The organism is Eisenbergiella tayi, assembly GCF_001881565.1.
Taxonomy (GTDB): Bacteria; Bacillota; Clostridia; order Lachnospirales; family Lachnospiraceae; genus Eisenbergiella; species Eisenbergiella tayi.
Genome location: NZ_MPDJ01000001.1, coordinates 714953 through 772623, shown reverse-complemented (window position 1 = coordinate 772623; position 57671 = coordinate 714953). Strand labels below are relative to the sequence as shown.

The 57671-nt window shown below is 46.2% G+C and carries 44 protein-coding genes (1 of these 44 cut by a window edge); 40 read left to right on the top strand and 4 right to left on the bottom strand.

The window, feature by feature from the left end:
- A protein-coding gene (locus tag BLA28_RS03145) for an MBOAT family O-acyltransferase (RefSeq protein ID WP_069155974.1) crosses the window boundary here: on the bottom strand, positions 1–7 show its 5' portion. Its footprint begins 1457 nt before the window's first position; 7 of the gene's 1464 nt are visible here — the first part of the coding sequence; it begins with the start codon at positions 5–7; the stop codon falls past the left edge of the window.
- 338 nt (positions 8–345) lie between these two features.
- Between BLA28_RS03145 and BLA28_RS03140 the strand changes: the two genes are divergently transcribed.
- From BLA28_RS03140 to BLA28_RS03115, 6 genes are all read left to right on the top strand, one after another.
- Positions 346–1761, top strand: coding sequence for a hypothetical protein (locus tag BLA28_RS03140; protein ID WP_069155973.1), 1416 nt, complete (start codon positions 346–348; stop codon positions 1759–1761).
- Positions 1762–1913: 152 nt separating this feature from the next.
- Positions 1914–3440, top strand: coding sequence for an MBOAT family O-acyltransferase (locus BLA28_RS03135; protein ID WP_069155972.1), 1527 nt, complete (start codon positions 1914–1916; stop codon positions 3438–3440).
- A 50-nt stretch (positions 3441–3490) separates the two neighbouring features.
- Positions 3491–4552, top strand: a complete 1062-nt coding sequence (locus BLA28_RS03130) for a hypothetical protein (protein WP_069155971.1) — start codon at positions 3491–3493, stop codon at positions 4550–4552.
- 44 nt (positions 4553–4596) lie between these two features.
- Complete coding sequence (locus BLA28_RS03125; RefSeq protein ID WP_069155970.1) at positions 4597–5676, top strand: DUF6077 domain-containing protein; 1080 nt, start codon at positions 4597–4599, stop codon at positions 5674–5676.
- A gap of 14 nt (positions 5677–5690) precedes the next feature.
- Positions 5691–6452 carry a hypothetical protein gene (locus BLA28_RS03120; RefSeq protein ID WP_141702864.1) on the top strand — a complete coding sequence of 254 codons (762 nt, stop codon included), beginning with the start codon at positions 5691–5693 and terminating at the stop codon, positions 6450–6452.
- 54 nt (positions 6453–6506) lie between these two features.
- Entirely contained in the window at positions 6507–8054 is a 1548-nt protein-coding gene (locus BLA28_RS03115; protein WP_069151863.1) for a glycosyltransferase family 39 protein, read from the top strand.
- Between the two features lie 57 nt (positions 8055–8111).
- Here the strand turns inward: BLA28_RS03115 and BLA28_RS03110 are convergent, their stop codons facing one another.
- On the bottom strand, positions 8112–9257 hold the full coding sequence (locus BLA28_RS03110; protein ID WP_069155968.1) for an SGNH/GDSL hydrolase family protein: 1146 nt from the start codon (positions 9255–9257) through the stop codon (positions 8112–8114).
- 460 nt (positions 9258–9717) lie between these two features.
- Here BLA28_RS03110 and BLA28_RS03105 point away from each other — a divergent pair, with 460 nt between their 5' ends.
- The 23 genes from BLA28_RS03105 (at position 9718) to BLA28_RS02990 (ending at position 43997) form a co-directional block, all read left to right on the top strand.
- The gene (locus BLA28_RS03105) at positions 9718–10092 is read left to right on the top strand and encodes an EamA family transporter (protein ID WP_069155967.1); all 375 of its coding nucleotides are present in this window, start codon (positions 9718–9720) and stop codon (positions 10090–10092) included.
- The gene (locus BLA28_RS03100) at positions 10082–10423 is read left to right on the top strand and encodes an EamA family transporter (RefSeq protein WP_081329816.1); all 342 of its coding nucleotides are present in this window, start codon (positions 10082–10084) and stop codon (positions 10421–10423) included. Before BLA28_RS03105 ends, BLA28_RS03100 begins: the two co-directional genes overlap by 11 nt.
- 726 nt (positions 10424–11149) lie before the next feature.
- Positions 11150–15172: an Ig-like domain-containing protein gene (locus tag BLA28_RS03090; protein WP_169897197.1), complete on the top strand. Its 4023-nt coding sequence runs from the start codon at positions 11150–11152 to the stop codon at positions 15170–15172.
- A 494-nt stretch (positions 15173–15666) separates the two neighbouring features.
- On the top strand, positions 15667–16743 hold the full coding sequence (gene rfbB / locus BLA28_RS03085; protein WP_069155964.1) for a dTDP-glucose 4,6-dehydratase: 1077 nt from the start codon (positions 15667–15669) through the stop codon (positions 16741–16743).
- A gap of 69 nt (positions 16744–16812) precedes the next feature.
- Positions 16813–17682 carry a glucose-1-phosphate thymidylyltransferase RfbA gene (rfbA, locus tag BLA28_RS03080; protein WP_009251244.1) on the top strand — a complete coding sequence of 290 codons (870 nt, stop codon included), beginning with the start codon at positions 16813–16815 and terminating at the stop codon, positions 17680–17682.
- A gap of 75 nt (positions 17683–17757) precedes the next feature.
- Positions 17758–18312 carry a dTDP-4-dehydrorhamnose 3,5-epimerase gene (gene rfbC, locus BLA28_RS03075; protein ID WP_016359972.1) on the top strand — a complete coding sequence of 185 codons (555 nt, stop codon included), beginning with the start codon at positions 17758–17760 and terminating at the stop codon, positions 18310–18312.
- Positions 18313–18319: 7 nt separating this feature from the next.
- The gene (locus tag BLA28_RS03070) at positions 18320–19345 is read left to right on the top strand and encodes an ABC transporter permease (RefSeq protein ID WP_069151868.1); all 1026 of its coding nucleotides are present in this window, start codon (positions 18320–18322) and stop codon (positions 19343–19345) included.
- Between the two features lie 140 nt (positions 19346–19485).
- The gene (locus BLA28_RS03065; protein ID WP_009251241.1) at positions 19486–20808 is read left to right on the top strand and encodes an ABC transporter ATP-binding protein; all 1323 of its coding nucleotides are present in this window, start codon (positions 19486–19488) and stop codon (positions 20806–20808) included.
- Between the two features lie 24 nt (positions 20809–20832).
- On the top strand, positions 20833–22929 hold the full coding sequence (locus tag BLA28_RS03060; RefSeq protein WP_069155963.1) for a class I SAM-dependent methyltransferase: 2097 nt from the start codon (positions 20833–20835) through the stop codon (positions 22927–22929).
- Entirely contained in the window at positions 22926–24920 is a 1995-nt protein-coding gene (locus BLA28_RS03055; RefSeq protein ID WP_069151870.1) for a glycosyltransferase family 2 protein, read from the top strand. The genes BLA28_RS03060 and BLA28_RS03055 overlap by 4 nt, the downstream gene beginning before the upstream one ends.
- A gap of 38 nt (positions 24921–24958) precedes the next feature.
- Positions 24959–26962, top strand: a complete 2004-nt coding sequence (locus BLA28_RS03050) for a glycosyltransferase family 2 protein (RefSeq protein WP_069155962.1) — start codon at positions 24959–24961, stop codon at positions 26960–26962.
- Between the two features lie 86 nt (positions 26963–27048).
- On the top strand, positions 27049–28776 hold the full coding sequence (locus tag BLA28_RS03045) for a phospho-sugar mutase (RefSeq protein WP_044965185.1): 1728 nt from the start codon (positions 27049–27051) through the stop codon (positions 28774–28776).
- A 129-nt stretch (positions 28777–28905) separates the two neighbouring features.
- The gene (locus BLA28_RS03040; protein ID WP_069155961.1) at positions 28906–30357 is read left to right on the top strand and encodes a glycosyltransferase; all 1452 of its coding nucleotides are present in this window, start codon (positions 28906–28908) and stop codon (positions 30355–30357) included.
- A complete protein-coding gene (locus tag BLA28_RS03035) occupies positions 30354–31322 on the top strand; it encodes a glycosyltransferase family 2 protein (RefSeq protein WP_242880553.1) in 969 nt (322 codons plus the stop codon). Before BLA28_RS03040 ends, BLA28_RS03035 begins: the two co-directional genes overlap by 4 nt.
- 459 nt (positions 31323–31781) lie before the next feature.
- Positions 31782–33212, top strand: a complete 1431-nt coding sequence (locus BLA28_RS03030; RefSeq protein ID WP_044965181.1) for an undecaprenyl-phosphate glucose phosphotransferase — start codon at positions 31782–31784, stop codon at positions 33210–33212.
- Between the two features lie 49 nt (positions 33213–33261).
- Positions 33262–34554, top strand: coding sequence for an LCP family protein (locus BLA28_RS03025; protein WP_069155958.1), 1293 nt, complete (start codon positions 33262–33264; stop codon positions 34552–34554).
- 93 nt (positions 34555–34647) lie between these two features.
- Positions 34648–35574, top strand: a complete 927-nt coding sequence (locus BLA28_RS03020; RefSeq protein WP_141702863.1) for a glycosyltransferase family 2 protein — start codon at positions 34648–34650, stop codon at positions 35572–35574.
- Between the two features lie 105 nt (positions 35575–35679).
- A complete protein-coding gene (gene glmS / locus BLA28_RS03015) occupies positions 35680–37506 on the top strand; it encodes a glutamine--fructose-6-phosphate transaminase (isomerizing) (protein ID WP_044965165.1) in 1827 nt (608 codons plus the stop codon).
- A gap of 194 nt (positions 37507–37700) precedes the next feature.
- On the top strand, positions 37701–39416 hold the full coding sequence (locus BLA28_RS03010; protein ID WP_071698879.1) for a S1C family serine protease: 1716 nt from the start codon (positions 37701–37703) through the stop codon (positions 39414–39416).
- Positions 39417–39712: 296 nt separating this feature from the next.
- The gene (gene clpX / locus BLA28_RS03005; protein ID WP_069155956.1) at positions 39713–41227 is read left to right on the top strand and encodes an ATP-dependent Clp protease ATP-binding subunit ClpX; all 1515 of its coding nucleotides are present in this window, start codon (positions 39713–39715) and stop codon (positions 41225–41227) included.
- Positions 41228–41369: 142 nt separating this feature from the next.
- A complete protein-coding gene (locus tag BLA28_RS03000) occupies positions 41370–43121 on the top strand; it encodes a S8 family peptidase (RefSeq protein ID WP_069155955.1) in 1752 nt (583 codons plus the stop codon).
- A 70-nt stretch (positions 43122–43191) separates the two neighbouring features.
- The gene (locus BLA28_RS02995) at positions 43192–43638 is read left to right on the top strand and encodes a signal peptidase II (protein WP_069155954.1); all 447 of its coding nucleotides are present in this window, start codon (positions 43192–43194) and stop codon (positions 43636–43638) included.
- A gap of 122 nt (positions 43639–43760) precedes the next feature.
- Positions 43761–43997: a hypothetical protein gene (locus BLA28_RS02990; protein WP_071698878.1), complete on the top strand. Its 237-nt coding sequence runs from the start codon at positions 43761–43763 to the stop codon at positions 43995–43997.
- Between the two features lie 56 nt (positions 43998–44053).
- Here BLA28_RS02990 and BLA28_RS02985 read toward each other — a convergent pair whose 3' ends face one another.
- Together BLA28_RS02985 and BLA28_RS02980 are read right to left on the bottom strand one after the other, a co-directional pair.
- The gene (locus BLA28_RS02985; protein WP_069155952.1) at positions 44054–45496 is read right to left on the bottom strand and encodes a 4-hydroxyphenylacetate 3-hydroxylase family protein; all 1443 of its coding nucleotides are present in this window, start codon (positions 45494–45496) and stop codon (positions 44054–44056) included.
- A gap of 26 nt (positions 45497–45522) precedes the next feature.
- A complete protein-coding gene (locus BLA28_RS02980) occupies positions 45523–45966 on the bottom strand; it encodes a PCC domain-containing protein (RefSeq protein WP_069155951.1) in 444 nt (147 codons plus the stop codon).
- Positions 45967–46306: 340 nt separating this feature from the next.
- On the opposite strand from BLA28_RS02980, the gene BLA28_RS02970 reads away from it, so the two are divergent.
- The 11 genes from BLA28_RS02970 (at position 46307) to BLA28_RS02920 (ending at position 57496) form a co-directional block, all read left to right on the top strand.
- The gene (locus tag BLA28_RS02970) at positions 46307–47131 is read left to right on the top strand and encodes a helix-turn-helix domain-containing protein (RefSeq protein WP_044965151.1); all 825 of its coding nucleotides are present in this window, start codon (positions 46307–46309) and stop codon (positions 47129–47131) included.
- A gap of 193 nt (positions 47132–47324) precedes the next feature.
- The gene (locus BLA28_RS02965) at positions 47325–49376 is read left to right on the top strand and encodes a glycoside hydrolase family 31 protein (RefSeq protein ID WP_069155949.1); all 2052 of its coding nucleotides are present in this window, start codon (positions 47325–47327) and stop codon (positions 49374–49376) included.
- 18 nt (positions 49377–49394) lie between these two features.
- Complete coding sequence (locus BLA28_RS02960) at positions 49395–50276, top strand: carbohydrate ABC transporter permease (protein WP_044965147.1); 882 nt, start codon at positions 49395–49397, stop codon at positions 50274–50276.
- 15 nt (positions 50277–50291) lie between these two features.
- Positions 50292–51128, top strand: a complete 837-nt coding sequence (locus BLA28_RS02955; RefSeq protein WP_207648272.1) for a carbohydrate ABC transporter permease — start codon at positions 50292–50294, stop codon at positions 51126–51128.
- Positions 51129–51230: 102 nt separating this feature from the next.
- Positions 51231–52619: an ABC transporter substrate-binding protein gene (locus BLA28_RS02950; RefSeq protein ID WP_069155948.1), complete on the top strand. Its 1389-nt coding sequence runs from the start codon at positions 51231–51233 to the stop codon at positions 52617–52619.
- 26 nt (positions 52620–52645) lie between these two features.
- Positions 52646–53362 carry an RraA family protein gene (locus BLA28_RS02945; RefSeq protein WP_044965144.1) on the top strand — a complete coding sequence of 239 codons (717 nt, stop codon included), beginning with the start codon at positions 52646–52648 and terminating at the stop codon, positions 53360–53362.
- 74 nt (positions 53363–53436) lie between these two features.
- On the top strand, positions 53437–54243 hold the full coding sequence (locus tag BLA28_RS02940) for a sugar phosphate isomerase/epimerase family protein (protein ID WP_141702862.1): 807 nt from the start codon (positions 53437–53439) through the stop codon (positions 54241–54243).
- Positions 54234–55169: a BKACE family enzyme gene (locus tag BLA28_RS02935; protein ID WP_069155946.1), complete on the top strand. Its 936-nt coding sequence runs from the start codon at positions 54234–54236 to the stop codon at positions 55167–55169. The genes BLA28_RS02940 and BLA28_RS02935 overlap by 10 nt, the downstream gene beginning before the upstream one ends.
- Positions 55156–55575 (top strand): MaoC family dehydratase, encoded by a 420-nt coding sequence (locus BLA28_RS02930; RefSeq protein WP_069155945.1) that lies wholly within the window; start codon positions 55156–55158, stop codon positions 55573–55575. The genes BLA28_RS02935 and BLA28_RS02930 overlap by 14 nt, the downstream gene beginning before the upstream one ends.
- 2 nt (positions 55576–55577) lie before the next feature.
- On the top strand, positions 55578–56522 hold the full coding sequence (locus tag BLA28_RS02925) for a 3-hydroxyacyl-CoA dehydrogenase family protein (RefSeq protein WP_069155944.1): 945 nt from the start codon (positions 55578–55580) through the stop codon (positions 56520–56522).
- 50 nt (positions 56523–56572) lie between these two features.
- The gene (locus BLA28_RS02920; protein WP_069155943.1) at positions 56573–57496 is read left to right on the top strand and encodes an AEC family transporter; all 924 of its coding nucleotides are present in this window, start codon (positions 56573–56575) and stop codon (positions 57494–57496) included.
- Positions 57497–57671: the final 175 nt, after the last annotated feature.

The window sequence follows — 57671 nt, the reverse complement described above, 5'->3', positions numbered from 1 at the left end:
ATAACATAATGGTCACCTTTCATTTTTTGTGTCCGTATGGATATATACTAATAATCAAAATTTGAGTAAATAGTGACAGACTATCCGCATAATTGTACTATATTATACTACGAGGATGAAAAAATATACAAGTATTGGAAAATAAAATTTATATTGTTCAAGGAAATTATGATATATTCGGCCAGAAGCTTCAATAATAATGTTACAGTGTATAATAAACAATATCTAATATCACTGTGAGGATTATAAAGAATCTTGACATATAGGAAAATAAGATTATAATACACATCAATGAGGGGAAAACTGAATAGAACATTTTTACTAACTGCTGTATAGGAGGCAAAATTGAAAAGAGAATTTCCCCCCATAAAGAAGCTGGAAAAAGTAAATGAGAAATCTTTTTCCGCTATATTACTTGCTATTTGTCTATGTTTCTATCTTTTTTTCGCCTTTTACGACGGCGCCGTCATCTGTGTAGACTCTCCCGGCTACATCAGCATGCGCCTTTCCCGTGAGCCGTTCTACCCGCTCCTGCTGGCATTTTTCAGAAAACTATTTTCGTCATTCGCCAACGATTTTTACTTAACAGCCGTCGCCTTTTTCCAAAGCATACTTATGGCAGCTGCTACATGGATCCTGGTAAGATACATTTGGAAAGAACTGAAACTGCCTAAATTAATCGCATTTCTCAGCCTGTTAATGCCCCTTGCTGTCTCCTTTTTATGCCGTTTTGCCGCCAAAAGAGAATCCATGTATTCCAACAGCATTCTTACAGAAGGAATAGCCATATCACTGTATCTGTTGTTTTTCCGATATTTATTGGAGTACTGCATCCACCAAAGCAAAAAAAGCCTTCTTTTAAGCAGTATACTGGTCTTTATTATGATATCTACCAGAAAGCAGATGTTCGTTACTCTGGCACTCCTGGTTTTATGTATCCTTATCGTAAATGTAATTCATAAAAAAGCCATCAGGGGAATTCTAGTCCTGTCACTATGTACGTTTGCAATAGTAGGAAGCGCCACGCTTCTGGATATGGGGTATAATTATGCTCTCCGCGGAAATGCGGTCAGGCACACCAATGACAACCGCTTCATCACTACCATGGCATTTTATACGGCAGAAAGAAGCGATGCCGCGTATATTAATGATGAAGAGGTTCGGGATGTCTTTTTGGAGGTATACGATGTCTGCGATCAAAAAGGCTACCTGAAACACAGTGCCGAAGAAGGCTGGTTTAACCGGGTGACTCATTTCGGCGATTACTACGACTGTATACAGATAAACACAATGGGTCCTATCATCACTCAATATGTGCAGGAACATTATGAAGGCGGCGAAGTAGAGCTGGGGGAAAAAGTGGATCAGATTATGAGCACGATAAATATATCAGTCATGCCTCACAATGCCATGAACATACTGGGTTCATTCCTGGACAATGTCCTTTCCGGCCTGATAACCACTGTTGCCAAACGGAATATCCTTTTAAACTGGTACAGTTTTTTCATATATATTATTTATATTCTTCTGCTGATATGGAACATCAGAGTCAGAGGCCATATAAAAACCGCGATTTTGGCGGGATTAACGCTGCTGGCAATCATAGGAAACGTAACACTGGTTTCCCTGGTAATTTTCTGCCAGACAAGATACACCATCTATAACATGGGATTGTTCTATATCTGCCAGATTATAATGCTGTATAATCTAATCCGGCATGAACATCTGCTGCATATAACATCTAAGAATCAAAATCTGTAAATCTGTCAGGGTACAGCGCTACTGTGTACCCTAACATAAATTTGCCTTGTTTTACAATTTTTCTTGTAAATCGTCACACTTTGGGCTAAACTGATTAATGCATAACGTATCAAAAAATAATCGTCAAAATATGTATTTCATGGAGAGCCCATATGCTTTTTAATTCCTATATATTCCTGTTTCTATTTCTTCCATTATGTCTGGGTGGCTACTATCTGCTGGCGCACTTCGGAAAAGCAAAGCCTGCCAAGCTGTGTTTGACAGGTTTTTCCCTATGGTTTTACGGGTATTTTAATCCAAGCTACCTTCTTATTATGCTGTTCAGCATTCTGTTTAACTACTGTATCTTCCGGCTGATTATATCCGCCCGAAAGAAAAATCGTATGAGCGGAATAGCAGGCAGCAGATTTTGGATGACAATCGGGGTCTTAAGCAACCTGGGTATCCTGTTCTATTTCAAATACTACGATTTCTTTATTGAAAATGTAAATGCGGTCTTTGATACTTCATTCATGTTAAAGGGGATTTTGCTGCCTCTGGGAATCAGTTTTTTTACCTTCCAGCAAATCGGCTTTGTGGTGGATTCATACCGGGGTGAGATAGAATCCTGCTCTTTTCTGGACTATTCCCTGTTCGTTTCCTTTTTCCCTCAGCTGATAGCGGGGCCTATTGTAAACCATAATGAAATGATGCCTCAGTTTGAACAGATTGGGCATCGGCAGATGGATTGGAACCAGTTCACTTCAGGAGTATATTTATTTACTCTGGGTATGGTAAAAAAGGTTCTTGTAGCGGATACTTTTGGCAAAGCGGTAAACTGGGGATATTCCAATGTATCAGGCCTGACCGGTGTGGACAGTGCGCTGCTGATTCTTTTTTATGTCCTGCAGCTGTATTTTGACTTCAGCGGGTACTGCAACATGGCCAGGGGGCTTGGATGGCTTTTCGGAATAGAGATACCGGTTAACTTCAATTCACCATATAAAGCTGTGGATATTGTTGATTTCTGGAAAAGATGGCATATTACGCTGAGCCGCTTTTTCACAAAATATGTCTATATCCCGTTGGGGGGAAACCGGAAGGGCAGGGGACGTATGTATGGCAACCTGTTCATGATTTATCTGCTCAGCGGAATCTGGCATGGCGCCGGATGGACCTATGTATTATGGAGTGTGACACAGGGTGTTTTATATATTCTGACCCGTATGTGGCAGCTGTATAAGAAAGAAAGAAAAGTACCGGCAGCAGAAAAGGAAAAAAGTCCTTTCCTTCAGAAGCTTGTCAGGGTCGGAGGAATCCTGTTTACCTTTGTATATTTCAGTCTCACCTGTGTGTTTTTCCGGTCGGAAACCGTTGCTCAGGCTCTGGAAATTTTCCGCCGGCTGTTTACAGGGGGGATTGCAGTACCTGCTGAAGCCATGACTCAGGGCTTCAATCTGGATGAATTCTGGTATGTGATGAAGCTTCTGCATCTGGACAGGCTGCCGTACAGTCAGATGTATTTATGCGGCGGCATTACATTAATCACTTTGATAGTGGTATTTGCTGCGCCTAATGCGGATGAACTGGCGGAGCGTTTTAAACCAAAGGTATGGAATGCGTTGGTTATGGCGGGGTTGTTTTTATGGTGTGTGCTGTCCCTTTCGGGTGTCAGCAGCTTTCTGTATTTTAACTTTTAGCGCAGTATTGCCGCAAATGCGGCATGGGTATGATTTTACGAGGTATAGGAATGAAATCTTGCAAAAAATGGCTGCTGCTGTTTGGCGGCGTTTTGTTGGCGGGCCTTGTGGCAATCGCCGCGTTAGTGATATATGTGGATCCTTTTTTCCAATATCATAAACCGCTGTCTTTTTTTCCATATAAGGTGGATAATCAATTGAGCCAGAATCCGGGAATGGCCAGGAGGCTGGATTATGACAGTGTGCTGCTGGGATCGTCGATGACAGCGAGTTTTGATACGGACTGGTTTACGGAGGTAATGGGACTTCAGACTGTGAAGCTGAGCTATAATGGAGCTTTTCCGAAGGATGAAGCCAACATTATGGATATTATTTTCGATACCAAGGGCAGTTCGGTGAAAAAAATATTTATGGCAGTGGATCAGGGGGCTTTTTCTGCGGATACGGAGGCTACAAAATATCCCATACCGGAATATTTATATGATAAAAATCCTTTTAATAATGTGCAGTATCTTTTTAATAAGGATGTTCTGCTGAATTATATTTTCAAACCATTGATTGATCCTACGGAAAGAACGGACTGGACGCAGCTGTACAAGCCGTGGTGGACGGATCAGTACTATACGAAGGCAAATGTGCTGATGTATTATGTTCCCGCGGAGGAGGCGGAGCATGAGATGGCGGAGGACGCATTTGTGTCAGGTATCCGGGCCAATCTGGATGTGAATATACTTCCCTATGTCGAGGCTCATCCGGAGACAGAGTTCGTTTTCTGGTATCCTCCCTACAGCATTCTGTACTGGAATGATGTAATGCGGCAGAAGGAGCTGGATGCGGTTATAAGGGAATTGGAATATATGACGGAACAGCTGCTGGCCTATGATAATGTCAGGGTGTTCTGTTTTCAAAATAACAGGGAAATTGTATGTAATCTGAATAATTATGCGGATTATACTCATTATCATGGCGATATATGCCGATATATTGTGGAGAGTTTTAATAACGGGGACAATGAACTTACCTGGGAAAATTATGAAGAGGTGCTTTCGGATTTGAGGGAGCTTGCATCTTCGTATGATTATGAGGCTATTTATGATAACTGGTATGACTGATATCCCTGTATTTGTAAATATACAATGTGAAAAGAGGAATTTAGATGGCTGTTAAAGTACTGATAACCTTTGGAGTCCTGTTTGCAGCTCCGTTTTGTATAGGTTTGTTTCCGGTAAGGTTTATGCCCGGAGAGGAAAATAAGAAAGATCCTGTCACTGTCTATCTTGCAGGTTTCCTGCTGATGCTGGCGGTTTTCCAGTTGCTGGCGGTTCCGATAATACTGATTAAGCCATGGGGATTTCCGCAGATAGTGACGCTTTATTCTGTCTTGCTTGTGGGACTGTCTGCGGCAGGTCTGATTACGGGAAGAACGGTTCTGAAAAAGATGGCAGAAGCTGTGACAGGTTTATTTGATAAAAAAGGAAAATTCTCATGGGAAACCTTTATTTACTGGCTTATTGCAGGCGGCTTAATTGTTTTCCAGATTTACATGGCATATACTCATGCCTTCTTTGATGGTGATGATGCTTATTACGTGGCGCAGTCCGTAATTGCGGATCAGTCCAATGTATTGTATCGCATTCTGCCTTATACGGGACTGACAACTACAGTGGATGTGCGTCATGCGCTGGCTACGCTTCCAATATGGGAAGCGTATCTGGCAAGAATCAGCGGGATACATCCGGCAATTATCGCTCATTCTCTTCTTCCTTTGATTTTCATACCGGTAACCTATCTGTTTTATTTTCAAATCGGGAAAAGGCTGCTTAAGAAGGACTACAGGAAGCTGGCAGTGTTTATGATATTGGTAAGTGTGCTGCAGATATTCGGGAACACCTCTATTTATACCAATTCAACATTTTTCCTGATGCGTACATGGCAGGGGAAATCCATGCTGTGCAATATGGTTTTACTGGCGGTTCTTTGGTGTCTGCTTTCTCTCTGGGATAACCGGGGAGAGACAAAGAAGGAAAAGCAGACCGGATGGTGGATCGTGCTCTGTGCGGTCAATATGACAGCGGCTATGGCAACAACTATGGGGGCATTTCTCACGGGACTGCTGATAGCTGTTGTGGGGCTGGTGATTGCGGTGAGGGATAGGCGTCCTCAGGTGCTTCCCAAGCTGGCGGCCAGTTGTATTCCCTGTATATTGTACCTGGCAGTTTATGTGATATTAGTCTGAAAGGATGAATGAAATTGAAAGAGATTTTCACTATTTTTATGGATTACAGCGGAAAGGGAATTTATCCGTTCCTTTTTCTGGCGGCGCTTATTTATTTGCTGGCCACGGAAAAGAATTCAAAAATACGCCGGGTGCTTCTGGAATCATCGCTGGTGATTACAGTGCTGTTTTTCTTTCCCTTATTTAAGATGGTAATGGACAAGGTGGAGGAAGCCGGGACTTATTACCGTATTCTGTGGCTTTTGCCCATGACTGTTGTGATCGCGTATGCAGGGGTGAAGCTGATTGGGCGGCATACCAGAATCGGTTTGGCGGCAATAGTAATTGTTCTGGTGCTGGGCGGAGAATATTTATATAAAAGCCAGTATGTTACCCGGGCGGAAAATCGTTATCATCTTCCGCAGGCAGTGATTGCTATCTGCGATTTAATTGCACCGCAGGAAGATGAGGAGCGGGTATGGGCAGTATTTCCATCGGAGTTGATTCATTTTGTCCGTCAGTATTCATCAGAAATCCAGATGCCTTATGGCAGAGATATGGTAGTGGCCAGTTGGGAGCATGTGGAGCATCCGATGTATGCATTGATGGAATCGGACATCGTACGCATAGATTTACTGGCAGAACTGGCGGATGATTACCAATGTCAGTATATCATCCTGAATAAGGCCAAGCAGACAGAAGGAGATCCCGAAGCATGCGGCCTGGAGAAAATAGCTGAGGTCGGAGGCTATGATGTCTTCAGAAATGTCAGTGTCGAAATCAAGACTGTACAATAAATGTAATTTGCGTGCGGAAGATTACTGGAAAGATAAAGAGAAGGAAGAATGCAAATGCTGAAAAGATTCCAAAGAAAAGAATATTTTTGCCTGGCGGCGGTATTGCTTGTATTTTTACTTATGTCACTGTATAAATTAACGGATGCCCCGCTGTGGTATGATGAGGTAGTAGAGTTTTATTACTCTAAGTATCTGTCCGGCCCTATCCAGGGGGTTAGTATTTATAACAGCCTGTATGAGCGGCTTCAATTCAACAGCTTTCAGCCGCCTCTGTACAATCTTATCATGCATGTTTGGCTTTTGTTCAGTGAATCGGAATGGTGGTTCCGTTTCAGCGGAGTGGTTTTCGGATTCATAGGGATGCTTGGACTTTATGCCTGCATGAAAATGATTACCAATTGGAAAGTGGCAGTCCTTTCGGTTTTTGTCAGTTCTTTTATATATGAATTGATGTATTATGTGAAAGAAGCAGCGGAATACAATCTCATGCTTATGTTGCTTTACTGGATGCTGTATTTCTATTTCCGCACATTCAGGGATCTGACACTGAAAAATATCGGGTTATTTACAGGAATTTCAGTGATATTGCTTTATACACAATACGGCACCGTGCTGGCTATATTGCCTTTGGCGATAGCTCTGTTCATTAAGGCGTTCCGGCAAAAGGATAAAAAGCTTTGCAGAAAAATAGCCATAATTTATGTGGCGTCGGGAGCCATTGCGGGTCTGCCTTTATTTTTTCTCCTGTTTAGGATTCAGCTTCAATGGAATCAAAGTGTAAATTACTATACGGTAGCTTTTGAAAAGAATAATGTGATTTACGATTTTTTCATGATGATACTGACAACAGCGCAGTGGCTGTTCACAGAATCAAAAACGCGGTTTACGCTTATATGTGCAGCAGCTTTGCTGGTTTGCATAATTTTTGCAGTTCTATGCATAGTTAAAAGAAAAAATCAGGAATTCAATTATTTTATGATTAGCTGTGTGGCCGGTTGGATTATATACTATATTATCGTTCGCTCGGGCTTATATGCATATGGTGATTTCGGCAACCGATATAGTTTATATTTGCTTCCGGTGTGGTTTGTAGCAGTGGTTTATCTGATATACGAATCAGTTCGGTTCATATCAGCACTCCATTTTAAACACAAAAAGCTGGTTTTAAATATGGGGATATGCTTTATCCTTGTTATAGCAATGGGATATTGTACATATGGCTTCTATAGAGTGCAGCTTCACTGGGCTAAAAGTGATACAAGAAGTGTGGTTGATTTATGGTATGAGGAAAAAGGATTTGATACGCCTACCTACGTGATATTTGGAGAGGCTCCGAGCTTTACTTATTATCTCACACACGATAGCCGTTTTGACCAGAAGTATATGGATGATATTACATTTGAATACGAAAATAAAGAAACGAAACTGGGAGCGGATGAGTATTGGGATTATTTTGTGGAGAAATACCAGGGGCAGCCTCCGGAGGAATTCTATTTATCTATTGGACATGAAAATTCTCTGACGGATGCATTAAGACAAAAGGGTTACACTTTGGAGACGGAGTTTATATCGAATACAATATTATTCCATGTATATAAATAAAGTGAGGTAAGTGAAAAGGCCTTGACCAATCAAAAAAGATTAGTCAAAGCCTTTTCCTCATTCCTTACCAACATTAAAAATTTCCCGCGCAAACCGCGCCGCCACTCGTTCTCGTCCCATTTTATTCAAATGATACCCGTCCGTCAGACATTTTTCCGCATCATCTTCATTGATCGTACCATAGTAGTGATCCAATATGCTCACACCATTAGCCATAGCCACATCAATCTCATGAAGAACATAATCCGGAAGCACGCCGTTCCCAAAGTCTTCCGTATCCCCGTTTATCATTTTGCCGTCGCTGTCTTCAAACTGTCCATAGGCAGGAGACATCACAACCAGCCGGATATAAGGATATTTCTGCTGTATCTGCTGGATAGAAGCATTCAGCGCCCCGTCCCAGGTAAGCAGATTGATATCATTGTTTTCATCCATAACAGGCCGTTTATCCTTGTAGTCATTCAAATCATACATAATAACGATCATATCGACCTTGGAAAAATCCACGCTCTTTAGTGTCTCCAATGCATCCGTATACGCGCTGTCCTTATCGGAGAGCAGGCCGACCGCATGCTCCATCAAATCATAATTGTTTCCACAAAGAGACGCAGTTGTCAGATAAAGGCTCAGTGCATCCTGAGGGAAATTGTCGGAATATTCTGTATTTTTCATGGAAATATAGGTATCAGGAAATGCACAGTTATACACGACCGCATCACATTTTTCCGCGATTATTTCCGCCAGCCCGTTTTTTCCTCTTTCATCCGAGAAAGGATTGTTGCCCAGAGCGACAATGGTAGTTATGCCGTCATCCTCCCTCCCGGCCAGCAGTTCCGGATCCAGCGGCTGGATATAATCAAGGGCTTCCGTTTCAAATTCAGAGGTTATATTATCCGGATCATAACCGGAATCCTTGCCGATATTCCAGATTATCAGCTTCACCGCGGCTACAACAACCATTATGATAAGAACACCCGCAATAATATAGTGGACAAACTGTTCCGTTTCGGCTTTCCTTCGCTTACCCGATTTGCGGCGGGAAGAACCGGGACGGGAACCTGATTTATTGGAAGCGGTACATTTATGGGATGTATTTTTTGTTCCTTGCCTGTTGTCTGGACGGGAAGGGATTCTTTCATCATCCTCCAAAGACAGGAAGTCTTCCTGCTCATCAGACTGTCCGATTTTATTTTTATCACTCATAGTTTACCTCCTTACCGTCCTATAGTATCATTATAGGCAGGGTGTGTCCATCTTATAAGAAATTTTTAAGAATTTACGAACACCGGCCGCGCTTACCGCTCACGGCTGCCCTGTGTTTCACGCCTTCCGCCCCGTCCTTCCTTCCCGCAGCGTATTTTTCCCTCCCCGGCGGGCCTGTGTACCCTGCGCAGGCACGTTCTCACTCTGCCAAAAACGCAGCGGTACTAAGATTGCACAGGACGCAATCTAAGGACCGGCGTTTTTAGAAGGCCTTTGCAGGGTACACAGGCCCACCGGGGAGGGAAAAATACGCTGCGGGAAGGAAGGACGGGGCGGAAGGCGTGAAACACAGGGCAGCCGTGGGCGGTAAGCGCGGCCGGTGTTCCGATAGTTTGCAAAGCATGGGAAAACTGTTATAATCACATAGGAACAAGTAAAAGAAAAATCAGGGAAAAAGGAAATGAAAAAGAAAATAACAATTAAAGATATTTTGGTTCTGCAGATAGTAATAGCTATTTATACCCTCTCCACAGTCATGGCTAAACAGGCCAGCGGCCAGTCTTTTTTTTCAGCCGGCTTTTTTGGCTTTTATGGGGCAGAACTTCTGATTCTGGGTATTTATGCGCTGCTGTGGCAGCAGATGATAAAGAAATTTGAACTTTCCGTAGCCTATACGAACCGTGCCATGGCGCTGCTGTGGTCTTTGATATGGGCTGTGGTTATTTTTAAGGACAATATTACGGTAAAAAATGTGATAGGCGTTGCCCTGGTTATCGCGGGGACGATAATTGTCAACGGCGGCCGGAAAGAGGAGGATTTAACCAGTGAAAATTAGTATATATTACCTTTTGCTTTTTGCAGGTGTCCTTGCGGCGTCCTTTTCCCAGGTGCTTTTGAAAAAGGCTGCAGGAAAGCAGCATAAATCCTTTCTCAGGGAATATCTGAATCCCTGGGTGATTTGCGGATACATGCTGCTTCTGGGTTCTACCGTATTCAATATCAGCGGACTCAGAGGACTTTCTTTCATGAACGGGCCTGTGATTGAATCTTTTGGCTATGTGCTTGTCCTTTTTTTGAGCCGTTTTTTCTTTGGAGAAAAAATCACGATACGGAAACTTGCAGGCGTGGGTTGTATTCTGGTAGGCGTGATTGTTTATTATCTGTAGGAGCGGGGGCAGGAGAAGTATTTGCTGTGCTGGCCCCGGCTGCCGGCAGGTTCTTAAACCACTTGCTGTACCGGTGCATCCGGTATTCTACAGAAAGCTCCTTCAGTCCCTTTTCGTCTGCGCATTTTTCCTTCAGCTGGCCGCGTTCGGTTTTGCTCAGATTCACGTATTTCATGTAAGAAATACCAAGTTCCGTCAATTTTCCGCTGCATGCCGGACAGTATACCTTGTGTCCATTCAGTATGTGGATACGACGGCAATATTTACAATAATGGATATACATCATGACGAATCACTCCTTTTCTTCTTTCTTTCCATCTCATTCTGTCATATTCTGCCATATCCCGCAACGAAAAGAGTTCGACAAAAAGCGCGGTAATTGTATCTGAACGCATAATATCATATTAACAATTACGTGGCCTGCCGTCGGAAATAAGCGGGATTGTGGGAAAATTAAGAGAATATTAAGGAAGTAATTGTTGGAAATGAGGTGTGCGAGGTTGAAGGCCGGGGAATTGATGTGGTATACTGTTCCTGCGGGAAAATGCCTGATAAAAGGCTTTTTTAGGGGGAGTATGGATGAATTCCCCGGTTACTGACAATTGATAAAAAATGCAGTAAAGAAAGTAATGGAGAATTAAAATGTCTGACCATTCAAATGATGAAAAAAGAAAAAATTTACCGGACAGAAACATACAAAGAATGTCGAAACCGAACGATGAATCAATGGGAAAAAGAAGACCGCATACATCAGAGGAAGAGCAGCTGCCGGAGAAAATAGAAAAAGTTACGGAAAGCCTGTTGTCTCAATGGGAAATCAGCGAGGATGATTTTGAAGATACGCAGGATCTGGCGGAAACTGCAGCTCAGCTTTCTGATTATGAGGAGCGGCCGGTCCGCAGAGAAGGAGAGCGGAGGACAGAGAGAGTCCGTCCGTCGGGAAATACGGAAGGCAGAAGGCTTTCGGAGGAAAGCGGGAACAGAACCGGCGAAACCAGAAGGGTGAAAAGTACCGGAAACCATGATTCCGTACAGGCAAACGGCGGAAGAGCGAAGAGCGCGGAAGGCTCGAATCATGGAAAATCGAATGACGGAAGAGTGAAAAAAAACGAAAGCCTGAATCGTGGAAGTTCAAACGGTGAACGAGCAAAAGGCACTGAGAGGCTGAATCGCGGAACTTCGAATGTGGAAAGAAAAGGGACATCTGAATCAGCACGCAGTGAAATACGCCGGAACCCTTCCGAAGAAGGAAGGATGCGTAAAGTATATGCGGACAGAGCGCCGTCTTCTGACAGAGGGCCTGCCGGCAGAAAAACTGTCTCAGAAAACCATAATAATGACAGCATACGGAACAGACAGGATTCCGGAGACAGAGAAAAAAACAGGCGTCCGGAAACAGGTGCTCCACGCCAGGACAGCCGGGCACCCAAACATATTTCTTCCGAACGTTCTCACAATACGTCCAGAGCGCAGGTCACGGAACGTGAGGCCCAGCGACGCAGGGAAGCATCAAGAGTCAGAGAAGAAGATGCAGGGAGAAAGGCCGGAGAACGCCGTTCGGAGGCCGCTGCGGTAAGAGACAACAGCCGATCCGGAAATTCCGGCCGCGGTTCAGATTCCAGGAAACAGACATCCCGCAGAAAACAGGCTAATCCGATAGTGGAATTCTGGAACAGCCTTCATACAATGGATAAGGTTGTCGGGTTTACAGGAATCTTTGTTTGTATTTTTGCGATTATCACTTTTTCCATACTGGCAAATGCCAAAGCGACGGATAAGCAGGTACAGGCCTTTGCCTCTGTTGGTGAAAATCTTTCACAGATTAATGTGACGGATGACAGTGTATTTTTGGCTGTGGCGGATGCGCATAAGGCGAAGCAGGAAGCTGCGGATGTAACCGATATCGATGAGTCCGAGGAATATAATGAGAAGGAGGACAACTCCGATGTCCAGGTCGGACTGAATATGACTTCCGTAGAAAAAGACCTGAAAATCAAGTTTGTCAACCGGAAAACGGGAAAACTGGTTCCTCTTGTAAACTTCCAGGTGGAAATAAAGGGGCCTGATAAAACCTACACAAAAGACGATGATGATAAAGACGGAATTATTTATTTAACGGGAATAACTCCTGGCAAATATACGGTTAGAATAACAGGGCCTGAGAATGTGGATGGTTACAGTCTGCCTTCAGATGCTCAGGAAGTTACGGTAAAAGACCATATAGAATATAAGAAAATTGATGTTGCGGATGAGGTGAAGAAAGAGTCCGAAGTCAATGCGGCAAAAGAAGATACACAGGTAAAGACACAGACGGAATCGGTATTGCAGGATACCGTGGAATGGGTGGAATCAACGAAGACACCTGTAGGCGGTTCCGGAAACGATGGAGCATATGTGGAGGTGAAAAAGGCAGATGTGCCGGATCCTTCAGCATCGGCAAGTCTGGTGTTTGATAAATTTTATGGGGTGAAGTCCCAGAAGCCCTGGGTTATGTTTGAAACAGTCCAGCCAAGAGATACGACTGGAGAAAGCGGTGATACTAATACGACACCTGGGACAGAATCAAAAACTGAACCGACAGATGAGCCGACTAAACCATCAGAACCTGAAAAGATTGCAGTGACAGGAGTCAGCGTTTCCCCAGGCAGTCTTTCGGGTAAAGTAGGAGAAAGTAGCCCCCTTACTGCTGATGTTAAGCCGGATAATGCCAGTAATAAAAATGTGAGCTGGACATCCAGCAATGAAGATGTTGCTACGGTTAGTAACGGTAACGTAACATTTAAAGGTAAAGGAACAGCTACCATTACAGTAACGACTAACGATGGAAATTATAGTGCTACGGCTTCTGTTTCAGTAGAAGCAAAAGATGTACCCGTGGAAAGTGTATCTGTCAGCGGTGAAACCAGTGTAACAGTGGGAAGCAGTATCACATTGTCTGCGAATGTCTCCCCTGACGGCGCCAAATATGATGGAGTGAAATGGTCTTCTTCCGATAGCAGCATTGCAACAGTTGACGGCGGCAAAGTAACCGGCGTCAAAGCTGGAGAAGCAACAATTACCGCCGAGGCCGGCGGAAAGTCAGGCACCCAGAAAATTACGGTAAAAGATGCGGAAGTAGTTCTGAACAGTATCGCCATCAAAGGAGAAGCCAGCGGAAAGAAAGGTGCCACCATCCAGCTATCCATCACTCCCAATCCTGCCAATGCGGATGCATCTGTTACATGGAAGTCCTCCAATGAAGGTGTTGCAACAATAGATGCCAACGGTAAGGTCACCTGTAAAGCTGCCGGCGACATCACAATTACCGCAATATCCAAAAAAGACACCGGCAAAACGGCGACCTTAGCCTTTAAAGTCACCGAGGATGTAACGAAAAAGTTTGATATGAAGGATGTGAGCGTAACAGCCGGACAATTCAAAAACCTGGAAGATTACTGCACCATCCAGGGCAGCTCCAGCCGTTCCTTCAGCATTGAGAATACAAAATATGCCACAGTGGACGGAAACGGCAGAATCAAAGCAATCCGCGCCGGTGAAACCAAAATTACAGTCACAGTCAAATTCCAGGATGGCACACCCCAGACCCAGACGAAAAAACTGACTGTAACAGCAGCCCCCGTCAAAGGAATCACTCTGGACAAAACCAAAGTAACACTGAAGGTTGGAGACAGCATTAAACTGAATCCGACAATTGATACCACCGGTTACACCGGCTGTCTCTGGTATACATCCGACAAAAACATCGTATCCTTAGAGGAACACGGCAACGGCACCATCAAAGCCCTCAAACCCGGCAAAGTAACCATCACAGCCAAAGCTTCCGAGGATACCTCCAAAACCGCTACCTGTGAGATCACAGTCACCGGAGAAGATCCTAAAAATGATACCAAAACCCCTCTCAAAGACAAGAGCGGCAAACAGTTATATGTGAAAACCGCAGATGGCAAATATGTTCTTGCGGTAGTGGCTGACTACTATAAATACAACGTATTCTACAGAGAAAATGAAAATGTGGAATACAAATATACCGGATGGCAGACCATAGACGGAAAAAGGTATTATTTCGATAAAAACGGCAACAAGGTAACCGGTGACCAGGTAATCCAGGGAGTAAAATATTCCTTCGGAAGCGACGGAGCGCTCAGCTCCGGTTCCGGCGTGCTGGGAATCGACGTATCCAAGCATAACGGAAACATCAACTGGACAGAGGTAAAAAATTCCGGTGTATCCTTTGTAATCATCCGCTGCGGTTACCGTGGTTCCTCCACCGGCGCCCTCATTGAGGATCCCAAGTTCAAAGCTAATGTCCAGGGCGCAACGGCAGCAGGATTAAAGGTAGGTATTTACTTCTTCACCCAGGCCGTGAATCAGATAGAAGCGGTAGAAGAAGCTTCCATGACCGTTTCCCTGATCAAAAATTATAAAATATCCTATCCTGTATTTCTGGATGTGGAAGCCAGCGGCGGCCGTGCGGACGGTCTGGACACAGGAACAAGAACCCAGATTGTCAATGCTTACTGCCAGACAATCCAGAACAGCGGTTATACGGCCGGCGTTTATGCAAACAAAACCTGGCTCAATTCCAAGCTGAACGTAGGTTCCCTGGGAGGCTACAAGATCTGGCTCGCCCAATATGCAGCAGCGCCCACCTATAACGGCAGATATGACATGTGGCAGTATTCCTCCACCGGTAAAATCGGAGGAATCAGCGGCAATACAGACCTGAATATAAGCTATCTCGGCTATTAACCCCTTGCTTCCGGCAGATTTCCGATCTGCCGGAAGCAAAATTCTTCGGTTGCTGTGGCTTGGCCCTTGGGATTTCTTAACCTGTCCTTCCTGCTGCTGGGTTTCTCCCGGCCCTGTCCCGCTGCCCCGCCCTCCCGGACGGACTCTATTCCCTACGTGGGCACGCTCTCGCTCTGCCAAAAACGCAGCGGTACTAAGATTGCACAGGACGCAATCAAAGGACCGGCGTTTTTAGAAGGCCCGTGCAGGGAATAGAGTCCGTCCGGGAGGGCAGGGCAGTGGGACAGGGCCGGGAGAAACCCAGCAGCAGGAAGGGCAGGTTAAGAAATCCCAAGGGCCAGGTGTAACTTTATGGCAGGTTTTATTTGGTAAAAACCGAGTTTTGTGGTATACTAATTAAAATTAAGTGTAGTGTCAGTTTTTCTGCCTGTTTTACAGCCTGCTTATATGTGAGGCAGGTATATTTTTGCGGGCGGAGATAAAGGAGAAGAATTATGAGAACTTACTTGGTGACAGGCGGCGCAGGTTTTATAGGATCCAATTATATCCACTACATGTTCCGTAAATACGGGGATGAAATCCGTATTATCAATGTGGATGCCCTTACCTATGCCGGCAATCTGGAAAACCTGAAGGAAGTGGAAGACAGGGATAATTATACCTTTGTAAAGGCAAATATCTGCGACAAGGAAGCAATCGAGAAGATTTTTAATGAAAATGACATAGACAGAGTCGTACATTTTGCAGCGGAGAGCCATGTGGACAGAAGCATCCGCAATCCGGAAGTTTTTGTGAATACCAATGTGCTGGGAACAGCGGTAATGCTTAACTGTGCCAAAGCGGCCTGGGAGAATCCGGACGGAACCTTTAAAGAAGGCAAGAAGTTCCTGCATGTTTCCACGGATGAGGTATACGGTTCCCTGGAAGAGGAAGGGGAATATTTCTATGAAACCACCCCGTATGCCCCTCACAGCCCTTATTCTGCCAGCAAAGCGGGATCGGACATGCTTGTGAAGGCATATATGGACACCTATCATTTCCCGGCGAACATCACGAACTGCTCGAACAATTACGGCCCTTACCAGTTCCCGGAAAAGCTGATTCCTCTGATCATCAACAACGCCCTCCACGGAAAGAAGCTTCCCGTATACGGCGACGGCAAAAACGTACGTGACTGGCTGTATGTGGAGGATCATGCCAAGGCCATCGACATGGTACAGGAAAAGGGCAGGCTTTTCGAGACCTATAATGTGGGCGGACATAATGAAAAACAGAACATACAGATTATTGAAATCATCATAGAAACCCTTCAGGAGATGCTCGCGGATGACGATCCGAGAAAAGCGCTGGTATCCAAGGATCTGATCACCTATGTGGAAGACCGTAAGGGCCATGATCGCAGATATGCCATCGCTCCGGATAAAATCAAGTCGGAAATCGGCTGGGAACCGGAAACCATGTTTGCGGAAGGGATTAAGAAGACTATCGCCTGGTATTTCAGCCATGAAGACTGGATGAAAAATGTGACCAGCGGAGATTATCAGAAATATTATAACGAGATGTATAAATAAGGGATGCCACGAGCTGCGGGCCATTCTTATTATCGATAAAACCCGACGTAAAACGATGGAGGTTTATTTATGAAAGGTATTATTCTTGCAGGAGGAAGCGGAACCAGGCTTTATCCGCTGACCAAGGCAATTTCCAAGCAGATTATGCCGGTGTATGACAAGCCCATGATTTATTATCCGCTGTCCATACTGATGCTGGCGGATATCCGGGAGATACTGATTATCTCCACTCCGAGAGATCTTCCTGTTTTCCGGGAACTGTTCGGAACCGGGGAACAGCTGGGGCTTTCTCTTTCCTATGCGGTACAGGATCAGCCCAGAGGATTGGCGGATGCCTTTATTTTAGGAGCGGATTTTATAGGAAATGACAGTGTGGCGCTTGTACTGGGAGATAATATTTTCTATGGGCAGAGCTTTTCCAGGGTGCTCAGGAACGCTGCTTCCCGGGAGAAGGGTGCTACGATTTTTGGATATTATGTCCGGGATCCGAGAGAATACGGTGTGGTGGAATTCGATGAAAACGGAAAAGCCCTTTCCATCGAAGAAAAACCGGAAAATCCCCGGAGTAATTATGCGGTGCCGGGACTGTATTTCTACGATAATGATGTCGTGGAGATTGCAAGAAATGTAAAGCCTTCGGCAAGAGGGGAAATTGAAATCACTTCCGTAAATAATGAATATCTCCGCAGGGGAACGCTTCAGGTGGAAACGCTGGGGAGAGGGTTTGCCTGGCTGGATACGGGAAGCCATGATTCCCTTCTGGATGCGGCAGATTTTGTGTCGGCCTTCCAGAAGAGACAGGGGCTTTATATTTCCTGTATAGAAGAAATTGCTTATAAGAGAGGTTTTATCTCCCGGGAGCAGCTTCTGAAGCTGGCGGAGCCGCTGATGAAGACGGATTATGGAAAATATATGGTGGAGGTTGCCAACGGGCTGTAAGCCGGGAGGCAGCCGGCACCGCCGAAGAAATGGATTACGTACAAAAAGAGCGACAGGAATCGAGGAATTGTTAAGATGGGTAAAATTACAGTAGAGACATGCGAAATAGAGGGGCTGAAGGTTATCACGCCTGCGGTATTCGTTGATGAGCGCGGATATTTCATGGAAACCTATAATTATAATGATTATAAAGCGGCGGGAATCGATCAGGTGTTTGTTCAGGATAACCAGTCTGCGTCATCCAAGGGTGTGCTGAGAGGTCTTCATTTTCAGATCAATTATCCCCAGGATAAGTTGGTGCGTGCCCTGAAGGGAGAGGTCTATGACGTGGCGGTGGACTTGAGGAAAGGCTCCCCTACCTTCGGAAAGTGGTTCGGCGTTCTTCTAACCGAAGAAAATAAAAAGCAGTTTTTTGTGCCGAAAAATTTTGCGCACGGTTTTCTTGTGCTTTCTGATTATGCGGAGTTCGCTTATAAATGCACGGACTTCTATCATCCCAATGATGAAGGCGGTCTTGCCTGGAATGACCCGGATATCGGCGTTGAGTGGCCTATTCCGGAAGGCATGAAGCTGATTCAGTCCGAAAAGGATACGAAGTGGGGCGGAATTAAGAGTTATACGGGAAGATAGAAGCAGAATGAAAAACAAAGAGAAAAAACAAATTCCGGTTATCGGACAGGGTATTAATAAAAAAGCGGGAATTACCATATTCACCCTCGTGATGTTAATAATGGGGGTGATTATTGTCTGCTATCATAATCCCCTTGCAAATCAGACGGATGAGCTGGTTAAGAAAATAATTGCCTGTACACTGATTGTGATCGCTGTCATTGCGTTTATTAAGTTTTATGATAAAATCACGCAGCTTCCCTTTGAACTTTATCAGAACAGACGGCTGATATGGCGGCTGGCGAAGAACGATTTCAAGAGAAGATATGCCGGATCCTATATGGGTGCGGTGTGGGCAATGATCCAGCCGGTGGTGACTGTGGCGATGTATTACATTGTATTCCAGGTAATCATGCCTCAGAAGGCAACGCTTGTGGGAGAGGGGATTGAAGTCCCTTATCTGGTATTCCTTACGGCCGGCCTCGTACCCTGGTTCTATTTTTCCGAAGCCATTGTCAACGGAATGATGGCGCTTCTGGAATATGAATATCTGGTAAAAAAAGTAGTATTTAAAATCAGTATACTGCCTATTATCAAAATTATTGCAGCCACGTTCATCCATGGCTTTTTTGTGTTGGTGCTTCTGATAATTGCCTGGTTTTATGGATTTACGCCCAGTCTGTATACGCTGCAGATTTTTTATTACAGCTTCTGTATGTTTGTGCTTGTACTGGCTGTCAGCTATACAACCTGTTCCGTGGTAATTTATTTCCGGGATCTGCAGCAGATTGTAAATATTGCCCTGCAGATAGGCATGTGGGCGACTCCCGTTCTGTGGAATCTGGGAAGCTTCAGCAAAAAGGCGCAGATGCTGGTTAAAATAAATCCTCTCGTATACATTGTGGAAGGCTACCGCAGTGCGATCTATGAAAAACAGTGGTTCTGGGAGGATTTTTATTCTACCATGTATTTCTGGATTATTACCATCGGCCTTTTCTGTATCGGCGCATTGGTATATAAACGGCTTAAAGTACATTTTGCGGATATCATGTAAGGGAAGTGTGAAAAGAATTTCCAAGACTCGCGGCAGAGGCCGCTTCGTCAGGAAATTCTATGTTTCACACTGAAGAACGCGAAAGACGCGTTCTTCTTATTGAATATATGTGTCCGCTGATGCGGACAAGAGGTATAATTATGGAAGAAAAGCAGCTTGCCATCCATGTGGAGGGGCTGAATAAAGTATATAAGCTCTATGATCATAACCGGGACAGGCTCGTCGATTCCCTGGGGCTTTCCCGAAAAAAGAAATACAGGGAGCATTTTGCCCTCAGGGGCGTGGATCTGGATGTTTACCAGGGGGAATGCGTGGGTATCATCGGGACAAACGGTTCCGGTAAATCCACTATTCTTAAAATCATAACCGGCGTACTGAATGAGACAAGCGGCGTCGTTCAGGTCAACGGCAGGATTTCAGCCCTTCTGGAGCTGGGAGCCGGTTTCAACATGGAGTACAACGGGATAGAAAATGTATATCTGAATGGTTCCATGATTGGTTTTTCTGAAAAAGAAATCGATGAAAAGCTTCAGGATATTCTGGATTTCGCGGATATCGGAGAATATGTATACCAGCCCGTCAAAACGTATTCCAGCGGTATGTTTGTAAGGCTGGCTTTTGCTGTAGCCATAAATATTGATCCCGAAATCCTCATCGTGGATGAAGCGCTTTCTGTCGGAGATGTGTTTTTTCAGGCGAAATGCTACCATAAATTCGAAGAATTTAAGAAACAGGGAAAAACAATTCTCTTTGTGAGTCATGATTTGAGCGCAATCAGTAAATACTGTGACAGAGCGGTACTTTTAAACCAGGGGGTGAAGCTGGGAGAAGGCAGCCCCAAGGAGATGATAGATACCTACAAGCGTGTGCTTGTGGGGCAGTATGAAATGCCGGAAACAGACGGTAAGGGCGGTCTGCTTCAGGATCAGGACATCCGGGACGCGGCGGCAGCGAAAGCGGACGGCGTTAAAACGGAAAAGAAAACGCCGGTTAAGGAAGAACAGGGGGTTAATCCTCAGGCGCTGGAGTATGGAACCAAAGAAGCGGAGATTACCGGCTATTATGTGACGGATGGGAACGGGATACGGACGACCACCATTCTGAAGGGGGAACCCTTTACCCTTCATATGAATGTGCGCATTCATGAGGATGTGGCGGCTCCTATCTTTGCTCTGTCTGTCAAGAATATCAAGGGTGTGGAAATTACCGGTACCAACACGATGGTGGAGCGGGCGTTCCTGGAAGGGGTGAAAGCCGGCGAAGAGCTGGAAATCACCTTTACCCAGAAGGTGCGGCTTCAGGGCGGGGATTATCTGCTGTCCCTGGGGGTTACCGGATACAAGGGGGATACCTTTACGGTTTACCACAGGCTGTATGATATCATCAATCTGACCATTATTTCGGACAGGGATACGGTGGGATATTTTGATATGGAGTCTGAGGTGTCGGTAAAGAGATCATAACGAACGGAAAGGCAAGGGCCGAAGATGACGGAGCAGATAGGAAAGGTAACACTGGACTTATCCTTTTACCCCGGAGAAGACTTCTACTGTGACGGAACCGTAGAAGATGAGATACTGGACATTGTGAAAACATGTCCCCCGGAGGATTATCAGAAAAAGATTGAGGAGAAACACAGCTGGCCTGTGTTTTATCATCTTTCTCCCCAAAGGCAGAATATTGTATCATGGCTTCCCATGGATAAGAATACCAAGGTGCTTGAGGTGGGAAGCGGCATGGGCGCCATTACTGGTGTCCTGGCGGAAAAGGCAGGCAGCGTAACCTGTGTGGATCTGTCCAAAAAAAGAAGCCTTATCAACGCTTACCGTAACCGCGAGCATGATAATGTGACTATTTATGTGGGCAATTTCAATGATATTGAACCTGTGCTGCCCTGTGATTATGATTATGTCCTTCTTATCGGTGTTTTTGAATACGGGCAGAGCTACATTCCTACCCAGACACCCTTTGAGGATTTCCTGAAGATTAACCAGAAGCATGTAAAAAAAGACGGCAATCTGGTTATTGCCATTGAAAATAAAATGGGAATGAAGTATTGGGCCGGCTGCGTGGAGGATCACCTTTCCCAGTTTTTTGCGGGGATTGAGGATTATCCGGACGGAGGCGTGGTGCGTACCTTTACAAGGGGCGGATTTGAAAAGCTTTTTGCCAAATGTGGCATTTCCGACTATCATTTCTATTATCCATACCCGGATTATAAATTTGCGGATACCATTTATTCGGACAGGCGCCTTCCCAAGGTGGGAGAGCTGAGTAAGAACCTGCGGAATTTTGATGCGGACCGGATGCTCCTTTTTGATGAAAAAAATGTGTTTGACATGGTGATCCGGGAAGGTATTTTCCCCATGTACAGCAACTCTTATCTGATCATGACAGGACCTGCACCGCAGACAATCTACTCCAAATTTTCCAATGACCGGGCGGATATTTATGCCATCCGGACGGATATCCTGGAATCCGGCGGGCGGCCTGACGGAACCGGCGGAGCGGGCAAAAAGCGCTGCGTCCGTAAATATCCGGCCGGTCCGGCCGCGGTGGAGCATGTGGGAAACATTTCGGAATATTATAAAAAATTGAAAAAAAGATTTGACGGAAGCGGTCTTTTTATCAATGAATGTCATCTAATAAAGGATGGGAATTCTCTGCCCTATGTGCAGCTGGAGTATCTGGAGGGCTGTACGCTTGAGGAAATGCTGGATGAATGCCTGGAAGAAGAGGATTTGGAGTCTTTCCGAAAGCTGTTTTATGAATATATGAATAAAATAAGCTACCGTCCCCAGCAGCCGGTATCGGATTATGATCTGATTTTCGGGAATATACTCGTCGATACGAACGGCAGATGGAACCTTATCGATTACGAATGGACCTTTGAGGAAATTGTGGATACCAATGCGCTGGCGTTCCGCGCCCTTTACTGTTACCAGATGGGCAATGGGAAGCGTAAGAAGCTTGTCCTGGAGGACTGGACGAAAGAGCTTGGAATCAATGAAGAGGCGGCAAAGGAATACCGGGCCAGGGAACGAAGGTTCCAGAAGGCGGTTACCGGCAACCGTGTGTCCGTTTCCGATATGCGGGTGCTGCTTGGAAGAAGGGCCATACCCTGGCAGGGATTTTTTGCGGACCTGGAAAACAACAAGGTACAGATTTTCGAAGATTATGGCACGGGCTACAGTCCTGAGCATTCTTATTATCTCTATCTCAGCTATATGGTAGAGGGACGGATGCGCGTTTCCCTGCCTGTGAAGGAAGGTGTGAAGGGCATCCGTATTGATCCTGCGGAAACTTCCTGTATGGTGCGTATGCTGGCGGCCAGACTGAATGAGGAGGAGCTTCCGCTTTCCGAACCGGCTTACCTGGCTATGAACGGCTGGGAACTCAGCAAAAAAAAGGAAGCCAATCCGGTATTCTTTTTCCATACCAATGATCCGAATATCAATATCCGGCTGGAAAAGGTGGAGCATAGCGGAAATGAACTGCTGGAGGTGGAATTTGAGATAGAAAGGCTGTCGGAGGAAACGGCATCCGTTCTGGAAGCCAATCTGAAAAGGAGGCGCTGGTTTTGAACCTGAAAAAAACATTGCAGGAACCGATGCGGAGAAGGCAGACAAGAAAATACGAAGAACGCATAAGCAGCCAGACGGTAGCTTATCATGACTGGATTCTGAAAAAGGAAAAAGCGGAAAGAGAGGGCAGCGCCCTTCTGGGGCAGGAGCTCTCTATCGAATATATTGCGTACAGCGGCTGCGGGGAAGCTTTTTCCCTGAAAGATGCGGACGCGGATCTGACGGTTTTTTATGGGGACGGCGGAAAGCCGGAGAAGGAAGAAATGGGGCTATTGGCGGACTATTTTGCCCGCCATCCCCAGGTTTTGATCGCCTATGGCGATGAGGATGAGGTGGACGCCTCCTCAGGGGAGCCCCGCCGCAAAAATCCCTGGCTGAAGCCGGACTGGTCGCCGGACACTCTTATTTCCTATTTTTATTTTGGAAATATTTTTGCCGTGAGGACAGAGGCCTGCCGGGAAATTCCCTGGCTGGGGAGCCGTGATTTCAGGAAGAATCTGTATGATTTCTGCCTGAAAGCGGTGGAAATAAAAGGAGAAGCCGGGCATATAGACAGCGTGCTTTTCCATAATACCTGCCCGATCTGTCCTTTCGGGATGGAAGAAAAATATGAGGATATTAAAAAAGAGGCATACATAAGACGAGGATGGCCCCTGAAGCCGGAAGGAATGGTGTCCATAGTAATACCCTCCAAGGATAATCCGGGTGTTCTGTCCACATGTGTCCATTCCATTCTGGAGGCCAGCACTTACCGGAATTTTGAAATTATAGTAATAGATAATGGAAGCAGTGAAAAAAATAAGGAACGTATTCATCTGATGCTTTCCCAGATGCAGGAGGAATGCCGGTTCCGTTATATCTATGAACCCATGGAATTTAATTTTTCCGCCATGTGCAATAAAGGAGCGGAGCTGGCAAAGGGGGATTATATCCTTCTTCTGAATGATGATATTGAAATCATCCAGGAGGACTGGCTGGATAAAATGCTGGAAAAGGCCATGCTTCCTCATGTGGGAGCGGTGGGTGTCAAGCTGCTTTATCCGGGCAGCAATACCATTCAGCATGCGGGGATCACCAATATACGTCTGGGCCCTGCCCATAAGCTGCAGTTCCGGGATGACCGGAATGACTATTATTTCCTGCGCAACCGACTGTGCTTTGATGTGCTGGGAGTGACAGGGGCCTGCCTTATGGTTAAGAAAAGTACCTACGAGGCGGCGGGCGGCCTGTCCGAAACACTCCGGGTGGCATTTAATGATGTGGAATTGTGTTATCATTTATATGATATGGGTTATGTCAACGTTGTGAGGAACGATGTCGCGCTCTATCATCACGAATCCCTGAGCCGCGGAATGGATGACAGCGTGGAAAAGCTGAAGAGGCTTCATCAGGAGCTGAATATGCTCTATGAGCTGCATCCTTCCATTTACGGGCAGGATCCCTTTTACCACCGTTATCTGGTACGGGATGTGCTGGATCAAGAATTCTATGCGGGAAACCGGTATGAGTATACGGACCGCTGTGATAGGGCGGAACCGGAAGCGCTGCGTGACGGCCTGCGGCCGGAGTGGAGCAATGAAGTGCTTCGCATGGGCATTGAATTCGCCGGGGACCTGTGCAAATGGGAGACCGGGAAAAACGGCGGAGGCAATTATTTTATCCAGGGCTGGTGCTATGCCCTTCAGGTGGATAACAGCCAGTACCGCTTTAACCTGCTGCTGAAACCGGTGGATCGGGGAGACGGTCCCGCGGAGGAAAGCGGCGGCGAAGCCGGCGCGGTGTGGAAGGTTCCGGTGAACCGGCAGTACCGGCCGGATATCCAGGAAAATCTGGGCCATATGCAGATGGTAGCCCTTACCGGCGTGTGTCTGCAGTTTGACAGGGAAGCCCTGCCGGAAGGGGAATATCTTATCGGTTTTCTCTGGGAGGACTGCTGTTCCAGACAGAAGCTTTACCAATGGACGGCAGAAACCATGGAAATCGTACACTAGGTCGTTTCCCTGAATGGTATGGAGAAAGAGGCAATTTGATGGATCAAAATAAGAAAGAACCATTAACACCGGAGAGCAGTGCGGTGTTACCTGAAAAGGATTATAAAGAGGCCTATGAGCAGGAGCATTATAAGAACACCTATCTGGCAGGACGAGTGGCGGAATTGGAGGATAAGGTGGACGACCTGCAGTTCAAGCTGGACAGGATTAAAAATAATCCGGTCTGGAAGGCCAGCACGCCCTTGCGTAAGGGGATGCATTTCTGCATCCGCCAGGTGGATCGGGTAAAAAACTGCGGCAGCATAGGCGGTGTGGTTACCAAATTAAAATATAAGTCCAATGAACGCAAGGCCATGAAGCATTACGGTACGGAAAGCTTTCCTTCGCAAGAGGAAAGAAAAAAACAGGAGGAGACGGTTTTTCCCCGTATGGTGAAAATCAGCATCCTTACGCCGCTCTGGAATACGCCGGAGAATTTCCTGAGGGAAATGATTGGATCCGTACAGCAGCAAACCTATGGAAACTGGGAACTTTGCCTGGCTGACGGTTCGGACGATGCCCACAGCTATGTGGGGGAAATCTGCCGGGAGCTGGCGGCAAAGGACGGGCGGATCTGCTACCGAAAGCTGGAAAAAAATGAAGGAATCGCCGGAAATACCAACCAGTGCCTTACCATGGCCACCGGTGAATATATCGGTCTGTTCGATCATGACGATTTGCTTCATCCCTGTGCCCTCTATGAATATGTGAAGGCAATCAATGAAAAAAATGCAGATTATGTCTACTGTGATGAAGCCACCTTCAAAAACGGTGATATCAATCAGATGATTACCATGCATTTTAAGCCGGATTATGCCATTGATAATCTGCGGGCCAATAACTATATCTGTCATTTCAGCGTGTTTTCCAGGGAGTTGCTGGACGGTACCGAGCTGTTCCGCACCAAGTTCGACGGAAGCCAGGATCATGATATGATACTGCGGCTGACGGATCGGGCGAAGAGCGTGGTGCATGTGCCTAAGCTGCTTTATTACTGGCGCTGGCATCCGGGCAGTGTGGCGTCCGGTATTGAAGCCAAGCCCTATGCCATTGAGTCGGCCAGGGGTGCGGTGGCGGATCATCTGCGTAAACATGGCTTTTCCCATTTTACAATCACAAGCACGCGTGCTTTTGAGACAATCTTTAAAATCACGTATGAGATCATAGGAGAGCCCAGGATATCCATTATTATCCCTAATAAGGATCATGCGGAGGATCTGCGCCGCTGTATTTCTTCTATTATAGAGAAGTCAACCTACGACAATTATGAAATTGTTGTGGTGGAAAACAACAGTGAAACGAAAGAAATTTTTTCCTATTATGAGGAACTGAAAAATAATCCTTCGATCCGGGTCGTGACCTATGAAGGGGAGTTCAATTATTCTGCCATTAATAACCTGGGCGTGTCCTGTGCATCCGGTGACTATGTGCTGCTGCTGAACAACGATACGCAGGTGATTACCGTAAACTGGATGGAAGAGCTTCTTATGTATGCCCAGCGCCAGGATGTGGGCGCTGTGGGAGGAAAGCTCTATTATGGAGATAAAACCATTCAGCATGCCGGTGTGGTCATCGGACTGGGCGCACACCGCACCGCAGGCCATACCCACTATCGGCAGAAGAGGGAAAATCTGGGATACATGGGAAGGCTCTGCTATGCCCAGGATGTATCAGCCGTGACGGGAGCCTGCCTGATGGTGAAAAAAGCACTTTATGAGGAAGCCGGTGGCCTGGACGAAGGGTTCGCCGTTTCCCTGAACGATGTGGACTTCTGCCTGAAGCTGCGGGAAATGGGGTATCTGAATGTATTTACTCCTTTTGCGGAACTTTATCATTATGAGTCGATATCCAGAGGCCTGGATACGGACGGCGCCAAAGCGGCGCGGTATAATGAGGAATCCGCCAAATTCCGGGAAAAATGGAAACAGCTGCTGGAGGAAGGGGATCCTTATTACAATCCTAACTTTACATTGGATAAAAGTGACTATTCTTTACGGGTTTAGTGTTTTGTAGTATACTGATAGCAAATCGACTTCTTCAACAATCAGATTAAGGGCCGCAAATGGCGGCAGAAAAGGAGGAGAAACACATGGGATATATGGAGGAATACAAATTCTGGCTGGAAAATGATTATTTTGACCAGAAGACCAAAGAGGAACTGAAAGGCATCGAAGGAAACAATGCGGAAATCGAGGATCGTTTTTATAAGGATCTGGAATTCGGAACCGGAGGACTGCGCGGAGTGATAGGCGCGGGAACCAACCGCATGAATATTTATACGGTAAGAAAGGCAACACAGGGCCTTGCCAATTTCATCAAAAAACAGGGCGGAGAAAAGAAGGGCGTTGCCATTGCTTACGATTCCCGTTTCATGTCCCCTGAATTCGCGGATGTGGCGGCACTTTGTCTGGCGGCCAACGGCATCAAGGCATATGTGTTTGATGAACTCAGACCCACACCAGAGCTTTCCTTCGCTCTGCGTACATTGGGCTGCATTTCCGGTATTGTGGTAACGGCAAGCCATAACCCCCCGGAATATAATGGCTATAAGGTTTACTGGGAAGACGGCGCTCAGGTTACGGCTCCCAAAGACAAGGAAATCATCGATGAAGTAAAGGCTGTGACCGATTATGCGGATGTTTTGACCATGGATAAAGAGGCTGCCATGGCTGCGGGCCTGTACCAGGTAATTGGTTCCGAAATCGATGACGCCTATATGGTGGAATTGAAAAAGCAGATCATCCATCCCGAAGTGATTCAGGAGATGGCGGATGATATCAAGATTGTATACACACCCTTCCACGGCACAGGAAACAAGCCGGTAAGAAGAGTCCTTTCCGAACTGGGCTTCAAGCATGTATACGTGGTTCCTGAGCAGGAGCTTCCGGATCCCGAATTTACCACCCTGGATTACCCGAACCCGGAGGATCCCAAGGCGTTCACCCTCGCTCTGAAGCTTGCCAAAGAGAAGCATGCGGATATCGTTATGGCAACCGATCCGGATGCGGATCGCCTGGGAATCTATGCCCTGGATACCAAGAGCGGGGAATATGTTCCCTTTACCGGTAATATGTCCGGTATGCTCATTGCAGAATACATTTTACGGGAACGCACTGCAACAGGCACCATGCCCGCCAATCCGGCCATGGTAAAAACGATTGTTACCACCAATATGGCAGATCCCATCGCAGCGGATTATCATGTGAAATTAATCGAAGTATTAACCGGCTTCAAGTATATCGGAGAACAAATCAAGCTGTTCGAAGAAACCGGCTCCAACAACTATGTATTCGGCCTGGAGGAAAGCTATGGCTGCCTCGCCGGAACCCATGCAAGGGACAAGGACGCAGTCGTTGCGGTTATGTGCCTCTGCGAGGTTGCCGCATGGTGCAAAAAGCACGGACAGACGCTCTGGGATAAGATGGTAGAGCTCTATGAAAAATACGGATACTTTAAAGAAGATCTTTACACAATAACATTAAAAGGCATTGACGGTTCCAAGCAGATCGGTGAAATGATGGATAAGCTGAGGAAGAATCCCCCTGCCGAATTCGGTGATTTGAAAGTGATCAACGTAAGGGATTATGCTACCGGCATTACCAAAGAACTGGCAACCGGAAAAGAATCCCCCACCGGACTTCCGGAATCCAATGTGTTATATTTTGATCTCACCAACGATTCATGGTGCTGTGCAAGACCGTCCGGAACCGAGCCCAAGATCAAGTTTTACATGGGCGTGAAAGGAACTAGCCTGGAGGATGCCAAAGCCAGAAATGAAAAACTGACGGAAGAATTAAAGGCTGTGATCGAAGCATAGAAGTAAAAATTTACTGTCAAAGACTATAATGGGCTGTAAAACCAGCCGGGCGCCGGTGTTCATCCAATCAGGATGAACACCGCTTCTTGCCTGTGGGGCAGGTATTGACAGAGGGAAGTAGGAGAATGCATGGGACATGTTTTCAGTCTGTCCAATTTGATAAAGGCTTACCGGTATCTGAAAAAGAACGGTGCGGCAGCAGCGTTTTCTGCTGTGCAGGAGCGGATACTGCAGGATGGGAAGAACGACTGGAAGTATCAGAGGCCTGACAGGGAAACACTGGAGGCTCAGCGCAAAGATGCAATAGCATCTTTTGAAGCAATAGCATCTTCAGAAGCAGCGACTTCTTTGGATACAATGGCATCTTCAGAAACTATGGTGTCCTCAGAGACCGCCGTTTCTTCAGAACCTGCCGCTTCGGCGGAAGGGAAAGGTGCACCTGTTCTGTTCAGCATTGCCGTGCCGGCTTTTAAGACCAACCCGGTTTATTTAAAGGAACTGCTGGATTCCCTTCAGGAGCAGAGCTATCCTTACTGGGAACTCCTTCTTGCGGATGCGGGAGGAGAGGACAGTATGGAACAGGCCGTACGGGAGCGGAAAGATGACCGAATCCGCTATATCAGGCTTGAAGCCAACGAAGGGATTGCAGGAAATACCAACGCCGCCATCTGCCGTGCCTCGGGGCGCTATATAGGCCTTCTGGATCATGATGATGTGCTGACTCCCGATGCCCTTTATGAGATGGCCCATGCTCTCAAAGAAAAGGAAAAAAGAGGAATCCATCCGATTTTTCTTTATTCAGATGAAGATAAATGGGATGGGGAAGACAGCTATTACGAACCGCACCACAAGCTTGATTTTAATCTCGACCTCCTGCTGTCCAATAACTATATCTGCCATTTCCTGGTGATGGAAGCATCACTTATGAAACGCCTCCTCCTGCGCCCCGGCTTTGACGGGGCACAGGACTACGATTTAGTCCTCCGGGCTTCCGCAGACGTGCTCCGGGATAAAGCGGAGGAACTTTGCGTCCACATACCCAAAGTGCTCTACCACTGGCGCTGCCACAAAGAATCCACCGCCTCCAACCCTGCCAGCAAAACCTATGCTTATGAAGCAGGCCGCCGCGCTCTGGAGGATTTTGCCAAAAACCAGGGCTGGAATGTCCGCATACACGATACCAGACACCTCGGCTTTTACCGCATGGAATTCCTTCCCGACGTCCTTTCCCAGAGAAAAGACATCGCAGCAGCAGCCGGCCCCCTCCCATCTGTAAAAGGAAAACTCATAAGCGGCATTTACGACACCGACCGGCAGGGAAATACAAAAATGCGCTACCAGGGCCTGCGCCGCAGCTTCAGCGGCTACATGCACCGTGCCGTTCTCCAGCAGGACGTGGAGACCGCAGACATACGCACCATGCAGGTCAGCCCCCAATGGCAAAGCGCGCTGGATCATGCCCTCCAGAAAATACGCGAAGGCGCAGATCCCATACAAACCAGCATCCATTTATGCAAAGAAATGAGAAAAGAAGGCTTCCGCATTCTGTGGGACCCATGCAGGAAAGAAGGAACCCATTGAAAACAACCGTAATCATACCCAACTATAACGGCATAGATTATCTCGAAAACTGCCTCCGATCCCTGGAAAGCTCCTTCACAGACAAAGCCCCCGCCTTTGAAGTCTGTATCGTGGACAACGGATCCGTTGACGGCAGCCCCGAAATGGCAGAACAGCTTTTTCCCTGGACACAAATCATCCGCTTCCCTGAAAACAGAGGCTTCTGCGCCGCCATAAACGAAGGAATCACCCGTGCCCGCACCCCCTACGTATTCCTTCTCAACAACGACACCACCGTAGATCCCGCCTGCATACGTAGACTCGAAAGACGAATGGACAACGATCCCCGCCTCTTTTCCGCCGCCGCCAAAATGCTCTCCATGAAAAATCCCGACATCATGGACGGCGCCGGAGACCGCTACAACGCCTTAGGCTGGGCATTTGCCATAGGAAAAGGCCGCCCCTCCACCGACTACAACACCCCCATGCCCATTTTTTCTGCCAGCGCCGGAGCCGCCCTCTACCGCAAAGAATACCTCCAAAAAACCGGCCTCCTCGACGAACTCCATTTCGCCTACCTGGAAGACGTCGACCTGGGCTACCGTGCCCGCATCCTCGGCTACAGCAACGCCTACGAGCCCACTGCCAAAGTGTACCACGCCGGAAGCGCCACCACCGGCTCCCGCTACAACCCCTTCAAAATAACCCACTCCTCCCGCAACAACATTTACCTCATTTACAAAAACATGCCCCTTTTCCAACTGATCCTCAACCTCCCCTTCCTCATAGCCGGTTTTTTCATAAAAACCCTCTTCTTCTGCGCCAAAGGCTACGCCGGCGTATACCTCAAAGGCCTGGGAGAAGGCATCAGACTCTGTACCACCCCCGAAGCGCGCCAAAGAAAATTCCGTTTCAAACCCGCCAATTTCGGGCACTATATAACCATACAACTGGAACTATGGCTCAACATTTTCCGCCGCCACTAATTATTTAGATAATTTTTAAATTATTATCTTATAAAATAACTACTATATACCATTCGGATTTTCCGGTAATTGAGTGACCGTAACCTTCCTCCCGCCCTGAGTCAATCATCCGTGCCGCTGGAATCCGTTCCCTCCGTCCGGCTCGGGAAGAGATGTATGCACTGAAAGGGCCGTTTAAAAACGCCGGTCCTTGGGTTGTGTCCTTTACAACCCTAGTACCGCTGCGTTTTTGACCGAGCGAAAGCGTGCCCGCCCAGTGCATACATCTCTTCCCGAGCCGGACGGAGGGAACGGATTCCAGCGGCACGGATGACTGACTCAGGGCGGTACACAACCTTACGCCCCCATCCCCCGGAACCCTCCATTTTGCTACATTTTGTCGATTAAGGAAAATTTAAGTTGTGCTTTTAAAAGGATTATTGTACAATACAATTTGTATACGGAGAAACAGGTGAAGCCATGATAAAGGACAACCAGCAATACTTCAACAGACTGCATGTTGTAGTAGATGCGTTTGTTATTGCAGGCTCCTATATACTTGCTTGGTATTTATATATAGGGAGCTCCTTAAAAAATACGGGCCCTGAGGTGGGCGTTCTGGATATGAAGGTATATTTCAGCGCCCTGTATTTTGTTGTGCCTGGATATCTGATTTTGTATTACTGGTTCAAGCTTTACTCTCCAAAAAGGGTGCAGCGGAGCGAGACAGAGATTTTGAATGTGTGTAAGGCCAACATTGTCGGCGTTACTATATTTCTTGCTGTGCTCTTTATGGTAAACAATACGGTTGACTCTTTTCAGATTCACGATTTTTCCCGTGGTATGGTGGGTGTCTTCTGTGTGCTGAACACGGTGTCAACGCTGCTGATGCGCGCCCTGATCCGGTATTTGCTTCATTTTGTGAGAAAAAAAGGATATAATCTCAAATATATCCTTCTCATCGGATATTCCAGAGCTGCCGAGGAATATATCAACCGAATCAATGCCAATCCTCAATGGGGATATGTGGTAAGAGGAATTCTGGATGATAAAGTGCCAAGAGGAGCAACCTATAAAGGAGTAAAGGTATTAGGATCCATCAACAACCTGCTTTATATACTGCCGGAGAATAAACTGGATGAAATTGCCATCACTCTTTCACTGGAAAATTACGACAGGCTGGAAGAACTGGTGGACTTATGCGAAAAGTCAGGTGTTCATACGAAGTTTATACCGGATTATAACAGTCTGATACCGGGACGGCCGTATATGGAAGACCTGATGGGACTGCCGGTAATCAATATCCGGTATGTGCCGCTTTCCAATACTCTCAGCGCGCTGGCTAAGCGCTGCGTGGATCTTGCAGGATCGTTTTTCGGCCTGATACTGATATCGCCGGTTTTGCTGTTTGTTGCATTTCTGGTAAAGGCTACCAGCAAGGGACCGGTTATTTTTAAACAGGAAAGAGTAGGGCTTCATAACAAGCCCTTTATGATGTACAAATTCCGTACTATGTATTTACAGCAGCCCGGAGAGGAAAAAAAGGGCTGGACAGTAAAGGGAGATCCCCGTATTACCCGTGTGGGAGCCTTCCTGCGGAAAACCAGCCTTGATGAGCTGCCGCAGCTGTTTAATGTATTAAAAGGAGATATGAGCCTGGTGGGGCCGAGACCGGAACGTCCTCAGTTTGTGGAAAAGTTCCGTGAGGAGATTCCGCGATATATGATAAAGCATCAGGTCCGCCCGGGAATGACTGGCTGGGCCCAGATAAACGGCTACAGAGGAGATACCTCCATACGTAAGAGGATTGAGTACGATATATACTATATTGAAAACTGGAGCATGACTCTTGATTTAAAAATACTGTTCCTGACAGTTTTTAAGGGTTTCATCAATGAGAATGCTTATTGATATATGACGGAAAGGTCATGATAGAATACAATTAACAGGAGAAGAAGATATGGCATCATCAAAAAACAACGGAGGAAGCCGCAACACAGGTTCCCGTAACGGCTACAGCGATTCACGGAGCACCGGTTCCCGCGGCGGAAGCAGAGATTCCCGCAGCTCCGGTTCCCGTAACGGAGGCAGGGACTCCCGCAGTTCGGATTCCCGCTACGATTACAGAGAAACCCGCAGTTCGGATTCCCGCAGCGGCTATGGAGACGGACGCAGTACCGGCCCCAAGAATAAAAAAGTAACGTCCAAAAAGAGAAAAGCCAGAAAAAGAAGAAGAATTATCTTGTTTGCTGTGGAGATGGTGGCTCTTGTGGTTCTTGGCGTTGTCCTCTGGGCGGTGATGAAACAGACTTCCATGCAGAAAATAAATGTAAAAGAAGAAGATATTGTAATCAACGATACGGTGGAAAACAATGTGGCCATGAAGGGATACCGCAATATCGCCCTGTTCGGCCTTGATGCCAGGGATAAAAACCTGGGCAAAGGCAACCGGTCCGATACCATCATGATCGCATCCATTAACCTGGATACCGGTGAAGTAAAGCTCTGCAGCGTATATCGTGATACCTATATGAATCTGGGCAATGACAAGTACAGCAAGTGTAATGCGGCCTATGCCAGCGGCGGGCCGGAACAGGCCATCAGTATGCTGAACATGAATCTGGATATGAATATCACTGATTATGTGAGCATTGGTTTTAACGGCATGATTGATGTGGTAAACAGTCTTGGCGGCGTGGAGATAGATATCAGGGAAGATGAGATTAAGAATCTGAATGATTATCAGGCAAGTATGTTCAGTACGGAAACGAAAGAACGGCTGACCGATGATTATGTGAAGGTAACACAGCCTGGATTGCAGACATTGAACGGACTTCAGGCAACCGCTTATTGCCGTATCCGTTATACGGCAGGCGATGACTTCAAGCGTGCGGAGAGACAGAGAACCGTATTGCTCGCTATTCTGGAAAAGGCGAAGACAGCATCCGTTGGGACTCTGAATGATACGCTGGATAAGGTTCTTCCCAATGTGGCGACTAACCTGGATACGAAGGAAATGCTCAGTGTTTTAAAGGATCTGGCATCCTACAAGGTTGTGGCAACGGATGGTTTCCCTTTTGAAACGAACAGGGTAACCGGAAAGGTGGGTAAAGCGGGCAGCTGCGTTATCCCCACATCTCTTGAGGATAATGTAGTGCTTCTTCATAAGTTTTTCTTTGAACAGGAGGAATACACTCCCTCCAAATCAGTAAGTAACTATAGTGCCAGGGTCTCCAGCGATACCGGCAGGTAGTTTCGGTATAAAAATAAGATTACCTATAGGGAGCTAAAAGGGGCCGATACAAGGCCCCTTTTTCTGAAGCTGCGGGCAATGAGGGGAATAAAAATGAAAGTGGATGTTATTATACCGACCTATAAGCCGGACAAAGGATTTCCGGAAATGATAAAACGCCTGGAAAAACAGACACTTAAGCCGAACCGTATCATCATTATGAATACGGAAGAAAAGTATTTTGAAAAGCTGCTGTATGGAACGGATTTTGCAAGGGAGCATCCGTTGGTGGAGGTGCATCATCTTTCCAAAAGAGAATTCAACCATGGAGGAACCAGACATTTGGGAGCCCTCCACAGCAGCGGGGATATTTTTGTCTGCATGACACAGGACGCGCTGCCGGCCGACAACCGGCTGCTGGAAGAGCTTACCGCGCCTTTTTTATCAGATGACAGGATTGCGGTATCCTATGCCAGACAGCTGCCGGAGAAGGACAGCGGTGAGATCGAGCGGTTTACAAGAGCGTATAATTACCCGGAGGAGAGCTGCGTCAAGGGAAAGGAACAGCTGTCTGAGATGGGGATTAAGACCTATTTTTGCTCCAATGTTTGCGCTGCCTATAAAAAAGATATTTACCAGGAGTTGGGAGGCTTTGTTAGGCATACAATTTTTAATGAGGATATGATTTATGCGGCAGGCGCGGTGCAGGCGGGATGGAAGATTTCATATGCGGCAGGCGCAAGGGTATATCATTCTCATAATTATACCTGCAGGGAACAGTTCCGCCGGAACTTTGACAACGGGGTTTCCCAGGCCCAGCATACGGATATTTTTTCTGGGGTACCATCAGAATCGGAGGGGATGAAGCTGGTGAAGCAGACAGCGTCCCATCTGATTGCCGTTCATAAACCCTGGCTTATTATCAAACTGATCGCGGCAAGCGGGGCGAAGTATATGGGCTTTTGGCTGGGTAAGCATTACAAAAGCCTGCCTGCGCGTTTTGCGAAGGCCTGCAGTATGAACAAGGATTATTGGCTGTAACCGGGATTTCCGCTTTTTCGGAGCCCTTACAATAACCGCTGCTCAGGCAGCAGAATATGTGTGACCTGGGCTGTAACCTGAAATTGAACTTGATCGGAGGTAAGTATGTGTGGAATAGTAGGCTACATCGGTAAAAATCAGGCGGCACCTATCGTCCTGGACGGACTTTCCAAGCTGGAATATCGCGGATATGATTCGGCGGGAATGGCAATTTTTGATGGTGAGAAAATCAATATCACCAAATCCGTGGGAAGACTGAAGGTTCTGCAGGAACTGACACATGACGGAGCAACTATGCCGGGAATGCTTGGAATCGGCCATACCCGGTGGGCAACTCATGGAGCGCCCAGCGATGTGAATTCCCATCCCCATTTTAATACGAAGGGTACTATTGCCGTTGTACATAACGGAATTATAGAGAATTATCTCCCTCTGAAAAAGAAGCTGGAGAGCAGAGGGTATCAGTTTGTTTCGGAAACGGATACGGAAGTGCTCGCCCATATGCTGGATTATTACTATAATGAGGATCCCATGGTAGCCATTACCAAGGTACTTCACCGTGTGGAAGGCTCCTACGCCCTGGGAATCCTGTTCGCTGATTTTCCCGGAGAGCTGTTTGCGGTAAGAAAAGACAGCCCCCTCATCGTCGGGCAGAACGGAGAAGGCTGCTTCATCGCTTCCGATGTCCCTGCAATCCTGAAATATACAAGAACCGTAACCTATATTGAAAACCAGGAAATCGTCCGCCTGACTCCCGACAGCCTTCATGTTTATAACGTGGATGAGGAAGAAGTGGAGAAGGAGGCAGTCACCATTGATTGGGATGCGGAAGCCGCGGAAAAGGCCGGCTATGAGCATTTTATGCTGAAGGAAATGTATGAGCAGCCCAAAACGGTTGCGGATACCCTCAGCCCCAGAATCAAGGGAAATGATATTGTGATAGAAGAGCTGGGAATGAGTGATGCGGAGCTTCTTTCCATCAAGAAAATCCATATAGTGGCCTGCGGATCCGCATATCATGCAGGAGTGACGGGGAAATATGTGCTGGAGGGCCTGGCACGCATTCCTGTGGAGGTAGATCTGGCTTCCGAATTCCGTTACAGGAACCCCATTCTGGAGGATGGTGCCATGGTGGTGGTAATCAGCCAGTCCGGAGAGACTGCGGATACCCTTGCCGCGCTTCGTGAGTCCAAGAAAAGAGGCTTCAAAGTGCTGGGTATCGTAAATGTAGTGGGAAGCTCCATCGCCAGGGAATCGGATAATGTGATGTACACCTGGGCGGGCCCGGAAATTGCGGTTGCCACTACCAAAGCCTACAGCGCGCAGCTCATTGCCCTCTATCTGCTTGCCATGAAATTTGCAAGGGTAAAGCATACGGTAACGGAGACGGAATTCAGTGATATGCTGGGGGATCTGGCCCGTCTTCCGGATCAGATAGAACTCCTTCTCAATAATAAAAACCGGATTCAGCGGTTCGCCAACCGTTATATAGCCGCAAAAGATGTTTTCTTTATAGGAAGGGGAATCGATTATGCCATCTCCATGGAAGGCTCCCTGAAGCTGAAGGAGATTTCTTATATCCATTCGGAGGCTTACGCGGCGGGAGAATTGAAGCATGGCACGATATCCCTGATAGAAGAGGGGACATTGGTGGCATCGGTTTCCACCCAGCCGGCGCTTTATAAAAAGACAATAAGCAATATGGTGGAAGTGAAATCAAGAGGGGCCTTTGTCCTGGCCGTTACCTGTGAAGGAAACAGGGAAATTGAAAAGGCGTCGGATTATGTCATTTACATTCCCCAGACGAATCCGTTCTTTACCAATTCCCTGGCGATTATCCCGCTCCAGCTGTTCAGCTATTATGTGGCTGTGGGGAAGGGCTGTGATGTGGATAAGCCGAGAAACCTGGCAAAATCCGTGACGGTGGAATAAAAGAGATTTAAAAAAACAAAAAATATAATTTACCGGAGAAAGGCATAAAATGGCGTTCTCCGGTAATTTTTTATGGTTTTTAACACATTTTCTATAAATTTATCACAGAAAGAACACAATTCATGTATATACTGTAAACAGATAAAAGGAAAGGGAAACAGAAATATAGCTCAAGGAGAAAAGAGGTAAGCGATATGTTTGATGAAAATAATTTTTCAAACGACAATTCCTATGAACAAAATAATTCGCAGGCTGTCCCGGGCGGCAGTGTTGCTGCTCATACAGATAATAATAACGGACAGGCGGCGGGAAAAGCTACAGGGAGCTATTCCGGAGTGAATCCGGGAAGCGGCCAGAGCGGCCCCAGGGAGCCATATACCTCAGGCTACGGGAATGCCGGCCAGGGAGCATACGGCAATGGCCCTCAGGGAACCTATCAGGCCGGAGGCTACCAGAACGGCGGATATCAGAATACCGGTTATCAGGGCGGACCAAACGGACAGCCTAACGGAAATTACAGCGGCTATGGCAGCTACCAGTCCAATCAGGGACATTACCAATATGGAAGCCGTTTTTCCGAAAATGATTACGGCACGGTTGGAAATAACGGGACTCATGGAAAGAAAAAGAAAGAAAAGAAACCTGGCAAGCCCATGAATCCTTTGTGGAAAAAAGTGATAGCCGTAGTGGTATGCGGTGTATTCTTCGGCATATGCGCCGGTGTCAGCTTTCTGGCAGTGAATTCGCTGGGTACAGATAAGGATACCAGGCAGATCGCACAGACAACGGGAGAAGCCGCACAGGAGCAGCAGCAGGAAATGCAGGCCGGGGCGGCAGAAAGCGAGTCCGGAATCAGGTCCACGGTAACCCAGGGAACCTCAAGCGCAGTTGTGACGGATGTGACAGAGGTGGTGGAAAACACCATGCCCTCTATTGTTTCCATAACCAACCAGATGATCATATCCGGAACCGATTTCTGGGGGCAGAACATGCAGCAGGAGCAGGAGGCTGCAGGCAGCGGTATTATTATCGGGGAAAATGACAACGAGCTTTTGGTTGTTACCAATAATCATGTGGTTGCAGATTCCAATAAGATATCTGTAAAGTTTATAGATGATGAAGTAGTTGAGGCGCAGATTAAAGGCACCAGTCCTTCCATGGATCTGGCTGTGATTGCAGTAAAGCTTTCTGATGTGAAGGATTCCACCAAAGACAGCATTGCCATCGCCACTATGGGAGATTCCGATACGCTGAAGGTAGGAGAACCGGTTATCGCAATCGGGAATGCCCTTGGCTACGGACAGTCGGTAACGACAGGCGTGGTCAGCGCCCTGAACCGTACGCTGGAGGTTAGTGAAACAGGAACCAGCAATGCGCTGATTCAGACCGATGCAGCGATTAACCCCGGTAACTCCGGCGGCGCCCTCCTTGATATCAAGGGGCAGGTAATCGGCATCAATTCCAACAAAATAGGCGGCAGCACCGTGGAAGGTATGGGATATGCCATCCCGATTTCATCCGCCCAGCCTATTATTGAGGAACTTATGAACCAGGAAACCAAGGAAAAAGTGGATGAAGGAAACAGAGGATTTCTGGGAATTTCCTGCATCAATGTAACCAAGGCCATGGGCGACGCCTATGGAATGCCGGAGGGTATCTATGTGGCCCAGGTTTATGCCGGAACCGGCGCGGACAATGCGGGCCTGGTAAAGGGTGACATCATTACCGGTTTCGCAGGTGCAACAGTTACCACACAAGATGACCTCACCAATGCAATGCAGTATTATGCAGTGGGTGATACCGTGGAACTTACGGTTATGCGCGGCAATCCGACAGAAGGATACAAGGAACAGAAGGTTTCCATAACCCTTACCTCCCAGGAGGCGATGGAAAATACCGGAAGAAATTAATACAGTAATAACTGCAGGCTTATACGGGCCGGAAGGGGTATCGCAGGATACCTGTTCCGGCCCTTCTGTGTATCGGATTTTGCAGCGGGCAGGCCGAACGGCAGAAGGCACGGAGCACAGGGCAGAGGGAAGCTGTAATTCATATTATTTAGTTTAGTTTGTTTATAGAAAGTTAACTTGTGTGGCAATAGGTTGTGATTTATAATTAAATAAGTGTTAAGTAAACGACAACGGCTGCCCGCAGTGCCATGGTGTACGGGTCGGCAGGGTTGAACAGAAAAACGGAGGATTGCCAAATGAGCGATTTTGATAATAGAGAAGAAGACGACCAGAAGGAAGAGGGACTGGAAGAAGTTAAGGATCAGGACACTTCGGAAAAGAAGGAAGAGAAAAAGGAATACGAGGATGTGTGCTTCATCTGCCGCCGTCCGGAAAGCAAGGCGGGGAAGATGTACCATCTTCCCAATAACATCTGTGTCTGTGATGATTGTATGCACAGGACGATGGATGCCGTAAGCCAGTATGATTATCAGGGGATGCTGAATAATCCTGAGCTGATGAATATGCTGAACAATATGAATAAGGATGGAAAATATCCCAATATCAGCTTTGTGAATCTGGCTGACCTGCAGGGAAACGATGGAATTCCCAACAAGCAGAAAATTAAAAAGAAAAAAGAAAAAGAAAAAGAGAAGGAAGCGGATCCCGTTTTCAATATTCGTGATATACCGGCTCCTCATAAGATCAAAGCGAGCCTGGATGAGTACGTGATAGGCCAGGAGCAGGCGAAGAAAATCATTTCTGTTGCGGTTTATAATCATTATAAAAGAGTGGTTACCAACACGATGGATGACATCGAAATTGAGAAATCCAATATTCTGATGATAGGGCCGACCGGTTCCGGCAAGACTTATCTGGTGAAGACGCTGGCCAGACTTCTCGATGTGCCGCTTGCCATTGCCGATGCCACCTCCCTTACGGAAGCCGGTTATATCGGTGACGATATCGAAAGTGTTGTATCCAAGCTGCTGGCTGCTGCCGACAATGATGTGGAGAAGGCGGAGAGGGGCATTATATTTATCGATGAGATAGATAAGATAGCCAAGAAAAAGAATACCACATCCAGAGATGTGAGCGGTGAATCCGTACAGCAGGGAATGCTGAAGCTTCTGGAGGGATCGGAAGTGGAGGTGCCTGTGGGCGCAAGCAGCAAGAACGCCATGGTTCCTCTGGCAACGGTCAATACCAGGAATATCCTGTTTATCTGCGGAGGTGCCTTCCCGGATTTGGAGGAAATCATCAAGCAGAGGCTTACCAAGCAGACGGCAATAGGCTTTAACGGGGAATTGAAGGATAAATACGACAAGGATCCGGATATCTTATCTAAGGTGATTGTGGAGGATCTGCGTAATTTCGGTATGATACCGGAGTTCCTGGGAAGGCTGCCCATCATCTGCACTCTGCAGGGGCTGACCAAGGAAATGCTGGTGAGGATCCTGAAGGAGCCCAGAAATGCCATTCTGAAACAGTATCAGAAGCTGCTGTCACTGGATGAAGTGGATCTGCAGTTTGATGACGAGGCTCTGGAGGCCATTGCCGACAAGGCTACCAAAAAGGATACGGGAGCGAGAGCGCTTCGTGCCATCATAGAAGATTTTATGCTGGATATTATGTATGAAATTCCCAAGGATGATAACATCGGCAGGGTAACGATTACGAAGGATTATATTGAAGGCACCGGCGGACCGGCTATCCAGATAAGAGGAGCCGGGTATGCCATTACGGATAAGCAGGCCGGGGCGGCTGAATAACAGAAAGCCGGAAGCAAACCCATTCGAAAACATGAGTGGGTAAACCCATTCAAAAATATGAATAGGTAAACCCATTCGAAAACATGAATGGGTTGGGAAAAGCGCCATATACTGATACAAAGGGTTATGGAGAGCTTGACATATGACATGCAAGGAAAAAATATTATCAGAGGATTATATTGATCTGATAAATTATTTTATCCTCCCTCAGGGGAGAGTCGAGGGAAATGACGATGTTTTCTGTTATATTCCCGTGAATGAAAGATTTCTGTCTATTTACTACAGCAGGGCTGTTCTTCCACCCCTGGAGGTATCCAGTTATTATTACCGGTATATACCCAGGCTGTATGGCCTGATGCAGCCCTTTGCCCCGGAGGCCCTGGATCGTAATTTTGACATCCAGCCCCTTGTAAAAAGCGGAATAACATTGATTCAGAGAGAACCGTTGTCTTTGACCGGCAGAGATGTGGTGTTGGGATTTGTGGATACGGGTATCGACTATCGGAATCCGGTTTTCAGGAGAGCGGATGGAAGTACCAGGATTTTGGCCATCTGGGATCAAAGTGTGCAGACGGGCACGCCCCCGGATGGCTATTTTTATGGAAGCGAATATACGAGAGAGCAGATAAACGAGGCTCTTCAGGCGGAGGATCCGCTGGAATTGGTGCCTTCGGTTGATGAGATAGGTCATGGGACGGCAATGGCTTCCGCTGCGGCGGGAAGCGCCCTGAACGGAGGCCTGGATTTCCTGGGGGCGGCTCCGGATGCGGATATTGTCGTAGTGAAGCTGAAGCAGGCGAAACAGTTTTTGCGGGATTATTATATGACACCGGATGATGTGCCTGCCTATGAAACAAATGATATCATGCTGGGGATTAAATATATATCTTCGTATCGGATTCCCTTTGAAAAACCATCGGTTATCTGCCTGGGAGTGGGAAGCAGCTTCGGTGAGCACAGCGGAAGTTCATCGCTGTCCCAGTATATTTCTTCCGTGGGTTCGGAAATAAACCAGGCGGTTATTGTGGCAGCCGGGAATGAAGGAAATTCCGCCCATCATTTCAGCGGCCATATCGATGCGGGACAGTCTATCCGGGTGGAAATGATGGTGAGTGAGAATACAAGAGGATTTCTTCTGGAGCTTTGGGGACGGATTCCTGATTTTTATTCGGTGACCGTGCGTTCTCCCGGCGGAGAGATGGTTCCTCCTGTCAGCGGAAGGCTCGGACAGAGTGTGCAGTATACCTTTGTATATGAAAAGACAAAGGTGCTGCTGGATTACCAGACGATTGAATCGGAATCGGGCAATGAAGTGGCGGTAATGCGTTTTGAGGCGCCCAGCCCGGGACTGTGGACAGTGATCATCACACGGGAAGGCGGAGACGGACCCGGAAATGTTGATATGTGGCTTCCTCTCAGACAATTTGTGGACGGAAGGGTGGAATTTTTACAGCCTACCCCGGAAACTACTATTACTGCGCCGGGTTTTGCACAGCCTCCTGTCACCGTGTCCGCTTATAACAGCAGGAATAACAGCTTTTATATTAATTCCGGCCAGGGATTTTCCTCCGAAGGGGGGATAAAACCTGATATAGCGGCTCCCGGTGTAGATATCTCAATCGTTTCCGGCACCGTTCAGGGGAAAGCTGTGGTGGGAACCTCTACGGGGACTTCCCTTTCGGCGGCGCTGGCAGCCGGGGCGGCGGCGCAGTTTATGCAGTGGGCTGTGGTGGAGCATAATTCCCCTTATGTGGGAGGTGTGGCACTAAGAAATTATTTCCTGCGGGGAGCAGGCAGAGATTCTGCTTACTCATATCCCAACAGGCAGTGGGGATATGGCCGGCTCGACATGGAAGGCGTGTTTAACTGGATTGCGGGACTGCCGGCACAATAAGCGGAGGCTGTGAGATACGGCCGGGGTACTTTAAAGAGAAAGCTTTTTCAGATGCATATAAGGAGAAAAAATGGGATATCTGTGTATTGTCGCACTTATTTTTGCAGGTGAGCTGGGAATTAAGAATTATGTGGAAAATAAGCGGAATGCAGGAGAAGAGAAGGAAATATGTAAGGGACGTATTCTGCTGCGGAAGTATCATAACAAAGGCGCCTGCATGAATCTGGGTGAGAAAAAAAGCAATGTGGTTGCAGGGCTTTCCCTTATTCTGACGGCGGTGCTCGCTCTGGTTTTTCTTTTTACATTGACCAGGCATGGAAACGGATGGCTGAAAGCCGGTCTGAGCCTGCTGTTAGGAGGAGCGTTCAGCAATACCTATGACCGGCTGAAAAGGAAATATGTGGTGGACTATTTCAGCTTCGGGGTAAAATGGGAGCCTTTAAGAGCGATTGTATTTAATATTTCTGATTTCTGTATTCTGATCGGTGCTCTTATTATTGCGATAAAAGGTATGTAGTTTAAAAATTTTACACATTCATTACCGTGCTTTGCTGTTAGAATAACCCTTTTCCGGGTAAAATAATGCTGTGGGGAAATTTTTTAATGGAACCGACGGCGTTATCCGGAAAGGGGTTTTTTATGAACAAAAAATTAGGATTGCTCGGCATGGGATCCGCGGTGCTGATCGCAGCGGCAGCCCTGGGAATCCATGGCCTTCCGGTATCGGGAACCGGCCAGAACCAGGCAGCGCTGCTTAACGGCGTTCAGGCGGAATGGACGGATGATAAAGGAAAAGAATATCCGGAAGAAGAATTTTTTGAGACGGAAACGGATATGACGGAGTTTGAAGGGAAGCTGGAGGATATTACGGCTTAGAAGGTATCCTGACAGTGTGACAGAGTTTTCTTCTGTGCTGCTGTCAGGATACTTTTTTATTGGATATCCAAAAGTGCCTTTGCCATAGTTTTCTTTTTTTCCAGACTACCCTGACGGGAAATCATAATTCTCTGAGCCTGGGGGCTTCCGGCCCCATGCATGGATTCCGTCAGATAGCCTACAGCGGATGCACCCATGGTCATATTTTCTATAAGCCGGAATATTTTAAGCCTGTCTCTTATGGAAAAAGAGGAAGAAGCGGCCAGATACTTTTCAATGAACGGACCGGTGGCAGGATTGCTCAGATCCTTTTCCGAAGGCGCAGTTACCATAAGGCCTCCGGCGATATCCTGAGCCAGTCTGGCGATTTCGTAAGGAAAACGGGTAACATTCTGTTTGCAGACATTTGCCAAAAGGGTGTTGATATCATAGATTCCGCTGGGAGTCTGGTACCCTTCACAGGAACAGGCTATACCGCAGGCATAAAGGGTTTCATTTAAGTGCGTCATTTCAATAAGCTTATCCTTTATATGAGAAGCTTTTTCTGCTCCGTTGGATTCGGCGGCAAGCGCAGATGCACCGATTAATACATCTCCTACACCAACCTTGCACCCACCATAGCTCTGTCGGTGATAGCCGGCAAAGCGTTCAACCAACAAGCCTGCATATTGCGTTTCACCATTCATAAAAATCCGTTCATTGGGAACAAAAACGTCGTTGAATATGGTCAATGCTTCCACACCGCCGAATTTACAGTTTCCTACATCCAGGCAGGAGCATTCCAGCTTCCTGGTATCACAGCTTTGCCTGCCGATAATCATGGTAATGCCTTCGGTATCTGTGGGAACCGCAAAGGATATTGCATAGTCTTTATCATCCTCTCCTAAGGAAATGGTCGGCATGACCAATACTTCATGAGAATTGCATATCCCTGTCTGATGTACTTTGGCTCCCCGTACTACTACACCATCGGAACGCCGTTCCACGACACGGAGATATAAATCCGGATCCTGCTGTAAATGAGGGGAGAGGCTACGATCACCTTTCGGATCTGTCATAGCGCCGTCCACAGTCAAATCCTTGTCCTGACAATGGATAACAAAATTCTTAAAACGCCGGAAATAATCGGTTCCACATTTTTTATCAATATCGTAAGCAGTGCTGTATACGGCATTCATGGCATCCATGCCTACGCAGCGCTGGAAACAAGAAGCTGTTTTCTGTCCGAGAATACGCTGCATTTTTACTTTATTTATCAGATCCTGGCAGCTCTGATGAAGATTAGTGAAACGGTTGATAGTTCTGCCGGTAAGGTGGGAGGACGCCGTCATCAATTCCCTGTATTCCGGATCCTGCGCGAGGTCATAGGTCATTCGTACGGAATTGAGTGATGGCTGTAAAATCGGATGCCCCACGGCAGTTTCCAGCTCCTCCCCCATGCAGAAAATATGCATTTTCATGTTCCGTATGCTTTCCAGGTATTCTTGTCCTGTCATCATAATATTTCTCCTGTATGATAGTGCTTTTATTCTAACGTTTCATCGGAAAAGGTCAGATAAGATATACCGAATTCATCCGACTTCCGTATCAGAGGAAGTTCAGGAAGCTCGAGTATGGCAAGTTCTGCCAGATACTGGACTTCACAGCCCGGCTCCATATGCCCTGTATATACTCTGTCCGCATCAGAAATAGTCAGGTGGAAATGCGGTTCGCCATCAATAATCAGGCCCTGCGCACTTCCCAGTTCAATGGGGCTTGCATAGGTAAAATATTTATTTGTAGGCAAATCTTCCAGTGTAGTAATGGCATGAACCCCGGCACATCGCAGTGATCCGATAGCCGATACTAATATACCGTTTTTAAGATGCAGACGTTCCAGCTCTTTCTTGACGGACAGAAGAATATCTTCTCCTTTCGATAAATGAATGATAACGATTCTTCCTATGTTTTCTGTTGAAAATGTGAACATAATTCTATCCCTCCTGCTTAATTTATGGTTATAAAGAAAGTGTAATGGCGTGAGACAGAAAAATCTGTCTTTTTTTTGTCATGTTATTTCTATTTTTTGTTATATGTGATGAAAAAACAGCGTTTTTGGCAGAGGGAGAAAGTGTCTTCGCAGGATGCCGAAGTACACTGAGGGAGGAAACCGCAGAGGGAGGCAGACTTCCGGCTGGAGAATGCTGGGTGTTGGACGGGAGAGATTCCGGCATATACGCAGGACATACAGTTAAATAAGTTGAAAAAAACAGTAAATTCCCCTACAATAAAATTGTCTTCAGGGGGAATACATGCAAAGGAGGAAAAAAATGGGTGATACTTGTACTATAATCAGGATGCTGGTGGAAGATAATATCTATGGAAGTGTTGTGACACATGGTTTCGCCATCTGTAATCATTGGCATAATGAGATGGAATTCATTTTTGTGGATAAAGGAAAGCTGGAGATCGATGTGGGCGGCACTTTATATTGTGTGAAATCAGGGCAGCTTATGATCGTAAGTTCCAATGTAATGCATGCGTATATGAGGACAGAACCGGAATCTGTAATTTGGGTTGCTAAGGTTTATCTGAAAAATATACTAAGTTATCTGGATCAAAAAGACAGACTGACTGAAATTTACAGGAATACACTGCTTATTAAGGCAACCGATAAGATGAAGTTTATATTAAATGAATTGATCAGCGCCCAATATGGACAGCTGAATGAATGCTATTCAGGAATAAAAGCTTCCGAACTGACAATTGAAATTTTATGTAATAAAAATACGATTAAGCAGTATATTCCTGCAAAGACCGTAGAAAATACGGAAAATATATTTAAAATGCAGCAATTCATGGAAAATAATCTGCATAAAGATATTACGCTGACTATGGTGGCGGATTATCTGGGATTTAGTACAGCGTATTGTTCCAAATATATTAAAAAGAAGACAAATCTTAATTTTCTGGACTATGTAAATTCGATACGGTTAAGGGAGGCGGAGGAATTGCTGCAGACCACCGATATGTGCATTACAGATATCTCATATACTACAGGTTTCAAAAGCATCCAGTGCTTTAATCGTATCTTCAAAAAGCACAGGGGAGTGACTCCAAGCCAATACAAAAAAAGTTTAAAAAGCAAAAAATAAATTAAAACGGACAAAAAATGAGTGGAATGAGTGCTGGTATTTGTGTATATTCTCTACATGAAGCAGAACAAAAGAAACAAAACCAGACACTATTCACTAAGAAAGTATGAACAGTGCTTGTGTAGGGTTTCACATTGTTTTAATGAAACGTCGCGGCACTGTTTTTTTTTTGTATATTTTTCAGGAGGCATTTATGCGTATTTGGGGTGAGAGCAAAAAGCTTTGTCTGTTAATGGACGGTATGCAGTTGGAGATTATTCCATGGGGAATTAATTCCCTTCGCGTAATTATGCTGCCTGTGGGAAGCACGGATAACAGAAACTGGGCATTAACAGAGGCTGTTCCAGATATGGAACCGGAAATAACAGTTCAGGATTGTGAGTTAAAGGCATGCTGGGAGGAGAAGGGACAGGCATCCCAAAGAGGAACTATTAAAAACGGAAAAATAAAGGCCGAAATCAATCCCGAAGGATGGATATGCTTCAGAGATGACACAGGTAAAGTACTTCTGGAAGAGTATTGGAGAAACAGGAATCGGCTGGAACGCTATGCGGTGCCGCAGGATACGGCGGCGAGGGAGTTAAAGGCTGTCCAGGGAGCCGGAGAATATCGGCTGACCGTAAGGTTCGAAGCATATGAAGATGAAAAAATATTCGGTATGGGACAATATCAGGAAACGAATCTGAATAAAAAGGGGGAGATTCTTGATCTGGAACAGAAAAATACACAGTGCAGTGTTCCTTTTTACCTTTCCAGCAGGGGATATGGTTTCCTTTGGAATAATCCGGCAATCGGAAAAGTGATTTTTGGCAATAACCGAACGGAATGGACGGCGGAACGTACGGCAAAGATGGATTATTATATTACAGCGGCGGAAACACCGAGTGAAATACTGGAACAGTATACACAGGCTGTTGGCCGTTCTCCGATGATGCCGTCTTGTGTTCTGGGATTATGGCAGTCGAAGCTGCGTTACAAAAACCAGAAGGAGGTTCTGGAGATCGCAGATAATTATAAAAAACGTAATATACCCCTGGATGTTCTGGTTATTGATTTTTTTCATTGGACGAAGCAGGGCGAATTCCGTTTTGAACCTGAGGATTGGCCGGATCCCGTGGGCATGGTGAAGCAACTGAAAAAATATGGGATTAAGGTAATGGTTTCCGTATGGCCAACGGTAGATGCCGCCGCGGGGGATAAAAAGGAGATGGAGGATCGGGGATTCCTCGTAAAAAATGACCGGGGACTTCAGATACACATGAACTGGATGGGAGAAGCCAGGTTTTGGGATCCGTTTTCAGCAGAAGCCAGGGAATTTGTATGGGATCTTTGCAGACAAAATTATTATGAGAAGGGAATTCGCATGTTCTGGCTGGATGAGGCCGAACCTGAATTCAGTCCGTATGATTATGATCTTTTCAGGTATCAGGAAGGACCGGCCCTGGAGGTGAGTAATTTTTATCCGGTACAATATGCAAGGACTTTCTGGGATGGCATGAAGGCTGCAGGGCAGCGGCAGATCATGAATCTGATCCGTTGTGCCTGGGCAGGGAGCCAGAAATACGGAACGCTTGTCTGGTCTGGAGATATCCATTCTTCTTTTCGGGCCCTGAGAGAGCAGGTGCAGGCAGGAATCAATATGGGGATTGCCGGAATTGCGTGGTGGACAACAGATGTCGGCGGTTTCCTGGGAGGGTATTCCGAAAGCCCGACATTCCGGGAACTGTTGATCCGCTGGTTCGAATGGGCGGTTTTTACTCCGGTATTGAGAATGCATGGAGCCAGGCAGCCCTTTGAAAAGCTGGAGGAGGAATTCCGGAATGGAGTCAGACAGTTTACAAGCGGACAGGCTAATGAAATATTCAGCTATGGAGATGAAATTTACACGATTCTGAAAAAATACGTATTGCTGCGACAGCAGCTGAAAGAGTATCTGGTAAGCCTGACGGAGGCGGCGCATATAAAAGGGATACCGCTTATGAGGGCCTTATTCCTTGAGTATCCGTATGATCCGGCATGCTGGGAAGTGAAGGATGAATATCTGTTCGGAAAGGATATTCTTGTGGCACCGGTTACCGAAGAAGGGCAGAGGAAAAAGGTAGTATATTTTCCGGGAGATGATATTTGGATACATGCCTCAGACAAATCGGAATACAGGGGTACAACCAGGGCTGAGGTTAATGCGCCGCTGGATAAAATTCCTGTTTTTATTAGAAAAGGGGCAGATATTACATTTGAGTTATAAAAGAGAGGAGCGTTTTAGTTGAAAAAGAATGTTAAGGAAGGGATCGCAGGATATTTATTTTTACTTCCATGGTTAATCGGGTTCTTTTGCCTTACCCTGATACCAATGGTGGCATCACTGTTTTTTTCATTTACACAATATGATATGCTGACGCCGGCCATACCTGTGGGAATAAAAAATTATGTGTCGTTGTTTGAAGATGCAAGATTTATTAACAGTTTAAAAGTTACTTTTAAATATGTTATTGTCAGTGTGCCTTTGCAGTTGGCTTTTGCGCTTCTGATTGCGCTGATGCTGAAAAAGAACAGGCGGGGAGTGAAAGTATACCGGGCTATGTACTATCTGCCGTCTTTGTTTGGCGGTTCGGTAGCGGTTTCTATTTTGTGGAGACAGCTTTTTAATAAAGAGGGAGTATTTAATCAGATACTTGCAGCCTTTGGGGTAGAAGGAAAAAACTGGATAGCGACGCCTTCCTCTGCATTAAATACTTTGATTGTTCTTGCGGTCTGGCAGTTCGGTGCATCAATGGTAATTTTTCTGGCATCCTTAAAACAGATTCCTGAGGATTATTATGAGGCGGCTACCCTGGATGGAGCGGGGAGGGTGGCACAGTTTTTCAAAATCACGCTGCCTCTGCTCACCCCTATGGTATTTTTTAATATTGTCATGCAGGTAATCAATGCGTTCCAGTCATTCAATTCCGCTTATATTATCAGCAATGGAACGGGAGGACCGCTTGATTCCACTCTTTTCTATTCATTATATCTTTATATAAAAGCGTTTAACCATTTCCAGATGGGATATGCATCCGCGATGGCATGGATATTGCTCGTTATTATTGCGGCAGTTACGGGGCTTATGTTCTTATTTGCCAAATTCTGGGTGTTTTACGATGATTGATAGGAGAAAATGAAAATGAAAAGAAAAATAGGGACTGTCCTTTATCATACGTTAATTATTTTATTTGCGGTGCTTATGTTATATCCGCTGCTGTGGATGATAAGTGCATCCTTTAAGGATACGCTGGAAATCTTCCAGGGAACTGATTTTTTCCCGAAGTCTTTTCGGCTGGATAATTATATGCAGGGATGGCAGGGATTGTCAGGTGTTACGTTTACAAGATTTTATATCAATTCTTTTATAATCGTTATTGCGGCAATGGTTGGTAATTTGACCTCTTGTCTGATGGCGGCAAATGCATTTGCTAAAATCAGGTTTCCTTTAAAAGGCCTCTGGTTTGCGCTGATGATGGGGACATTAATGCTGCCCATGCATGTAAAGCTGATTCCGCAGTACATCATGTATAACAAGCTGGGATGGATTAATACATACTTGCCTTTAATTATCCCCAAGTTCCTGGCTACGGAAGGTTTCTTTGTCTTTCTGATGACACAGTATATGAGAGGCCTGCCGAAAGAAATTGATGAAGCAGCCATTTGTGACGGCTGCGGACAATGGCAGCGGTTTATCCGCATTACGGTACCGTTATCCGTGCCTGCTATTGTTACCACTATGATATTTACTTTTATCTGGACCTGGAATGATTTCTTTTCCCAGATGCTTTATATTACAGGGATTGATAAATTTACGGTAGCTCTGGCGCTGCGCCAGTTTGTGGATGCCACCGGAAACAGTTCCTGGGGAGCGTTGTTTGCCATGTCAACCTTATCTTTGCTTCCGTTGTTTTTTATGTTTGTATTTTTCCAGAATTATCTGGTGGATGGTATTACAGCAGGAAGTATCAAAGGTTGATTCGACGAAGCGGACAAGATGCTGCTATAGTTGAAACCGTGTGATCGGAAAGACAGATCACTTATGAATACGGTTCTATAAAATTTAGGGAGGTTTTAAAGTATGAGACACAAAAAATTGCTGACAGTGATGTTGGCGGCTGTAATGGCTTTTTCGTCCATCGGGTGCGGGGGGAGCAAACCCGCAGAAGGTTCAGCTCCTGCTGCTGAAAGTAAGACGGAAGGAGAACAGACATCAGAGTCTCCGGCCGGGGAAAGCGCTCAGACAGACGGACAAAAAGTGGAAATTCGTTTTACCTGGTGGGGTGATACCAAGAGAAACGATATGTACAATGAAATATGCGACAGATTTGAGGAAGCCAATCCCGACATCAAGGTCATGAGAGAACCTATGTCCTGGTCGGATTACTGGACTAAAATGTCTACACAGGTTGCGGGAGGAAATGCACCTGATGTATTCGGCATGCATCCGCAGTATGCTGCGGACTATGCTCTCAGAGGAGCCCTGCTGGATATTCAGCCTCTTGTAGATAATGGTACGATTGATCTGTCGAAGTTTTCAGACGCAATCATAGACAGCGGCAAATATCAGGATACTCTTTATATGGTTTCCATGGGAGTGAGCTTTACCTGCTATCTTGTGAATAATGAACTGGCTGAGCAGTATGGGGTGACCCTTCCGGCATACGATGAGGATTGGACATGGGATCAGTTCGGGGAAGAAGCGAAGAAGTTTTCAGAAGCCGCCGCCGGTAAAGGTATCTATTTTGCAGGAGACAGTTCTGCTGATATCAATTGCTTCCGCTGGGCAGCAAGAGAGGCAGGCGGGGATAATTATACGGAAGACGGACGGCTGGGATTTGAGGAACAGACAATGATTGATTTCCTTGATATGTGGAATACATTCAGGGATGAAGGTGCGATTCCGGACGCGGCGACAGCCTCAGAGGATGGATCCCTGGCTTTGGAACAGAGACTGTTCTCATTAGGGAAAATGGTAATACATAATGTTCCTATTAATCAGTTATATTTATATGCGGATGCCATGCCGGATAACAATATTACAGCAATCAGGATTCCCACTGCTGCAGACGGCACCAGGGCAGAATATCTGGAAGGCGCCCATTTTGCCATATCTTCCAATATTGATGAAGCGCACCAGATTGCGGCCGCGAAACTGATTAATTTCTTCGTAAATACAGAACAGTCTATGGAACTCTTTAAGATGGATCAGGGTGTTCCCGCCAATTCAGATATGGCTGAATTTATCAAACCCTTACTGGATGAACCCAATCAGAAGGCAATTGATTTTGCTCTTGCACTTATGCCTTTGTGTGAAACGGCAACACCTGCAGCAAAAGGAGCCAGTGAAATTGCAACAGCATATCAGACGGCTGCAGATAAAGTGAGATATGGACAGGAAGATTCTGCGGCTGCGGCTGGGGCATTTATGAAAGAAGCCAACAGTATATTGGATGCAAATCAAAATTAATTATATAAACTAATCAGGAGGACATTATGAATAACGAAGACAAGGAATTACTGGAACTTTTTGAGCCACTGCGTGTGGCAGATGTCAGAGACGGGATGGATTGGGCAGGATACCATCATTATGGAACTCTGGATTACAAAATCAGGCCGCTGTATCGTACGAAAGCGGTAGGAATTGCAAAAACTGCCAGATATATGCCCTATGAAGGGCCGGATCCTATGGTTACAGGCGATGAATATACGAAGTGGTCTAACTGGTACTATGGCAATGTATGTATTTATCCCTGGTTTGATGAAATAGAGGACGGACATTTCTTGGCTATTGATGTTTCCGGGGTTGATGCCGGTCTTATGGGGTCGGAAAATGCACTGGGAGCCAAAATCAAAGGTGCGCGGGGATTTGTCATGAATGGCGGGGGAATTCGTGATACCGATGAAGTAATAAAAGAAGAAATCCCTGTATGGAGCTATTTTGTATCACAGAAAATGGATCAGGTCAGGATTCGGTATGATGCCAAAGATATTCCTGTTTCTATCGGAGGGGTGGTAATATGCCCGGGAGATATCATTGTTGCAGATGGTGATGGTGTTATTGCAGTTCCCAGAAAGATTGCAAAAGATGTGGCCAAATATGCCCACAGAGAACTGTTCAATGATAAAAATGCCCGTCGTGAGAAATATGAAAAGCTGGGCTGGGAGCTGGATGAAAGTGTAGTGAATAATCAGGTAAAGTATGAAGGTTAATCCTTTATAGTGCAGAACCTCCTTTGCCGGACAGGGTAAAGGAGGTTTTTCAGGCAAAAGGCGGGGGAAATATCATGAAATTTGGCTGTGCTTTATTAGATCCACAGGATTTGGATGCTGTAAAGGGTATTGGATATGACTATGCAGAGTTTATGGGGAAATATTTGGTTTCCCTGTCTGACGGTGAATATGCCGCACTGTGTAAAAAGCTGGAAAGCCTTCAGTTGAAGGTACTGGGAATTAACGGGTACTGCCCTCCCGCTTTAAAAATGGCGGGACCGGGGTTTGATATGGGCAGTATAAAAAAGTATGCAAAATTATGTGCAGGCAGGGCGGAAGCCCTTGGCGCTTCCATGGTGGGAATCGGCTCGCCGCAGTCGAGAAATCTTCCGAAGGGATATCCCAGGATGACCGCAAGGAGGCAGCTGCAGGAATTTTTGGAAATTACGGCAGAAGAATTTGCAGTGTTTGATATTGAAATTTGTCTGGAGCCATTAGCGCCTTGCTTTTGTAATTTTATCAATTTTATGCCGGAGGCAGTATCAATTATTGATGAAATGAAACAGAATAAAACAGGTATAATAGCAGACTTTTACAATATGGAGTATGTCGGAGAAGCTGATTTGGATATGAAGGATTTTATGCCGTACATAAGCCATGTTCATATATCGGATGATGACGGAGGGCCGGATAAAAGATCTTATTTGAAACCGGAAAGAGCCCGGGTCCATCAGGAAAGAATACAAAACCTTATTAAGGCCGGATATCAGGGCGCCGTGAGCCTTGAAATTGACTGCCGTATTGATCCGGATCGGGCGGCGGAATCTCTGGCCATAATGAGGGCGGCTGATTTGGAAGAGAGGGAAAGAATATGTATATAAAAGATAAAAAGGTTATTATCAGCGCAGCAATTACCGGAGCGACGCATGTGCCCAGCCTTTCGGCTCATTTGCCTAAAAATCCGGATGAAATAATTCAAAGCGCTCTGGAAGCACATAAGGCGGGAGCGGCTGTCATACATATCCATGCCAGAGATAAGGATGGAAAACCCACGACAGATCATGGTATATTCCGTTATATTCTTTCGTCGATTGCCAGGGAATGTGATGCGGTGATTGGAATTACAACAGGAGGCGCCAACGGTATGAGTGTGGAAGAGCGGTTTTCCGTCATCGAAAAGTTCCGCCCGGAAATGGCTTCCGCAAATGCCGGTTCCATGAATTTCTGCTATAACAGGCTTCTGGTTGATGTAGATGAGACTGTTTATGACTGGGAACGGGAATATGTGGAAAGAACCTGGGATAACGTCTTCCGCAATTCATTCCGTGATATGGAATATTGCATCCGTACTATGAATGACTGCGGCACCCTGCCTGAGTATGAAGTATTTGACTACGGACAGCTGAATAATCTGAAGATATTAAAAAAACAGGGAATTATAACCCAGCCGGTATATATCCAGTTTGTTCCGGGGGTACAGGGCGGTATGCCTGCCAACAACGAAACGCTGATGTTTATGATAGAACAGGCTAAAAAAATGCTGGGCAATGATATTCAATACAGCAGTGTGGGGGTGGGAAGGAAGATGTTTAAGCTCGAAACCCTGAGTGCTTTGAACGGGGGAAACGTACGCGTGGGAATGGAAGACGGTCTGTATATTAACCCAGCGGGTGAACTGGCAGAAAGTAATGCGCAGCAGGTCAAGAAAATAAGAAATATACTGGAATCGCTTGATTTTGAAATCGCGGACAGTGATGAAGCCAGGCAGATGCTGCATTTAAAGGGAAAGGCAAATGTGGGGTATTGAAATGAAATATGAAATAGGTCAAAGCGCAAGTTTTTCCAAAACAATAGCGGAATGTGATGTATATGGGTTTGCGGGTATTACGGGAGATTTCAATCCGCTGCATGTAAATGCAGAGCAGGCAAAGAACATGCCATTTGGCAGGAGAATCGTACATGGAATGCTGACAGTTTCTTTTTTATCCACGGTTATTGCAGGTAAAATGCCGGGGCCGGGTACTATTTACATGAAACAGGAGGCCAGATTCCTGAAGCCTGTTTACCTAGGGGATACCATTACGGCAAAGGTGGAAATTACAGAGCTTATGGAAAAGGGTAAGGCAGAATTAAGAACAGTGGTCACAAATCAGGATGGTATCATGGTAGTGGATGGAACCGCACTTGTAAAGCTGCCGCTGACGGAGGATTAAATATGGTACATGATATTAATAATGTAGTGATTGCAGGAGCAGGCATTATGGGATCTTCCATTGCACAGCTGTTTGCAGCTCATGAGTATAATGTGATATTATATGATATCAGTGAAGAAGCGCTGGAAAAAAGCAGCAGCCTTATTTCTGTTAACCAGGCGGCAGCTATGGAAGCGGGAGAGCTGGACGAGGAAAAAGCAGCCGGGATCAGGAGGCGGATTACATTTTCCGGCAATAAGGAATGCTTTCAAAAGGCTGATTTTGTCATAGAAGCCATAATTGAAAAAATGGAAATCAAGCATGGATTTTGGAAGGAAATATCAGATATAGTCCCAGAAACAGCAGTTTTGACAAGTAATACGTCCGGGCTTTCCCTTACGGAAATTGCAGAAGCAATAGAAAAACCGGAACGTTTCTGCGGTATGCATTGGCTGAATCCTCCGCATATCTGTCCTTTGGTGGAAGTGGTTAAGGGAGAAAAGACAAAACAGGAAACAGCGGATATTGTTTACGATATCGCCTGTGATATCCATCGTTATCCGGTCAGGCTGCAGAAGGAGGTTCCTGGTTTTCTGGTTAACCGTTTTCAGTTCGCCATATTGAGGGAGGCCATGAGCCTTGTGGAAGCCGGTGTTGCAAAGAAGGAAGATATCGATAAGGTTTTCAAATATGGCCTGGGATTACGGTACGCATGTCTGGGGCCGTTTGAAATAGCGGATCTGGGAGGACTGGATACTTTTTATAATATCGCATCCTACCTTTTTAAGGACATAAGCAATGTCGGAGAAGTTCACGATATGCTTAAGGAACTATACGGGAACGGAAACTTCGGAGTGAAGTCAGGAAAAGGATTTTATGATTACAGTAATGGCAGAGATAAGGCTATACTGGCAAAAAGGGATAAAGATTTTATGAAAGTGTCCAAATGCCTGTTTGGGGATCTGTAAATCAGTGGGAATAATAACGGAGATGAAATAAAAGGGCCGCGGAGATACTTATGATAGTAGTTATATTAATAAAGAAAATCATAGCGCTATTTTTGATTATGAGCATGGGGATATTGCTGGTAAAATGCAGGATTTTAAAAGAGAGTGACAGCAGAGTGATTTCCGCGCTTTCGATTCATCTAATCGTACCATGTGTGATTCTGGCGGCATTTCAGGTGAATTTTACAGAAGAGATCGGAAAAGGGCTGCTTCTGGCGCTGGCAGCAGCCGTTATTATTAATGTTGGCCTGATTCTTTTTGTCTCTGCAGTTGGAAACGTATTCCGCATGGATGCAGTGGAAAAGGTTTCCATTATATACTCCAATGCAGGGAACCTGGTGATACCTCTTGTTTCCGCGATGCTGGGAGCGGAATGGGTGATATACGCGAGTGCTTTTCTGGCAGTACAGATGACTCTGATATGGAGCCATGGCAAAGTTACTTTATGCGGAGAAAAGAAACCGGATTTAAAGAAAATCTTTCTGAATAATAATATGATTGCCATATTTGCAGGAATATTATTACTGCTTACAGGGATTCATTTCCCTGAGCCTGTACAGGACGCGGTAGATACGGTGGGAAGCATGGTGGGGCCGCTGGCTATGCTGGTGACAGGGATGCTGATTGCGGAAACCGATTTTGCCAGGGTTTTGTCACGGGGAAGGATCTGGTTCGTTACCCTGCTGCGGCTTGTGATCTGTCCACTTCTTATTCTGCTCTTTTTAAAATACAGCGGAATGGCGGCATGGGCGGACGGAGGGAAGAATATACTTTTGATTACCCTGATAGCCTGTATTACGCCGTCTGCATCCACGATTACACAGATGGCACAGATCTATGGACGCGATGCGGATTATGCCAGTGCGATTAATGTACTTACAACATTGCTGTGTATCATTACCATGCCGATTATGACGGCGTTGTATCAGATGTGAAAGATATATCTGCCAGAAAATGCCCGCGGAAGGAATTCCCTTCCGCGGGCATTTTCTGGCAGTGCGCCCGGCGGCGCACGTTTCTAACCGGTGCAAGTCCGGAATCCGCCCGGTAGTGGGAAGGATATAGCCGAAAGCAAGGGTGTCCATCGCGAGGTGGAATCTGAAGGAAGCT

Bases quoted from the DNA above. Each gene is read 5' to 3' on its own strand.
- BLA28_RS03135 (WP_069155972.1), top strand. From the start codon at position 1,914: ATGCTTTTTAATTCCTATATATTCCTGTTTCTATTTCTTCCATTATGT.
- BLA28_RS03130 (WP_069155971.1), top strand. From the start codon at position 3,491: ATGAAATCTTGCAAAAAATGGCTGCTGCTGTTTGGCGGCGTTTTGTTG.
- BLA28_RS03125 (WP_069155970.1), top strand. From the start codon at position 4,597: ATGGCTGTTAAAGTACTGATAACCTTTGGAGTCCTGTTTGCAGCTCCG.
- BLA28_RS03115 (WP_069151863.1), top strand. From the start codon at position 6,507: ATGCTGAAAAGATTCCAAAGAAAAGAATATTTTTGCCTGGCGGCGGTA.
- BLA28_RS03110 (WP_069155968.1), bottom strand. From the start codon at position 9,257: ATGAGTGATAAAAATAAAATCGGACAGTCTGATGAGCAGGAAGACTTC.
- BLA28_RS03105 (WP_069155967.1), top strand. From the start codon at position 9,718: ATGAAAAAGAAAATAACAATTAAAGATATTTTGGTTCTGCAGATAGTA.
- BLA28_RS03090 (WP_169897197.1), top strand. From the start codon at position 11,150: ATGGGAAAAAGAAGACCGCATACATCAGAGGAAGAGCAGCTGCCGGAG.
- rfbB (WP_069155964.1), top strand. From the start codon at position 15,667: ATGAGAACTTACTTGGTGACAGGCGGCGCAGGTTTTATAGGATCCAAT.
- rfbA (WP_009251244.1), top strand. From the start codon at position 16,813: ATGAAAGGTATTATTCTTGCAGGAGGAAGCGGAACCAGGCTTTATCCG.
- rfbC (WP_016359972.1), top strand. From the start codon at position 17,758: ATGGGTAAAATTACAGTAGAGACATGCGAAATAGAGGGGCTGAAGGTT.
- BLA28_RS03070 (WP_069151868.1), top strand. From the start codon at position 18,320: ATGAAAAACAAAGAGAAAAAACAAATTCCGGTTATCGGACAGGGTATT.
- BLA28_RS03065 (WP_009251241.1), top strand. From the start codon at position 19,486: ATGGAAGAAAAGCAGCTTGCCATCCATGTGGAGGGGCTGAATAAAGTA.
- BLA28_RS03060 (WP_069155963.1), top strand. From the start codon at position 20,833: ATGACGGAGCAGATAGGAAAGGTAACACTGGACTTATCCTTTTACCCC.
- BLA28_RS03050 (WP_069155962.1), top strand. From the start codon at position 24,959: ATGGATCAAAATAAGAAAGAACCATTAACACCGGAGAGCAGTGCGGTG.
- BLA28_RS03045 (WP_044965185.1), top strand. From the start codon at position 27,049: ATGGGATATATGGAGGAATACAAATTCTGGCTGGAAAATGATTATTTT.
- BLA28_RS03040 (WP_069155961.1), top strand. From the start codon at position 28,906: ATGGGACATGTTTTCAGTCTGTCCAATTTGATAAAGGCTTACCGGTAT.
- BLA28_RS03030 (WP_044965181.1), top strand. From the start codon at position 31,782: ATGATAAAGGACAACCAGCAATACTTCAACAGACTGCATGTTGTAGTA.
- BLA28_RS03025 (WP_069155958.1), top strand. From the start codon at position 33,262: ATGGCATCATCAAAAAACAACGGAGGAAGCCGCAACACAGGTTCCCGT.
- BLA28_RS03020 (WP_141702863.1), top strand. From the start codon at position 34,648: ATGAAAGTGGATGTTATTATACCGACCTATAAGCCGGACAAAGGATTT.
- glmS (WP_044965165.1), top strand. From the start codon at position 35,680: ATGTGTGGAATAGTAGGCTACATCGGTAAAAATCAGGCGGCACCTATC.
- BLA28_RS03010 (WP_071698879.1), top strand. From the start codon at position 37,701: ATGTTTGATGAAAATAATTTTTCAAACGACAATTCCTATGAACAAAAT.
- clpX (WP_069155956.1), top strand. From the start codon at position 39,713: ATGAGCGATTTTGATAATAGAGAAGAAGACGACCAGAAGGAAGAGGGA.
- BLA28_RS03000 (WP_069155955.1), top strand. From the start codon at position 41,370: ATGACATGCAAGGAAAAAATATTATCAGAGGATTATATTGATCTGATA.
- BLA28_RS02995 (WP_069155954.1), top strand. From the start codon at position 43,192: ATGGGATATCTGTGTATTGTCGCACTTATTTTTGCAGGTGAGCTGGGA.
- BLA28_RS02990 (WP_071698878.1), top strand. From the start codon at position 43,761: ATGAACAAAAAATTAGGATTGCTCGGCATGGGATCCGCGGTGCTGATC.
- BLA28_RS02985 (WP_069155952.1), bottom strand. From the start codon at position 45,496: ATGATGACAGGACAAGAATACCTGGAAAGCATACGGAACATGAAAATG.
- BLA28_RS02980 (WP_069155951.1), bottom strand. From the start codon at position 45,966: ATGTTCACATTTTCAACAGAAAACATAGGAAGAATCGTTATCATTCAT.
- BLA28_RS02970 (WP_044965151.1), top strand. From the start codon at position 46,307: ATGGGTGATACTTGTACTATAATCAGGATGCTGGTGGAAGATAATATC.
- BLA28_RS02965 (WP_069155949.1), top strand. From the start codon at position 47,325: ATGCGTATTTGGGGTGAGAGCAAAAAGCTTTGTCTGTTAATGGACGGT.
- BLA28_RS02955 (WP_207648272.1), top strand. From the start codon at position 50,292: ATGAAAAGAAAAATAGGGACTGTCCTTTATCATACGTTAATTATTTTA.
- BLA28_RS02950 (WP_069155948.1), top strand. From the start codon at position 51,231: ATGAGACACAAAAAATTGCTGACAGTGATGTTGGCGGCTGTAATGGCT.
- BLA28_RS02945 (WP_044965144.1), top strand. From the start codon at position 52,646: ATGAATAACGAAGACAAGGAATTACTGGAACTTTTTGAGCCACTGCGT.
- BLA28_RS02940 (WP_141702862.1), top strand. From the start codon at position 53,437: ATGAAATTTGGCTGTGCTTTATTAGATCCACAGGATTTGGATGCTGTA.
- BLA28_RS02935 (WP_069155946.1), top strand. From the start codon at position 54,234: ATGTATATAAAAGATAAAAAGGTTATTATCAGCGCAGCAATTACCGGA.
- BLA28_RS02930 (WP_069155945.1), top strand. From the start codon at position 55,156: ATGTGGGGTATTGAAATGAAATATGAAATAGGTCAAAGCGCAAGTTTT.
- BLA28_RS02925 (WP_069155944.1), top strand. From the start codon at position 55,578: ATGGTACATGATATTAATAATGTAGTGATTGCAGGAGCAGGCATTATG.
- BLA28_RS02920 (WP_069155943.1), top strand. From the start codon at position 56,573: ATGATAGTAGTTATATTAATAAAGAAAATCATAGCGCTATTTTTGATT.